Consider the following 55,843-nt stretch of genomic DNA (forward strand, 5'->3'; position numbering starts at 1 on the left):
CCCCTCCGCGAACCCCGTACCGTCCGCCCCCGCCGCGAACGACCGGCACCGCCCGTCCACCGACAGACCACGCTGCCGCGCGAACGACGTGAAGACCTCGGGCGTCGACATCACGGTCACCCCGCCGGCGAGCGCCAGCGAGCACTCCCCGCGCCGCAGCGACTGCACCGCCAGGTGCAGCGCCACCAGCGAGGACGAACACGCCGTGTCCACGGTGAGGGACGGACCCTCAAGACCCAGGACGTAGGAGACCCGGCCGGAGACGACGCTGTTGTCGGTTCCGGTCATGAGGAAGCCTTCGGCGGCTTCGGGTACCGATCCCGGTCCGGCGGGGTATCCACCGGCCATGACACCGGTGAAGACGGCGGTGCGGCTGGCACGGAGTGAGAGGGGATCCACCCCGGCCCGTTCCAGAGCCTCCCAGCATGCTTCCAGCAGCAGGCGTTGCTGAGGGTCGGCAGCCAAGGCCTCGTGCCTGCTCATGCCGAAGAACTTCGCGTCGAAACCTGTCGCGGCGTCGAGGAAGCCGCCCCGTGGACCGTCACCGGAGGCTTCGGCCGTGTCCCACCCCCGGTCCGTGGGCGGTGTGGTGATCGCGTCCTGCTCCTGCGACACCAGGTTCCACAAGTCCTCGGGGGAGGCCACCGAGCCGGGGAAGCGGCAACTCATACCCACGATGGCGATGGGTTCGGTCGCGGCCGCGGTGATCCGCTCGTTCTCCTGACGCAGCCGCTCGTTCTCCAGGAGGCTGGCACGCAGCGCCTCGGCGATCTTCTCGACAGGAGGGATGCTCACGGGTTCCTCGCTCGCTGGAGTCGATCCGCGAGCATGCGGGCGGGCGCCTGTTCCACAGCGCCGGCCAGCACGCCGCGCATACTGGTTCCTCGCCTGTGGTCGTCCTTCGCGGAATCAGCAGGCGGATCGTCACATCCTGACGGCCCGGACGAGTCGGGGAACCCCTAACGGGACCCCGATCCCCCCTTATCCGTCTCCCGTTCACGCGCGCAGCCGGAGGTTCGGGTCCGACCCGAAAATGAAGTGAACCGTGCAGGTCAGGTGCTGGGGGATCGGCTCGAGGCGGATGGTCGAGCCCAGATTGTTCGGGTTGCGTCCCTGGAAGTGGTGCAGCGGGTGGTTTGTCAAAGCTTGTGGATCGATGTCCTCGGTGCCGTGCGGAGCGGAGGTATTCAGCGGCCTGTGACGCGGGCGGCTGCGAGCGGACGCCATGACAGGCCCAGGCCGTGGTAGAGGCGGACGGCGGCGGTGTTCCAGCTGTCGACAATCAACGCAGCCACGCCGTGGTCGACGACAAGCCTGTCCAGGACGAGACTGCACACGGCCGTGCCCGCACCACGCCCGCGTGCTTGTTCGGCGGTGGCGACACCCGCAAGGAATCCGACACTCGGTGCGCTCCAGGCGTCGGCGGCACATGCCAGCAGTGTTCCGGATTCATCGCGGGCGCCGGCCCAGCGACGCACGCCCGGCCGATCGGGTCGGGCATAGGAATTCGGGAACGCCTCGTCCAGTAGCCTGGCGATGTCGGAACGGTCCGATGCGGTCAGCCACGCGGCCCCGTCGTGGCGGTTGGTCGAGGCTTCTGTCTGCATCCATCCGAAAGCATCGACGATCTCCAGTTCCGGAACGCGTGTCACGAGGCCGCGGATAAGGTCTTCGTCGCCGATGGGCCGGAAGGATGGGCCGACTTGCGGCAGAACCGCGCGGATCAAGTCCGCGGCGTCGCCGGCAGGGCCGGTGACGGCAAGCCGGTCGCGGCAGGACAGGGCTGTCGCCGCCACTGCTGTGGCCTCACCGAGGGAAAAGACCCGCGTGCCGTGCGGTAGCGCGCCGGCGGCCCACAGCAGCAGCGCATCACCGTTTGCTGCGCTGCGGACCTCATGGACGGAATGCAGCTCCCGCAGGTCAGCCATAGGTGCAGGGTAATCAGCGCAACGGTCAGGCACTACATGCCGTGTACCCGTCGCCGTCGCATCCGTGTACACCGGAGTCCGGTCAGAGCTGCAGTCCTTGCTTTGCCCGCAAGGCCGTATGCGTAGGTCGTCGATCCAGCGCAGACGAAAGCATTTGACGGCGTCGAGAGAATGTCCGGCATGGGTACGGATATAAGCGGGTTCATCGAGTATCGGGTGCCGCAGGACGATCAGGAGCCGATCTGGTACAGCGCACATGACCTCGGCTCCCTCAATGATGTCCGTGACTACGACGCGTTCGGTTGTCTCTTCGGGGTCCGCAACTACGCGAACTTCCGTCCCGTGGCCGCAGGTAGGGGGTTTCCCGCCGACGCCTCGGCCACCGTGAGTGCGCGGTTCGTGCAGCTGACCGAGTGGTACGGCGAAGACGGCTTTCACGGCACCACGTGGATCACGTGGGCCGAGGTGAAGGCCGTCGACTGGGACGAGCCCGCGGAGAAGCCCGACGGCCGGCTCCACGAATACCGCCGGACACCGAGCGGACTCAGGATGACGGGCAAGGCCTCCTGGAGCGTCGCATTCGCCGAGGCCGTCGGTCTCAAAGCCGGCGAGGTTCGTGAGTGGCCCGAAGGAAGCGAGTGGCTCGTCGGGGACACGGTCTACAGATCAGTCACCATCTGCCGCAGGGATGCCGTCACCGAAACCGGCGAGTGGCAACCCGTCTGGGAAACCATGAAGGAACTCGCAGAACAGCACGGTGACGACAACGTGCGCCTCGTCGTGTGGTTCGACGACTGAGCAGGCCACTGCCATCGCGCATCGCCGCTGAGCGTGTATCGACAGTATTTCCGGAACGGTCGTCGGGCGGCTCCGCTACGGTGCGGCCATGGCGAACTTTGTGCTGGTTGCAGGTGCGCGACTCGGATCCTGGGCGTGGGACGACGTGGTGCCGTACCTGCGTGCGGCCGGCCATGACGTCCACCCGCTGACGCTGTCCGGCCTCGCTGAGAAGCAGGGCGTGCCGGCCGGGCAGCAGACCCACGTCCACGACATTGTTGACGAGGTCGAACGCCAGGACCTGCACGACGTCGTCCTGGTAGGGCACAGCTACTCGGGTATCCCAAGCGGTCAGGCCGCCGGGCGGATCGGCGACCGGCTGGCGCACGTGGTCTTCCTTGACTCCAGTGTTCCAGCCGATGGTGAACCGTTCGTCTCCGCCTGGCCGGACGGCGGGGCGATGATGAGGACATCGATCGCCGAGAACGGCGGATTCTGGCCGGTCGCGCCCGCGGCGCACTTCGAGGGCCACGGTCTCACCGATGACCAGATCGCACGGATCGTGGGCGGTTCGACGCCACACCCGGGTGCCACGCTGACCGAAGCCGCTGTGCTGGAAGGGCCGCTCGACGACCTCCCGGCGACTTACATCAAGTGCACGCTCGGTGACCCCGAGCCGAGCGACGATGTGGCCAAGCTGCTGACCAGCAGGTGCTGGCGGCTGATCGAGATGGACACCGGCCACTGGCCGATGTTCTCCCAGCCACGTGAACTGGCGCGGATCCTTGTCGACATAGCTGGGGCGTGACCGCAGTTCCATCCTTGCGGACTCCTTGCCGGGGTCGTATCAACTGCGCTGCTCACAGGCGCTCGTTGACGGCCACGACAGGGACGGTCGCCTTGTAGCGGACCGCGATTTTGTCGTACCGCGTTGCTACGGCCCGATGCCCCGTGAGGCAGGTGATCCCGTATTCGACTGCGTGGTGCTCGCGGTAGTCGGCCAGGTCGAATGGGGCGGCCGTCCGCGTGCCGCTCCGTCGTGCAGCGGTGGTGAGGTTGGCGATGTCGGCGAAGGCCGGCATCGCCGAGATCGACTGTGGAGGATCGGCGGGCCGCTTCGGCGTCGAGTTGGTCCGGCTTGCCCAGCGCGTCGGTGAGGCTGACCTGGAGGGCCGTCGACTTCACCCAGCCGTCCTTCCCGCTCTGCCTCGACGATCGGGGCAAGCAGATTTTGCCGGAGGTCAGTCAGCCGTGACCGTCGGGCTGGATCAGGCCGGGGGAGCGAGCATCTGACACAAGTGTGCTCGTGGATGCAGGGACAAAGGCTCGTGCGCAGGTGTCGATGGACACCTTCCACAACGTGACGGCACGGTCCGGCGGGGCTCTCAGTTTGTGGGGCGCGGCAGGACGGCGAGGGCGGTGCGGGCGATGTCCTTCAGTGTCTTCTCGTCGGCTCCGGCCTTGGCCAGTGCTTCGATGCCGCGCAGCACGGCGAGCACGAGTGCGGCCAGCTGTCCGGGGTCCGCGTCGGCGTTGAGGTCGCCGTTGCGCTGGCAGGCGGCGATGTCGTCCTCCAGCAGTGTGTGCAGCGTTTCGATGGCTGTGTGTGCACGCTTGGCCACGGCCTTGTCGTGTTCGGCGAGCTCGGCGGTGCCTTTGGCCAGCAGGCATCCGCGCTGGGCGGTGTCCGCGGCGGCGGCTGCGGCCACCACGTGTATGTGGGCGGACAGCCGCGTGTACGCGTGCTCGTCATCGCCGCGCAGCTGCTGGGCCGTGGCGTCGACGACCGCGGTGCAGTAGTCGTCGAACACGCGGTGGAAGAGGTCCTGCTTGCCGCCGAACGCGCCGTACAGGCTGCCTTTGCCGAGGCCTGTCGCCGCGGCGATGTCGTCCATGCGCGTGGCGGCGTACCCGCGTGACCAGAACTGTTCCCGTGCGGTCGCCAGTACCTGCTGTTCGTCGAATTTCCGAGGGCGTGCCATGAAGGTCACACTACGCTTTCTTGACCGCATCGTCCATAACGGTTAGCGTTATGGACGATGCGGTCAAGAACTGGTGAGGAGCGGCGCGTCATGACGGAAGTAATGGCAGGCAAGGTGGCTGTGGTCACCGGGGCGAACAGCGGCATCGGACTGGCCACGGCGCGGCGGTTCGCCGCTGAGGGCGCCCACGTGGTGATCACCGGCCGGCGCCAGGATGCGCTGGACGCGGCCGCCGCCGAGATCGGCCACGACGTCACCGCCGTCCGCGGAGACATAGCCAACCCGGCCGACCTCGACCGGCTCTTCTCGGTCATCGCCGAGCAGGGGCGCCGCATCGACGTGCTCTTCGCGAACGCGGGCGGCGGGGAATTCGCAACCCTGGAGGAGGTGACGGAGCAGCACTTCGACGACACGTTCAACATCAACGTCCGCGGGACGCTCTTCACCGTCCAGAAGGCACTCCCGCTCCTGAACGACGGTGCCTCGGTCATCCTGACCGGTTCCACCGCCGCCACCACCGGCGGAGAGGCGTTCGGCGTCTACGCCGCCTCCAAGGCCGCGATCCGTTCCTTCTCCCGGACCTGGGCCAACGAGCTGCGCGGCCGCGGCATCCGTGTCAACACCCTGGTGCCCGGACCGATCAGGACTCCCGGAATCACCGGCCTCGCGCCCAACGAGGAAGAGGCCACGTCGCTCCGCGCCTTCCTCGCGCAGCAGGTGCCCCTCGGCCGCATGGGCGAGCCCGCCGAAGCGGCCGCCGCCGCTCTCTTCCTCGCCTCCGACCAGAGCAGCTTCGTCACCGGCGCCGAACTGTACGTCGACGGTGGACTGAACCAGATCTGAGTGATCCGTTCCGCAGCGGGGGGCCGACAGAGCCCTCGCTGCAGGATCTCGTCCTCATGGTCACGCCGCTGTGACCCCTGCCGCGTACGTCCCACCGCCGCGGGACAGCCGCCGCGCAACAACGCGACCCGGGCCACCCTCGGCCCCCGATCCCTCCAGGAGACAAACAGCATGAGTGACCACTCCAGCACGGCATCGGTCGTCGGCCGACCAGAACCGCTGCGAGCAGAAAGGCGCGCCACACCCTCGCCGCAGAGCAACTGGCCGGCCGTCGCCTCGGTCGCCTTGATGTCCTTCGTGCTGGTGCTCTCGGAGTTCCTGCCGATCGGGCTCCTGCCCGTCATCGGATCCAGCCTCCATGTCTCCGTCGGCACCGTGGGTCTGGTCGTCGTCGTACCCGGTCTGACGGCGGCCGTCACGGCGCCTCTGCTCACCATCGCCTCGGGAAAGCTCGATCGCCGCAAGGTGCTGATCGCCCTCGCGGTGTCCTTCACGGCCTCCAACGTCGTGGCAGCACTGGCCCCCAATATGCCGGTGATGGCGGTGGCGAGAATCCTGCTCGGCATCGCCGTCGGCGGATTCTGGGCGATGGGTGCCGGCGTCGCCGCCCGGCTGGTGCCCGCCGAAGCGGTCCACCGCGCCAGTTCGCTGATCACCGCCGGCATCTCCGCCGGCACCGTGGTCAGCCTGCCGCTCGGCGCACTCGTAGGACACCTCGCCGGATGGCGAACCGCGTTCTTCATCGCCGCGGGCGCCGCTCTGCTCGCCCTTGTGGCCCTGGCACTGCGACTCCCCTCGCTGCCGCCCACCGGCGCCATACGCATGGCCACGCTCACGTCGTCCCTGCGCATTCCCGCCGCCCGCATCGCCCTGCTGGCCACCGCGCTGATGTTCCTCGGGCACTTCGCCGCCTACACCTACATCACCCCCTACCTGCAAGACCGAGCACACTTCGGCTCATCCGCGGTGACGCTGGTGCTCCTCGGATACGGCGTGGCAGGACTGGCCGGCAATTTCGCCGCCGGCGCGATCATCGGCCACAGCCTGCGCGCGGTCTACGTCACTGCGGCCGTCCTGGTCGCCGCCACGGTCGTTCTCCTCAACACCCTGACAGGCGCCGCACCCGCCGTCGTTGTGCTCGTCGTCCTCTGGGGTGCGGCCTTCGGCGCGGTGCCGCTGGCACTGCAGACGTGGATCCTGCACGCGACCCCCGACGCTCCCGAGAGCGGCTTGGCACTCCTGGTCAGCGTGCTGCAGATCTCCCTCGCCGCCGGCTCGCTGATCGGAGGCATGGTCGTCGACGGCTACGGCGCCTCGGCCGCCTTCGCCCTCGGCGGCACGCTCGCCCTGCTCAGCGCGGCCACTCGGATTCTCCCGCGCCCGTCCCGCGGCTGAGCTCCGTCGAAGGCGGCTGTCGCCGACCACCTTCGTCGTGGCAGACCGGCGTGGTCGTGCGGTGGGGTGAACACGTCACGAAGCAACGTCCGTGTGACGTCGGCTCAGCCCGGGAAGCGACGACCAGCAGCGTTGCCTGGACCGCACGAGCCGGGCCTGAACGCACGAAGCTGCGCAGGGACGTCGACGCTGGACGTTTGACGAGCGCTCCCGGCAAGCCGGCGGCGGCCCCGTTCTCCCGGATCAAGGTCCGGACCGGGGCCGTGGTGTTCTGCGGTCACGAGGTCGCCCTCATCCGCCACGAACGTGCGGGTTCCACCCATCGAGGACGGCGAAGACCTCCGGGAAGCCTTGCGCCGGGGGCTCGCCGAGGAACTCGACCTCGACGTCGACCAGGCCGAGGGCGGTGAGCTGCTCCGGGTCGTCGACCAGCGCGTGTCCCGGACCGTCTCCACCCCGCTGCCGCGCAAGCTCCACCTCATCCACCGGTTCCTCATCACCCCGGAACAACGGGCGCCTGGCCACGCAGGGATACGACGAACTCGCTGACGGCAGCCGCGAGATCGGCGTCATCGACTGGACCGGTTGCAGCAGGACCGGCGGATTGCCGATCTTCCCGCCCATCGGCCCGGCGCTCAATGCCCCGGCCGGCCCTCGGGCCGCCGTTGCCGACCCAGGGCTGGATGCGGCCACTGACGACAACTACACCTGGGTGTGAACCCGGGACGCACGCTGCAGCGGGCAGGTCCCCACCACCAACCACCCGCGGTGGGGACCTGCCATGTCAGCAAAATGCGCCGACGGGACCGCTGCGGGCCAACGGCTTCCACCCGCAGCGCCTTACCGACCGTGCCACACGCGATGGAGACGCACAGTGTCGGGTCGAGGACATCACGTAGAGCTGTCGGCTCATCGGGAACGTCCAGACCCGGATGTGCAGCCGACTGCCGGTACGCCGCGACAGCGTTGGGGCCGCCGGCCCATCCGCCGACGCCGCGTCGCCCACGAGGTGATGTCGCCCTCGCGCGCGGTCCGGCGCAGCGCCCCCGCACAGCCTTGGCCACGTCCGCGAGCTCCTCCGAGGAGCGGTCCACGACGGGGGCCGGCTGTGATCGAGCCGTGGCCTGGCGACTGACTGGCACACCCTCACAGCCGGCGAGGACATCAACACGTAGACGGCACAAGAGGTGACAGAGCCCGCAACCTGACAGGATGCGGGCTCTTTGCTGCGCCGAGACTCCCCGGACCAGGACGTCCGACATCGGCACGCCGCCTGCCCCGTCCGTCGCATCAGGTCGTGGCGCCGACCGCCGGCGACAAAACACCACGCAATGGTCCGCCGGCAGTGGACGGCCGGCGTGCCCATCGCACGCTGTCACGCACGATCCACACCGTCGTGACCGGCCTCACTCGAACCGCGAGGTGTCTCCCGCGCCCCGCCGTAGGATCTCTGCCTCACCGCTGGAGAAGTCGACCACCGTCGTCGGCTCGGTGCCGCAGTCCCCGGAGTCGACCACGGCATCCACCACGTGATCGAGCCGGTCCTTGATCTCCCAGCCCTGGGTCATCGGCTCCTCATCGTCGGGCAGCAGCAGTGTGCTGGACAGCAGCGGCTCGCCCATTTCGGCCAGCAGCGCCTGGGTGACCACATGGTCCGGGATGCGTACACCCACGGTCTTCTTCTTCGGGTGCAGCAGCTTGCGCGGCACCTCACGGGTAGCCGGGAGGATGAAGGTGTAGCTGCCGGGCGTGGACGCCTTCACGGCCCGGAACACGTCGTTGTCCACCTGCACGAACTGGCCCAGCTGTGCGAAGTCCCGGCACATCAGCGTGAAGTGGTGCCGGTCGTCGAGGTGGCGGATCGATCGGATCCGGTCCATGCCGTCCCTGCTGCCCAGCTGGCAGCCCAGCGCGTAACAGGAGTCGGTGGGGTATGCGATCAGCGCTCCGGATCGCACCGCGTCGGCGACCTGGGCGATGCTGCGCGGCTGGGGGTTCTCGGGGTGCACGTCGAAGTACTTCGCCATCTGCAGAGCTTATGCGGTACCCGGGTGCCGCACTCACAAAGGCGCGCCCCGTTGCGTGCGGCGTGCGGTGCTCGCGGGCCGGGGTGGCAACGACCGACCGGATTGCACCTGCTGCTCGTTCAGCGCGGTCGCGCCCAGCTGGTGATGGTCGTGATTTCCGCGCAGGCCATCTACGGGTGGGGCGGCGCCAGGATGTCATGACCGGCTTCGACGGCACGGCCCTGTCGCTGACTCGGCCATCTCGGTCTCGGCCGCCGAGTCGCCCTGGCCGGGGGAGGAGACAGCCTGCGCTCCCTGGCATATGCGGCGCGGGACCTGGAGGACGGCCGCCGCACCACCACCCGGAGCTCGTGCTGTTCACCACGTGGGGCGAAGTGCAGGACGACGCCGATCAAGACCCCGCCGGCGGCGACCTGCAGCCGCTGGTCGACCTCGTCGAGCAGCACGGCGCTGACGCCATTTCGGCCGCCGTCAACCGCCTTGTCGACGAAAAGGGGGCGCGGGTAACGGTGTCCACCGTGCACGAGGCCAAAGGGCGCGAATGCCTCCGGGTGAGAATCGCCGAAGCCTTCCACCCACCCGAAGACCGCGAAAAGCGTCGCCGCCCCGAAACGATGGACCGAGGCGGCACGAAACATAACCTGGTTGCCGTCCTCAATTCACCTACTGGTCGGCACCATGCGACTGCTGGCTCGAGGAACGCGATTGCACTTCGCGTTCATGCAAGGACCATGCCCAAACGGGCAAGGCGACAGGTGTCCGGTACAAGCTCCGCGCACCCGTCGGCGTGCCCAAACCGACGCAACGACTACGGATGCGCCCGCGTCCTCAGGCATAGATAAACACAAGATAAGATTTGCCCTACATCCTGCAGGCAGCATGGTTCTGCCCGCATTTCCTGAAGGAGCCGGCCATGCGTGCCCGCCTCGCTGTCACCACCCTGTCGATAGCCGTCGCTGTCGCTACCGCGGCCACCGCCTGCGGCACGGTCAAGGAACTCACCACGGCACAAAAGGTCCAGGGCGCCTTCACCGAGCTCGGCAACAGCAACGCGGTCACCGTCGATTTCCGCTTCAACGCGACCGTGGACCAGGTCCTGGCCCTCGACGCCCAGGACACCAGCAGCACGCCGAAACTGACCAAAGCCCAGGCGAAGCAGCTGGCCGGTCTCGGCATCACAGTCTCCCTGAAGACCGACAAGCTGCCGCTGAAGGAAGCCCTCAAGGGCGACGGCACCAACAGCACCAAGATCGACCCGAGCCTGAACATGGCGCTCGCAGTCCACACCGGCGACGGCACCAATCTGGCCGAGGTTCGCGCCGTCTCCGGCAAGGAATACGTCAAGTTCAACCTTGCCGCACTGGCCAAGTTCGCCGACACCAAGACCGCCGCCGGCGGCCTCAACGACATCACGAAGGCGGCCGACTCCCTGCCGGCCAGCATGGCTCCGCTCAAGCGGCTCCTCAAGGGCGACTGGGTGTCCATCGACCCGGAGAAGTTCGCCAAGCTCACCAAGCAGCTCAGCGGCAAGACAACGCCCAGCCCGGCGCCCTCCCTGAACGCCTCCCAGCAGCAGAAGCTGAAGGACGCTCTCACCAACGTCTTCAAGAAGAACGTCACCCTTGCCGACAAGGGCACCGCCAACGGGCTCGACACAGTCGAGGTCAAGGCCAAGAACACCCGTGGCCTCATCAACGACATCCAGGACCAGGTTTTCCCCGTCCTCAGCGACATCCCTGGCTTCGACGCCCTGCCCACCTCCGCCCCTACGGACGCGCCGTCCATCCCGGTCACCGCGGCGATCCAGCTCAACGAGAACGACGGCAGCCTGAACAACATCACTTTCGATCTGGGGCAGTTCGACACCAAGCACAAGGGCACCCACATCCCCCTGGTCCTCGGCTTCAAGAACACGGCCACCACCGCTACCGCACCCGCCGGAGCGACCGAGTTCGACCCCAACGCCCTCAAGGACATGCTGGGCCCGCTCCTCGGAGCCGGCACCCCCGGACAGGCGGCCTGACCGCACCCGCCCAGTACTCCAGCAGCGCTTCGCTTCTGGCCTGGTGAGAGGCGTTGTTCAGAGTGCAGGGCGGGGGTTGTTGGTCTGGGGCAGTCTTACCGGACTGCCCCACCAACGAATGGAGTCGTCGCTGATAGTCGCAGTGGCGGCGATGGCCCGGTGTTTGCGTCGCCAGTGCGACGAGCTCACCGTGTGGATGCGAAGCGGCCGGTCGGGCTGGAGCGGGCAGCGAGTTGCCAGGAGCGGGCGGACTTCTGCCACGGTAAGTGGGACCAGGGTGCCGGAATCGTTTCCGCATCCCCCTTTGCCGCCGCCTGGGCCGCGGTGGCTGGTCACCTGGCCTGGTACCGGCCATGCCGCCGGGGTGAGTTGTTCGTCGTAGTCCGCGAACGAATGGCACGCACTGACCACGCAGGGTCAGCTCGCTCACACACAGGCCTGGCGTCGTACGTTCCCCGGCACTCGTTTTTTCTGTGCCTTCTCGGCTGATTGGCTCACCAACGGGCCAACCGCCAGGCTCGCGGAAGCAAGGGTGGCCGACCCGTCGGCTTCGACAAGGCGACCTACAAGTGCAGGAACGAAGTGGAGCGCACGATCAACGCGCTGAAGAACTCCCGGGCCGTGGCCACGAGGTACGACAAACGCGCCTACATCTTCCACGGCACCGCCACAGTCGCCTCGATCCGCCTATGGCTGCGCTCCTGATCTGTACAACAGGATCAAAACGGCCGCCGCGCCCAGCTCGGCCTCCAAGCGACGGGTAGCCGAAGCGTTTTGTGTAACCCGGCTATCCGACGACGGTCGTGCCCACGTCGCCTTTGACGAGCGCGATCAAGATCCGTGACGATGCCGCGCAAAGGCAGCGGCAACAGCCGTCGCCAAGGTGGTGTTGGCGGCGGTCCAGAACACGAGCTTGGCATTCGGCCCATTGACCGTCCGCAACTCCCCGTCTTGGTGGAGGCAGAACGAGTCGGGCGGGAAATACTGCGAGACAGCGCCGCTTGTCCCGTAGCAGGGCGACGCTTCGGGAAACAGGCTCGGCTGCGCACGCTGCCAGAGGAACCCGCCGACGAACACTGTCAGCCACCCGGCCAGCAAGAAAACGATCAGCATCCAGTCAGGTACCCTCGCTCGCTGCCCCAGCAGCCAAACTAAGGCGGTTGGCACGACGAAAACGACAAACGCGGCGAACAGCAAGATCAGAACCTTCATGATCCTACGACCATACCGATCGAAGATCCGCCGGACAGACCCTAGGCACCCACGGATGACCGTCACCGGCTCCTGGGGGCCGACTGATGCGCCCCGCAGACCTCAGCGACCGTCGTGCCCATAGTTCACATCGAGGGGATCGAGCGTGCCACAGCCGTGCCAGGTGAGGCGGTGCACGGGGAGCCACGGGGAACAGCGGTAACCCCTCAGTCTTCCAAACTGGTGACATGCCACACGCGCAGCAGCGTGGCCGGACCGCAGACAGAGGGACTGACCCGGAAGGGGACGGTGTCAGAAGTCTGGTCTAGATTTGGCCTGTGACCAGCAGCCGTTCCAATGCCGGGGCACCCCGCGAGCCTGACTTGCCGCCCTATCAGGTTGTCCTGGCGGAAACCGACTGGGGTTCGTTCCAGATGCCTGTCGGGTCCGGTGAGGACGTTCCCAAGGTTCTGACGCAACTTTTGGAGCCCGATCCCAAGGTCCAGGTCACGGCTTTGCAGGAGCTGCGTGAGCTGGTCGGCCACCAGAACACTATTTACGAAGCCACCGCTCCCGCCGCCATGTACGTCGCTGCCATCCTCACCCACCCGGCGGCCATGATGCGACGGCCCTATGGCGACATCCCCATCCGCGCGACGTTGTTGGGCTGGCTGGCTTCCACGCTTCACGACGCCTCCGACGAGATCGTCGCCCGCAACGAGGAGTATTGGCCAGACTTCGCCCCGGACACCACCGTGGCGGCCTTCCGGGAGTTGCGTCCGATGCTCTACCGGGCCGTCGCGCCCTTCCTGCAGGACAGCCACAAGAACGTGTACGAAGCCGCCGTCATCGCCGCGCTCATCCTCGCCGAACACCCCGCGCTCGCCGAGGACCGTGATCACCTCGCCTGGCACGCGCGCCGCATCCTGGACACCAGCAGCTACGAGCCCAACCGGCGCGTCGCGTGGAAGGCCCTCAAAACATGGGGCCACCATCCGCCCGGCCCTGAGCCTCTTTCGGAGAAGGTCGAGGACTGGGAGCCGCACAGCGATGGCAACGGTGATCTCGAACCTCCCTTCTGACCGATACGCGCACGGCACACACCTGCAGACCGTGGCAGCAGGGAAGAGACACACCAACCCAAAGTCTCGCGTGCCACTCCCTGCCAGAACGAGCGGGGTCCCACGGGGAAGAGAAGTGCGCCAGGGTGCGTGCTGCCGGACTCCACCCAGGGCATGGAACCCCAGGTCAGGACAAGGGCCGCCCCACCTCGCTCCTAAGAGGTCATCTCGTTTGGTGAGCCAAAGCCAGGGTGCCCCGGTGGGCCGGGCCTATGGTGGCGGTGCGACGATGCGGGGATGCGCGAGGTCAATGAGCTGATCTACGTCGACGATCCGGCCTGGCCAGCCCTTCTCGAAGTGCTGGCCGGTACCGGTGTTCCCGTCGAGGTGCTGCCTGCCGATGCTGGGGTAGGCCGCGCTGGCCTACGTCAACTACAAGTCTCCGCCCGGTCGAACCTGGGCGGGATTGTGCTGAACTGCGGCGGTCTACTCGTGGACGGCGGATGGCTGCGGATCTTCGGCAGCCCCCGTGGCGCTGACGCCGAGGCATTGCTGAGTCTGGCCGAGGTCAACGCGATGCCCTCAACCTTCGATCCGGCATGGCGACCGGGAGCGGGACTCGTGGTTGCGCACGATGTGCTGGGCGGGGTCTTTGTCCTTAACGGAGCCGATCCCGGTTCGGCCGGTCGGCCAGGCGAGCCGGGCGAGGTCGCTTACTTTGCCCCCGACGCCCTTGGCTGGACGTCTCTGGGTGCCGGCCACTCGGCCTGGTTGTCCTGGATCTTCGCGGGAGGACTCGATGAGTTTTACGCGGACCTGCGGTGGGACGGCTGGCGCAGCGAGGTCTCCGCGCTGACTGGGCGGCAGGGGCTGTCGTTCTTCCCGCCGCTGTGGTCTGCCGAGGCCCGCCAGGACCTGTTGGCGACCAGCCGTCGTGCGGTGCCCATGGCAGAACTCCTGGGCCTGAGCCATGACTCGTGCCTTCAGTTCGACGGAGCGGACCGGGGCTTCCTCGGCGTCGCATGAGCTGGCTCACCTACCCAGACGCCGGAAGCAAATGAGAGTGGCGGCGATGCTGGCGAAGGCGAGGAAGTGTTCGGCCTTGCGTTCGTAGCGACGGTGTAGGCGGCGACACCCGGTCAACCATTCGACGGTGCGCTCCACGGTCCACCGGTGACCGCCCAAGCGTTGGCAGGATTCGATGCCCTCGCGCGCTATGCGCGGGGTGATGTTCCGGGAACGCAGCCATCGGCGCAGGTGGTCGTAGTCGTATCCCTTGTCACCGTGGAGCTTGGCGGGCCGTCGTCGCCGCGGTCCGCGGCGGGAGCCGACCCGGTCCAGCAAGCTGATCGCATGCTCTGCGGACCGTCCGTGCCCGAGCAGGTCGGGTCCTTCCTCGTTGTTGAGGAAGGGCTCGTCGTTGAAGAAGCGCGCGTCGGCCATCTGTCCATTTGTCGGGACAGGCGGAAGCCCAAGTAGGGGAGTTCGCCCTGTTCAGGTCGTAACGAGGTTGGCTGTGACACATCCTCGGTGCCCTGCTCGCCCGCCCGGAGGTCCGCGAGCGGTCGCGAGCAGATCGCGCAGCTGACCGTGTTGTTGGACGAATTCGCCCAGGCCGCCGAGCACATCGCGATCACCCGTCCGCGTCCTCGTCCCGGAACTGCAGGACGAGGCGGCCGCGGACACCCCCGGCTTCGAGGAGGCGGTGGGCGTCGACGGCCTGTTCCGGCGGAAAGGCCCCGGCGACCCGCAGAGTGAGGACGCCGTCCTCCGCCTGGCCACGCAGGCGGTCGAGTCGCGCGTGGTCGCCGAGAGAGTCGGGGACGTTGACCGAGTGCAGGCGGACGGAGCGGCGGCCGAGTTCGCCGGGCGGCATGGCTTTGGCGCCTTCGCCGAGCAGGACGGCGATCCCTCCGCCGGGCCGGACCGCGGGGGCGAGGGTGGCCGAGCCGAGGACGGCTGCGTCCAGGAGGCCGTGCACGCCGCCGGGGGCCGCTCGCAGGATGTGGTCGGTGACGGCGGCCCCGCGGGGTACCACGGTGTCGGCGCCGAGCGCGTGCACGAGCTCCCGGTCGGCGGGTGAGGCGTCGGCGATGACGGTCAGGCCGTCGGCCTTGGCGAGCTGGACGGCGTATCCACCGACGACGCCGGCCGCGCCGGTGACGGCGAGGGTCTGTCCCGGGGTCAGGGCGAGCAGATCGAGGGCCTGCCTGGCGGTGAGGCCGTTCATGGGGAGGGTCGCGGCCTGGGCGTACGTGGCGCCGGCCGGCGCGCGGACGACCCAACTGGCGGGGAGGACCACGTATTCGGCGTAGCCGCCGGCGTGTTCCGTGAGAGGCATGGTCATGGCCGTCACCCGGTCACCGACACGCAGGCCGGTCACCGACTCGGGGCCGATCTCGTCCAGTACGCCGGCCGCCTCCATGCCGGGGATGTAGGGCGGCCCCGGCGCCAGGTGGGCGATCGCTCCGTTGCGCAGGTAGCGGTCCCCCGGATTGACGGTCGCGGCATGGACCTGGATGCGGACCTGGCCGGGACCGGCGTGCGGCTCGGGGATCTCGAAGATCTCCAGGGCTTCCGGTCCTCCGAAGCGGACCACTCCGATGGCTTTCATCGTTCTCCTTCCTGGGGTGCGGCAGCCCCAGGGGTCTTGTGGCGGGTCAGTTGGTCTTCGGCGGGGCCTGGTAGGGGCCCGTGTCGGGGAGGGTGTCCATGCGGTACCGCTCCAGCACCGATCCGGTGATGTACCAACGTCCCTGGATGCGCTTGTAGGTGTCGTGGTACTGGCCGTAGCCGTGGAAACCGCCGCCTGCCTTCAGGTTGACGTAGTCCTCCATGACCCAGGTGCCGGTTGCCGTGTCGCCCTTGACCGTGATGTTCGGAAGGAGTCCCTGGTGCGCGGTGGGGGCATCGGCGATCAGGGTCTTGGTGGCCTTGACCAGTTCCGCGGGGCTGTTGAATTCCTGGCCGGTGTTGATGTGCGCGTCGGGCGTGAACAGCGCCTGGAGATCGGCCCACTGCTTGGTGTCGATGTCCTGGAAGTAGCGGGCCTTCAGCTTCTCGATGCCCTGGATGTCCGCGAGGTTGCGGACGGCCGCGGCGATGGAAGCGCTGCCGGCGTTGTCGTCGTGCGAGTGGTGCGAACTGGCCGTCGCGGTACCGGTCGCCACTCCTCCGGCCAGGAGGAGGGCGGCGGCCGTCACCATGCCCGCCTTCTTGGAGAACCGGCGGTCGGAGGGGGTCTTGCTGCGGTCGGAGGTCATTGCTGTCCCTTTTCTGGTGCGGCATGCGGGTGCCGGTGTTCGGGGAGCGCCCGTTCGGCGATTCGCGAAGCCGATGCGACGTGTGGGTCCCGGCTTTCGCGGCTGACCCCGCCCCTTGGGGGCAGGGCCGCGTCGGCAGGTTCGTGACCACAACCGTGCCGGGCAAGACAGACTCTACACATACTGGAACGTGCGGTCAATTTATCGGAATGGCGATCGTGAATCGACCGCCGGATGTCATGGCGGAGGTGCCCGCGTGGCAGGAACCGCAAGGTCTCCGCTGTGGACGTGGGTCTGGGGTTGGCTGGAGGGCGCCGGACCGTGCCCTCTTCAGGTACTGATACGCTCGTTCCATAATCTTGGCGTTTTTGCCTCTTCAGGCAACGAGCGACCGGCCGCAGGCCGAGAGGTCCTGACCCGCAGGGGTCGACCTCTCCCTTTCCTCTCGCCCTTCCCCCAGGAGCACGCGCATGTCCACGACCGCCCTTCAACCGGACCCCCGGCGCTGGAAAGCGCTGATCTTCATCGGCATCGCCCAGCTGATGGTCTTCCTGGACGGGGCGATCATGAACATCGCCCTGCCGTCCGCGCAGCACGACCTGGGCTTCTCCGACGGCGGCCGGCAGTGGGTCATCACCGCCTACGGCCTCGCCTTCGGCGGCCTGCTCGTCCTCGGCGGACGACTGGCGGACCTGCGGGGCCACAAGAAGATCTTCCTCATCGGCCTTGTCGGGTTCGCGGTGGCCTCGGCCATCGGCGGCCTGTCACCCAACCTCCCCACGCTGCTGACGGCGCGCGCGCTTCAGGGCGTGTTCGGCGCGCTGCTCGCCCCCGCCGCACTCGCGCTGATCTCACTGGGTTTCACCGACGCGAAGGAGCGGGCGAAGGCGTTCGGCATCTACGGTGCCATCGCCACGGCCGGCGGCGGCGCCGGCCTGCTGCTGGGCGGTGTCCTGACGCAGTACGTCAACTGGCGCTGGGGCTTCTACATCAACCTGCCGATCGCCTCGATCGGCATCGTCGGCGTCCTGAGACTGGTGGGGGCCGACAGCCGGCACACCCGCCGTGAGCGCCTCGACCTGCCCGGAGCCGTACTGGCCACCGGCGGCACCGTCGCCCTCGTCTTCGGCTTCGCCAAGGCGGAGGACGACGGCTGGGGCTCGACCCTGACCATCGGCATGTTCGTCCTGTCCGTGCTGCTGCTGGCGTCCTTCGTCCTACTCGAGTCGAAGGCGAAGTCGCCGCTGCTGCCGCTGCGCGTCCTGACCGAGCGGAACCGGGCCGGGGCCTACCTGTCCCTGGGCCTGTCCGTGATCGCCATGTTCGGCATGTTCCTCTTCCTGAGCTACTACTTCCAACTGGTCAAGGGCTACTCGCCGGTGATGAGCGGGCTGGCCTTCATCCCCATGGCGGTCCTGCAGGCCATCGGCTCCACCCAGATCGGCGCCCGCCTCTTCCACCGCGTGCGCCCCGGCGTGCTGATGAGCGCCGGATACGCGGTTTCCGGCATCGGCGTACTGATGCTCTCGCTGCTCGACGCCGGCTCGTCCTTCGCCTTCATCGCGGCGGCTGAGATGGTGGTGGGCGTCGGCATCGGCACCGCGTTCATGCCCGCCTTCGGCCTGGGCGCCCACGGCGTGGAGGCCCGCGACGCCGGCGTCGCCTCCGCCATGACCGGCGCCGCCCAGCAGATCGGCGGCTCCATCGGCACCGCGCTGCTCAACACCATCGCCGCCCGCGCGACGGCCGGCTATCTGGCCTCCCGCCACGGCACCAACCCCGTGGACAAGGCGGCACTGGTGCACGGTTACGCGGTGGCCTACTGGTGGGCGGCGGGCTTCCTTGCCGCAGCCGCGCTCATCGCCTTGTTCGCGGTCAACGTGGGCAGACCCTCCACGCAGAAAGCAGCGGCGGCCGACCACGACGACCTCGCCGCACTGGACGTGCACCCCGCCCACTAGACATCGGACAAGCGAAGCGCCCCGCGGCTGAGCCGCGGGGCGCTTCGCTTGTCCGGTACGGGCAATGTCAGCCGAGAGCGTCGAGAGCGACCTCCGCGACCGCGGTCAGGGAGGCGCGGTCGGGGTTGATGGCACCCAGCACCCGCAGCCCGTGGAGCGTTGCGATGAGATACCGCGCGAGGTCGCGGGGGCTGCGGCCGGCGGGCAGCTCGCCCTTCGACCGGGCCTCCACGATGACCTCGTACAGCGCGTCCTCCAGCGAGGTGGTCGTGGCACGCACATGGGCGGCGACCGTGGCGTCGTGGGAGATGCGCTCCATCGTCGCGCCCACGATCATGCAAGCCCTGCGGCTGCCGTCCTGCGCGATCACGTCGACGGTGCCCAGCAGCACCTCACGGATCAGCTCCCGCGCGGGAGCCCCGGAACGCAGGATGTCGATCAGGGGCAGGGCGTGCTTCTCCCGGTAACGGTCCATGGCCGCGAGATACAGCCCCTCCTTGCTGCCGAAGGCGGCATAGAGCGAGCCCCGCCCCACTCCGGTGGCCGCCACCAGGTCCTGCACGGACGTGCCCTCGTAGCCCTTGGTGCGGAAGGCGTCCATTGCCGCCTCCACCGCCACTTCGGTGTCGAACTCTCTGATCCTGGCCATGCCGACCAGGGTATCCAAATCAGGAATGATGAGTCAAATAACACGACGGGCCGCGAGCACCACCCGCACGGGCCGTGATTCGCTGTCCGTCCGGCGCCAGGACCAGTCTTTCTTTACTCCTCGTTCCAGATAGTGTTCACTGAGGCACACGGCCAGGAAGACAGCAGCAAACCGGTCTCCGGCCGTCCTCTCACCCAGGGCATTCGCCCGCCCGTACGCACACCCGGTCACCGGGACACTCGCAGGAGCAGACACATGAGCACCATCGGTATCGGCATCATCGGCGCGAGCCAGCACGGCTGGGCCTCGATCAGCCACGTCCCGGCGCTCAAGGCGCTGCCGGACTTCGAGCTGCGCGCGATCAGCACCTCCCGCCAGGAGTCGGCCGACGCGGCCGCTGCCGCCTTCGGCGTGGAAGCGGCCTTCGACAACCACGCGGACCTGATCGCCCACCCGGGCGTGGACGTCGTGGTCGTGGCGGTCAAGGTGCCCCACCACCGGGAGCTGGTCTCGGCCGCGATCGACGCGGGCAAGACCGTCTACAGCGAATGGCCGCTCGCATTGGACGGGACCGAGGCCGCCGACCTGGTCCGCCGCGCCGAGACCGCCGGCGTGCGCACCGTCATCGGCCTCCAGGGCCGCTACCACCCCGAGCTGCGCTACGCCCGCCGACTGATCGCCGAGGGCAGGATCGGCCGGGTCATCGGTACCACGCTGGTCGGCTCGGGCATGGTCTGGGGACCGCAGACCACCCGGGCGCACGCGTACTGGTACGACAGGACCCAGGGCGCCACTCCGCTGACTGCCGCCGCCCTGCACGCCATTGACGCGCTCAGCGCGACCCTCGGGGAATTCACCCACCACTCGTCCAACCTCGTGGTGGGGCGCCAGGAGGTCACCGTGGCCGAGGACGGAAGCGTCCTGCCGGTGACCGCGGCCGACCAGATCTCCCTGATCGGCACGCTGGAGGGTGGGGCGGCCGCGTCGGTCTTCTACCGCGGCGGCACCTCGCGCGGTGACAACTTCCGCTGGGAGATCAACGGCACCGACGGCGACCTCGTGCTGACCGCGGGCTGGGGGAACATGCAGATCGCCGACCTCACCTTGCAGGGGGGCTTCGGTGACGACGCCGCCGTTTCCCCGATCGAGGTACCCGCCGAATACCGCGCCGACATCGCCGAGGAGCTCGCGGGTCCCTCCCGGAACGTCGCCGCGCTCTACACGCACCTGGCCCGCGACCTGCGTGACGGCACCCACACCGTCCCGGACTTCTCCTACGCCCTGTCCCGCCACCGGCTCATCGACACCATGCAGGGCCCCTCGGCCTGACCTGAACACCGCCGTGAACGGATTCACCTGAACGGTTCCGGATGACGTGCGTGGGCCCCCGACCTGGGTGAAAACCCAGGTCGGGGGCCCGGCCGGACGGTGGTCGGGCCCCCGATCAGCGACTCCGACGACACCCCTCGGGCCCGGTGACAGCGCCCCCAGGTCATCCATTCGACAGAGGGCAACAGTCATACCGGGCCCGAAGGCGCCGGTTGCACGAGCCGCGACCGCCCGGCCGCCGCACTGACGCGCCCGGTCGAGCACCCGGACGCCTGGCACAACCGCTCGCGGGCGCAGGGCTCCCTGTCGCCGAGGGGTTCGACAGTCCCGGTCAGGCGAGCAGGCCCTTACCGTTGAGCCTGTTCACCCAGTCCCCGTGGGCCTCGAGCACCGCCTGCGCCACCCGGGAGTTCTCCCTGAGGGCCGCGTAGTAGCGGTCCGGGTCCCTCCCCTTCCATTCGGGCGGGACCTCGAAGTACGCGAGCGGGCCATCCAGTGGGGCGTGCAGTCCGCCGAGCACGTCGCTGAGCTCGTGGACGGCGCTGGTGAATTTCTCCGTGGCCGCGGCCAGGTCGGGGTCCCTGAAGCGCAGCACTTCGTCCGCCAAGGCCTCGGCGGCTTCGTGGACCCCGTCGCTGACCGACGCGGGGACGCGGTGGAACGGGCCGCCGTTGCGGAGGTGCTTGAGCCAGGGGGCATCCTGTGGGGCCAGCCTCAACAGGCGCTCGGCGGTTGTCCGGTCACCGCCGGCGGCCGCCGATGGGCCCGGCGCCGCGGCGCTGCTCGACCAGCCCAGGGCGAGCAACCGCTGCAGCTCGGCTGGCTTGAGCCACGAGGTGTCGTCCCCGGACCGGACGGGGACGGCCACGCCCTCGCGCCCCTTGGGGTCCGAGGCTGGCACCACGAACGGCTCGTCCGTCGTGGGCTGCGGCGGTACGTACAGCACGAGGACCCCGCTGTCCTCCTGGCACGCGACCCAGTCGACGCGGAGGTCCCGTACGGGGGGCCGCACCTGCTCCATGAGGATCTTGCGGTGGCGGCCCGGGTCGACGAGTCGCTGGGGGACGGGCTTGAGCCCGTCGACGACCTCCCGCCCGTCCACCAGCTCGGTCCGCAGGCCGATCATCAGCAGGCCGCCCTGCGCATTCGCCATCGCGGCGACGTGCTTGCACAGTTCGGCGCGGGGACCGGCCTGGTCCAAAGCGTAGATCGAGCTCTTCACATCGAGCCACGATGCCTCAGACAGGCCGATCACGCTGTCCCACTGCCCGTCGAGGGCTGCCCGGTAGACGGTGTCGAGATCGGTCATCGGCCCAATACGCGGGCGCGCGGACCTGGCGTATGCCCGGAGGTGCAGCACCCCCCGTCGCTTACCGCTCGCGGGGCGGCAGGCCGGCACGTGCGCTTTGCCCGCCGGGCTGGGCTGTGGGCGGACCAGGACGAGTGTCTCGGACGGCAGCCTGTGCAGGGTTGCGTCATCGTGCCGGGACCCGCAGCCGGCAGTCGAGTGGGGCCGCAGTCGTCGTGTTGCAGGACACCACACGGTGAGATGCGGCGGGAAGGAGACCCGCGCGAACGCCCAATCGGCAGTCCTCCCGGCGCATGACGCAGCGGTGCCTTGCTGGGCCGGCGCTCACTTGCTCTGGATCAGGCTCAGAGACGTCCCAGTCGATCTCACCGGCTGCGTCGGCCGCGGCCTGGACCTGCTGTGGCAGACGTTCCCACGTCCCGTCCGCCAACCATAGCCCGTGCCGTTCATAGACCGTCTTCCACGGCCCGAACCGTTCCGGCAGGTCGCGCCACTGCACCCCGGTCCGGACCCGGTGCAGCATCCCGTCGATCACCTGCGGGTGATCGCGCCACCGGCCACAGCGCATATTGCTGACCGGTAGGAACGGCCGCAGCCGTTCCCACTCGGCATCGCTCAAGTCACCCCGCCCCATGTCCACATCAACGACCCGGAGGACGGCCAGCACATGATCGACCGGACAAGTCCTCGTGACCTCGTTCCCGGCCGAGGAAGCACGACAGGAGTCGCCTGAAGTCGTGCGGGTGCTCGAGCGCCGGCACGTGCCCGCATCGGCCGAGCACGTACAGCCGGACATCGGCCAGGTGTTCGAGCAGGGGTAGGGCTGCTGTCCTGAGCGCGGTGACTCGGTCCTCGGCGCCGTGGACGAGCAGCACGGGCGCGCGGGCCCCTGCCAGCGTTTGCGCGGAGAGGGTGAGCTCGTCGGCTCAACGTGCCCTAGGTGGAGGGAACAACGACGCGAATGCGGCCGCCCCCGCTCGCATCGCGGCTGCACGGGCAGCGACGGCCGACTCGGTCACGAGCGCTTGGTCGAGGACGAGGTGACTCAACATGTCTCGTGCCCCGAGGAGGCCGGCGGTGGCGGCCCAGACCGCGTCGAGCTCGGCGGACAGCGGCGCCCCGGGGGCGCCCATTGTCGAGACCGCCACGACACGGGTGACCTGCTGGGGACGCGCGGCCGCCAACGCCAGCGCCACGGCACCCCCCCCATGGAGTGGCCCACCACGGCGTAGTGCTCGCCGCCGAGAGCGTCCATCAGGCCAGCGGCCTGCCCCGTCCACAGCCGGAGCCCACCCCTGGAGCCCGCCGGGATGGGTGTACGGCCGAACCCCGCCTGGTCAGGAGCCACCAGGTGCCAGGACGTGCCCAGCGCCTGTGCCGTCGTTGCCCAGGCTCCGGATCCGGTCACCTGCGGGGCCTGCGTGAACAGGTAGTCGATGCGGCCGAAGCGAGGGACGTGCTGAGACTTCGGGACGGCGAGGACGTAGCCGACGGCGGCTTCCTCCAGCAGACGGCGGAAGCGCCATTCCTGACCGTAGGCGGAATCGGCGGTCACCCAGGCAATCGTCAGCGGTGAGGCGAGTGCCCGCACCACCATGGTCTTGGCCAGTTCGCCCTTGGTGGCGAAGGCCCGGTCTTCGGGGACTTTCGCAGCACGGCAGCGCTGGGAATCGTCGGTCCATGACCGGGGCAGATACAGGTCCCGGTCCACTAGGGCCCGGCCGCGGGCGGTGGCGTAGGCGGCGAAAACCCCGATCTGGCGGTTCTCGGTGCGGCCGGCGGTCCCGGAGTACTGGCGCTGCACGCCCGCGGAAGTGGTGCCCTTCTTGACGAATCCGGTGTCGTCGATGATCAGGACGCCACCGTCGTCTCCGAGCTGTTCGGCAACGTAGGTCTGCAGGTCGTCACGGACGGCGCCGGCATCCCAGACGGCCCTGTTCAACAGTCGCTGGAAGCCGTCGGGGGTGCGATGGCCGACGAACTCGGCCAGTTGCCAGCCGTTCTTGCGGCCGACCGGACTCAGCAGACCACGGATGTAGTCACGCATCCTGCGGCGCAGGTCAGCGTGGCCGAAACGATGTCCGACACGGATGAAGAGCTCGTCGAGTTCCTGGTTCTGAGAAGCATCCGCAAGGTCGTCGATCACGCTGGGAGGCTGCCCGGCGCTCGACCCGGCCACGTGCCGACTCCACTTGCGTGCTGCCGGCCTGGGTCTCGGCGGCGATCGGCGCTAACGTGCACGGCGCCGTGCGGCCGGGGTGGGCATCGGTGCTCTCAGGCCTTGGTGGCTCCGGAGGGCGACCACTCGGCGCTGTCCACCGGCGACCATCCGTCCGGACGCTCGTCGAGGCGGTGGCTGCGCTTGCCCAGACGTTCGCTCAGTACGTACGTCGGAAGGGGGGTGACGAACGCATTGTCGGCCAGGGTGTACTCGGCGGCGAGGCGGCCGATCGCCGGAATGGCAGCGGTGTCGATCCGTCCGTTCTGCAAGTAGACGTCGTCCCGGATGTGGAAGCGCACGACCTTGCCCCAGACGACGTGGTCGTTGACGTCGCCGACCTGCATGATGCGCGCAAGCGTGCATTCCATGGCGATCGGGGAGTCCTTCACACGCGGCACCTCGACCACTTCACAGGCCTCTTTGGTCAGCCCGACCTCTTCGAACTCGTCCTGGGAGCCATCGAACTCGATCGCACTGCGATGCATCTCGTGGGCCTGCGGAAGCGTGACCAGGTTGGTGACGAACTCACCGCTGTCCCGAATGTTGACGAGTGTGTCCTTCAACGTCCCGTCCGACCGTGGCTGCAGGGTCAGGGAAACCATCGGGGGCATCCGGCTCACTACGGTGAAGAACGAGATCGGCGCCAGATTGGCGACACCGGATGTCGACAAGGTGCTCACCCAGCCGATCGCGCGCGGCGTTACCGACCCGATGAGGAGCTTGTACGCGGATCTTGCGTCAAGTTCGTCGCTGTTTATGATCATGTTGATGACCTCTCTGGCATGCACGGCGGCATATCACCGGTGAAGGTGCGGCCGGTGCGGGCCTAGACCGATCAGCGTGGCCAGGGCGCAGCGCGCGCTTGGCCACGGTCGGCGCCGAGCCGACCACCTTCCCTGTCGCCATCAGCCACCAGCGTCACGGTAGGGGCAGGAGTGCCACGCCGTCGCGGAATCAGTTGGCCGCGGAAGGAAAGGACTTAAGGCCCTCGAGTACGTCGCGCCCCTTGGCGGTGTCGGCGTACAGCCGTGCCTCCGTGATCAGTCCGTCGGTCACGGTGAAGAGCAGGAGATGCTCGTTCTCCATCGTGCGGCCGTTCTTCGCTTTCGCTCGGGCCCGTACCGGGACCACCACGTGCGACCCTGCGTCAAGAACTGCATGCAGATCGTAGTTGAAGTACTCATAGTAGTGGTCGTAGAGGTCCTTGTAGAAGGCCGCGAAGCCCTCCCGCCCATGGAACGTCCCGCCGTAGGGCAGTGAGACGGGGAAGTGGAAAACCACGTTCGGCGACATCAGAGCCACCAGGTCGGACGAGTTGTTTTCCTCGAATCCGGTATAGGCGCGACGACAGGCATCAACGATCATCTGGTTGCTCGACATGCTCTCTCCATGCTCAAGACTGAGTGCAATGCGGGGTGAACATGTGTTCACCCATCTGGTCCGTCCCGTGTTGTGCGGCAGCACCCAAAGTCAAAAGGGCGGGGCCGTTCGGCTCGCCAGGCGCACAGCGGGCAGAGACAGGGCTCGAGGCGGTCACCGGGCGGCCTCGCGGGCCGACGGTGCAGAAGTGCGGCCAATGGCCCGCTGATAGCTAAGTCTCTCTCTGGAACTCAGAAAGTCAAGGCTGAGTTCCACATGGAAACCCTGGGGGTATTCTGACGATATGGAGTGGCATGAGCTTGATCTGGACAATTGCAGCGTCGCCGCGACCCTGAGACTGATCGGCGAGCGGTGGACGCTGCTCATTCTGCGCGAGGTCTTCGCCGGTCTTCACCGCTTCGACGAGATCGCGGAGCACCTCGGGGTCTCCCGTCGGGTCCTGACCGAACGCTTGCAGCAACTCGTCGACGCCGGCTTGCTGGAGCGCCGCAACTATCGGGAGGACGGACACCGTGCGCGCCAGGAATACCACCTCACGTCGCCCGCCCACGACCTGCAGTGGGTTCTGGCCGCCCTCCTGCAGTACGGAGACACACATCTCGGCGGCCCGGAGGGCCCGCCGGCACTGCTGAAGCACGCCGGCTGCGGCGGCCAGGTACACGTCGAGCTGCGCTGCTCCTGTGGGCAGAAGGTTTCCGGCTCCGAGGTGAGGCCGCTCACCGGCCCCGGGGCCGTCAGGCTGTCTTCCTGACGGCAACCCGCTCGTCAACGATCGCCCCGCATCCACCGGCCCACGGGCATCACCTGGGTTGCGTGGGACGGCGGAAGTGCGGGGAGAGGCGCCGGATCGAAGTGACTCCACCGGGATTCCAGGCCGTCGGGCTGGCGGAGTGCACGGTGCTCCGGTGCCTGAAGCGCGCCGCCCTTCAACCTGATGAGCAGGTCCCGTGCAATTCCCTGACGCTTCCAGGAGCGGCGGTCTACAGGGACTCCAGGGCTGCCCGCCAGTATCATGCCCCCTCCCGCAAGATCCGCCATCTGGCGGACCAATCTGCAAGGTTCTCACCATTCGTCTGTGGTCGCCCGAATGTCTGCTGTTGAAGAATAAAGGCGCCAGCTTCAATCAAGTGAGGTTGCGGGGTGACTGCAGCGCTTCTCTGCGTTTCCCGACACACCGGCCAGACCGCCATTCGACGCGGAGCTGGCGTGATCGCGGCCTTCTGCGAGGCCACACCGCCGACCAGCGGCGAGGAGTTCATTCGTCGCACGCTCCAGCCATAACGCCGCGATCCGCCGCACATCCAGCCGCCGTCAGACGGGCTTACCAGCAACAAGCATCAGTTGCAGGTCACGTCCGTTGGAGAGGTGTATTGACGGCCACTCGGTGATCTCTTCCTTGAGGCTATGCGGTGAGTTCGGTGGGCAGGACGGTGTCGTGGGTTTCTGACCCGTTCGGGTGGCGGCGGGTCGTCGGCGTCCCAGGACGCGCGGCTCAGCAGCTGCTGCATACCGGCCGGACTGCTGTCACCGGCATGCTCCGCGATCGTCCAGCAGTTCTTCCGCGGCAACTCTGCCAGCAGGCCCAGCACGAAGGCCCGTGCCCTGCGACGCGGCTCGACCCGGGCGAACCGCCTTGCCACCCTCGCCATCAGGTCGTCGAAAACCGGCTGCCACCGGGCAGGGTCTACGCTGTGGCCCACGGCCATCGGCTGATCTTCGTCTGTCCGCACAACCGAAGATGATCACCGGTGGCCACACCCTTTCTACGCCACCCAGCAATACAGGTTCTCGTCTCCCTCGCGGACGGCACGGGCCAGGTTGGCCAAGCCGCTCAGGATCCACACGGCGATCTCGGGGTCGAAGTCCTCGCCGTCTACCGCCCGCTCGGCTACCCACAGCCGGCTGACTTCAGCGAGCCGGTGCCCGACGGCAGTGCACAGGGCATCTCGAAGGGTGCCGGAGACGGCGAGGACGAGCGGACCATCGCCGTTGTCCGAGTCGACAACAGTCTCGGGAACATCATCGTCCAGGACTTCCTCAAAGCTCCGACCGGTGAACATGCCCTCCCACTCGATCAGAGCCTCCTCGACATCGAAGTTGCCGAAGGTCAGGGACTCGAAGACCCCGTCGGGACCACACTCCGCGACAGCAGCGGCAGCTTCCGCGTCCGGTGCCACGAAGAACTTGATGACGATGCTCACCGGCGCATAGTGCCCGTTCCACCGGGCCCGGTCTACCTGCCAGCGGCCAGCAGAAGCCGACCGAGAGGCTGTCCGCCTACAGGCCAAGATCAAGATCTGCAGCTGGAGTACTGGACGATCAACGCTGTGACCTGCGATCGAGCGGTCAACGGTTGTCAGCGTTGACTGTCGTTGCGCGCCCTCGGACGGCCCAGAGACGGCCCAACGCCGGTGCCGTCTTCGTCTCGGACTTTCGCACTGGAGTACCTCGCTACTGGGGGCCCATGGCGCACCCGGCTCAGCAGTACTACAACCCCGACCTGACTGACGAGGAAGAAGGTGCGCTGCTTCGCCGGAACTACCTTCTACTCATGACAGGGCAGGCTGCATTGGGGCTGATCGGCCCGGATCTCCTTGGGCTGGCTGTGGAACCTCGGCAGGGTGAAGTCGTCATCCATGCTGCAATACGTAAAGAGACACCCGAAGTGCTTGAGGATCTGGACGACATAGCCGGCGACCTCGATGGTTTCCTGCAAGGCGGCCCCGAAGCCCGGTCGGCCATCACGCGGCGTGTTCACATCGGCCCGCCCGACGCGACTACCTGGCCAGGCTTCGCTTACGCGCTTCTTTACATCGCCAAGCTATAGAGAAGTAGGTGTCCCCAGTTTGGAAGACTGAGGCTGCGGACCATGCCCCACCTGGGCGGACGTTGACCTGCGGCAAAGCGACCGCGTCACCACTGTTCCCCGTGGGGCCCCGTTCGGCACCGGCTCACGTGGCACGGCTGTGGCACGCGCCTCTCGATGCGAACTATGGGCATGACGATCGCTGAGGTCTGCGGGGCGCGTCAGTCAGTCCCCGGTGGCCGGTGACGGTCATCCGTGGGTGCCGAGGTTGCCGTGCTGCGTTGCTGCAGCATGACGCCGACGGAACCAGATGTCACCCGATCGTGCAGCAGACCCAATTGGTCGGTCGTGGGCGAGCGCGTGGGGTCTTTCGGGCCGGTGGGGCGTTGCCCACCGGCCCGAAGGGCCCTTTGCTCATTCACGTCCCGTCAACGGTGTTGGGGGGCATTGCCCGCAGCTGTCCCCGGCGGAGCCGCTAGCCGTACACCTGCACTTCGTAGAGTGAGTAGCCCCATTGCCCGGACATCTGGCTGCCCTGCATGCGGACGTATCTCGCCTGGCCGCTGACGGGGAGCTTTTCGGTGCCTCCTGAAGAATTGGCCTGGCTGTAGAGGTCGCGCCAGGTGGAGCCGTCCGTGGAGCCCTGCAGCTTGTAGGACTTCGCGTACGACGCCTCCCACAGCAGGTCCACCTCGGAGAGGTTGTAGGTGCTGCCGAGGTCCACCTGGATCCAGCTGTTCGGGTCCTGGCCGGCGCTCCACCGGGTGTTCAGGTCACCGTCGAAGGCCTTGGCGGCCGACTGGCTGTCGCTGGACTGGGACGAGGCGGTCGCGGGCTTCCCCTGTGCCAGGTTGGTTCTCGGGGCGGTCATGGTGAGGTCGACGGTGACGGTCTTGCCGGCCTGGAGCGGCAGGACGCGTGCGATGTTGCCCAGGGGGGAGTTCTGGACGGCGACGCCGTCACCGGTGATCGAGGCGATCCCTGAGCGCTGGATCAGCGTCAGGTTCTGGTTGATCTTCGAGGTGAGTGTCACCTTGGCGGTGCGTGCGGTGGTGTCCCAGGTCAGGTTGTTGATGGTGAACTGGCTCTTGCCGAGCATGCCGGAGATGGAGCCCTTGTTCAGGCCCTTCGGCAGCCCTGGCAGCAGTTCCAGCGTGCCGGGCTTGGTGGCGGCCAGCATTTCCATCATCACGGTGGGCACGGAGTTGACGACGTCCGTGGCGAAGGTGTTGTGGTTGTTGTAGTGGGAGGTCGCCATGCTGCTGTAGTAGTAGTCGTCCTTGGCGAAGCGCAGCAGCTTTGCGCCCACCGAGTCGGGCAGGCCGAGGTCGGCGGCGATCAGAGCTCCGTGCAGCAGGCCGTGTCCGGCGTTCTCGTACGAGCCCTGGTCCTTCTTCTGCAGGAAGGTCTGTGCGGCCTTGAACTGGGCCGGGTTGGTCTCCGGAGTGAGCTCGCGGTAGGGCCAGACCGGCAGCAGGCCGCTGGAGTGGCGGTGCTGGTAGTTGTTCTTGTTCTCCAGGTCGGGCCATGCCCATTCGGCCAGCGCGCCGTCGTTGTTGATCAGGTAGGGCGGCAGGTGGTCCAGCTTCTCCTGCCAGACCGGGATCTTGTCGGCGTCGCGGCCGAGGGCCTTCGCGGTCTGGATGAGCGTGGTCAGTGCGAACTTGGCGCCGGAGATGTCGTAGACGGAGTTGACGGCGAGCGGTACTCCGCCCGGCGGGGTGTTCTCCGGTGAGATGGAGCCGGCGAGGATGTAGTTGCCGTTGCTGTCCTTCTTGGTGAGGAAGTCCTCGTAGAAGTCGCCCATGTCGCGGATCAGCGGGTAGTACTTGTCGGCCAGGAACGTGGTGTCCCCGGTGACCTGGTAGTACTCCCAGAACGGTTCGAGCAGCCAGGACTCCCCGCCTGTCACGTACTGGTAGGGGTAGTCGAAGTTGATGTTGGAGATCAGGCCCTCTCCGTTGGGGGTGTTGCCGCCGGTGAGCATGCCGCGGGTGCCGAGGAGCTTCTTGGCGTTGGTCTCGAAGTCCTTTTGCCATTGCTGGTTGAGCCAGAAGTACCCTGCCATGGCCTCCGGCATGTTGCCGATGTTGCCGCTGGAGATCTGCAGGTTGAGGTTGGCGTCCAGGTGGTAGTAGCCGTCCCAGCCGACGTTGCTGTCGCCTGTCCAGTTGCCGAGCAGGTCCGGGGCCTGGGTGGGGCCGCTGGAGCCGAGCAGGTGGTAGCGGCCGGCGTAGAACATCCGCTCGTAGAGCGCGGGGATCGGTGTCGAGGAGGTCTTCTGTTCGGTGAGGAGCTGCTCGGTGGGCTTCGCGCGGTCGGCGGGGGAGGCGCCGAAGTCGATCGAGACCCGGCCGAAGATCGAACTGTGTGCGCTGGTGTGCCGGTTGAGGAGCGTCTGGTAGTCGGTGGTGAGGCCGGCGAGCTTTTGCTGGAGCAGGTTCTTGCTCCACTCCTGCTCGGCCGGGACGCCCCCGTTGTATGTGCCGTTGTAGCGCTGCGTCAGTGACAGCAGCAGTACGTAGCCGGCGTTCGATACGGTCACCTGGCCGTTGCTCAGGGTCTTGGTGCCGTCGGTGACGATGCGGGTGACGCCCTCGTAGCCGGCGTTGTAGCTGCCGCTGGGGTACTTGGCCCTCAGGTTCAGATAGTCGGTGGTGGAGTTGTTGGTGTAGGTGACGCCCTTGTTGAGGAGGTTCATGCCCGGGTCGATGGACAGGCCCAGGGTCATGGTCTCCTTCTGGCCCGCGGGCGCGGCCTGGTACTGGACGGTGGCGCCGTCGGCGCGGGAGACGAAGGTGTCCCGCTCCCACGAGCCCTTGCTGTCCGCCCAGTTGACCTTCACCACGCCTTGCGCGTAGTCGGTGGAGCGGACGTAGTTGCTGATCGTTCCGGCGTCCGGCATTGCGACGGTCATTTTGTAGCCGGGGTGCTTGCTGCCCTCGCCGCCGCCCTGGTAGCCCTGCACATCGGCGGCGAGCTGGTTGGCCTGCTGGTACTGACCGGAGATCAGCTGGTCGCGGATCTTGTTGATGTTGTCCTGGCTGACGGTGTTGAAGGTGCGGTGCGGTCGGGCTTCCGTCCGCGCCATGAAGAAGTCCTTGTCGTCGAAGACGACGGTGTCGTTGCGCGGGTTGCCGAAGACGATGGCGCCTTGCTTGCCGTTGCCGGCCAGTAGCCCGTCCTGCCAGTTGCCGTATGTCGTCGGGTAGGTCGTGGACGGCGCGACGGTCGGTGAGCCGGCGGAGGGGTTGCCGCTGCTGTCGGTGCCGTAGACCGCGAATTCCCACAGGGAGTAGCCGTACTGCGTGGCGGGAGTGATGCCCTGCATCCGCACGTAGTGCGCGGTCTTGTTGACGGTGACGGTCTCGGTTCCACCGTTGCCGGTCGTGGTGGAGTAGGCGTCGGTCCAGTGGGCCGAGTCGTCGGACGTCTGGACTCTGTATGCCTTCGCGTAGGCGGCCTCCCAGGTCAGTGTCACGGACGAGACCGTGTACTCGCCGGCGAGGTCGATGTGTATCCAAGCGTTGGGGTCGTTGCTGTGGTCGCTGGACCAGCGGGTGCCGGTGTTGCCGTCGACGGCGTTGGACGCGACGTAGGTGCCGTCCTGGTAGGACGCGACGGCGCGGGCGCCTGGATTGCGGGCGAGGTTGACGGGGGAGTCGGCTGCGCTCGGCGGGGACGCCTGCAAGGCCATGGTGAGCAGGAGGAAGAGGGTCACGGCGGCGCCGAGCAGCGTTCGTGCCGTGCGTCGTGGTGTGGGGGTGTCGATGGGGATCATCGGTGTAGTGCCCCTCTGGTGCCGTTGGCGGTGACGCGCAGGGACGAGATGGCGTCGTTGTTGCCCGTGGTGGTCAGGTTCGGGGCGTCGCTGGTGAAGTTCCAGGCGGTGCCGGAGAAGCCCGCGTCGGCGTAGCCGGTCACGGTCCAGCCGGCCGGGACGCGGATCGAGGAGATGGAGTCGTTGGCGATGCCCTTGGCCTGGAGTGCCGGCAGGTCGTAGGTGCCCGGCGGGAAGGCGGCCGAGGTGCCGCTGTAGTTGGCGTCGCCGTAGACGGTGGCGCTGCTGGTTCCGTTGCCGTCGGCGGGGGTGCCGTAGATCTCGAATTCGTAGAGCGAGTAGCCGTATCCGGTTGCGGGAGTGATGCCTTGCATGCGTACGTAGCGGGCGTTCCTGCCGATGTTCACCGTTTCGGTGCCGCCCTGGCCGTTGGTGGTGGAATAGGCGTCGGTCCAGGTGGACGCGTTGTCCGAGACCTGGATCCTGTAGGCCTTGCCGTAGGCGGCTTCCCAGTTGAGGACCGCGGTGGATACCGCGAACTGGGCGCCGAGGTCGACGGTGATCCAGGCGTTGGGGTCGTTGCTGTGGTCGCTCGACCAGCGCGAGGATCCGTTGCCGTCGATGGCGTTGGAGGCCAGGTAGCCGCCGTCCTGGTAGGAGGCGACCGCTGTGGCGTTGGCGCCGAGCGAGAGGTTCACCGGGGTGCCGGTCGGCGGGGGCGGCGGGGTGGGCACGGTCTGGCCGGCCGGGGGCCACAGCGTGAGGGAGTTGCTGCCGTTGTGTGCGGCGGCGAACGGGCCGGCCATGGTGTTGGTGGTGCTGACCTGCTGGCCGAAGAAGTCCGTCGTGACGTCGGCCTGGATGCTCTGGTTGGCCAGAGGCATGGTGCCGACCCTGGCCTGGGTGACCGGGGTGTTGCCGCGGATGCCGGAGGTGTCCAGGTCGAAGTTCAGCGACATTCGGGTGTTCGTGGCCGTGTAGGTCACGTTGGAGATCGCGCCGGTGGAATTGCCCTCCTTGACCTGGGTCTTGCCGGTGGCGTTGTCCGGCAGTGTCGAGCCCTGGACGAGGTTGTTGTACCAGAAGAATTTCTGGGGCGAGGTGAGCGCGGTGGTCTGGTTCATCGTGCCCGGCTGGAAGTAGTACGCGTCCCGGCCGCTGCCGTCGGAGTGGATGTTCGCGTTGTTGAGGAAGAGGTTGTTGGCGAAGACGATGCCGGTGGCGTCCAGGGTCCGGATGTCGCTGTTGCCGATGAAGACGTTGTTGTCCACCAGGATGGGGCCGAAGACGGCTTCGGCGTAGTAGCCCCAGGGGCTGTTCATCACGATGTTGCCGGTGATGCGGACGTTCTGGTTGCCCCAGTCGGTCCAGATGCCGGCCGAGTTGCCGCCCTTGGAGTTCTTGACGTAATTGCCCTTGATCAGGCCCTCGTTCATGTAGTGGACCTTGATCGGGGCGGTCTCCGCGCCGCTGAACTCATTGCGGTAGTTGGTGTCCTCGATCATGTTGTAGAGGATTTGCGAGTGCCAGGAGAAGACCCCCGCTATGCCCGACTGGCCGCATTTGGCGATGTAGTTGTTGCGTACGATGTGCGAGCCGTACGCGCTGGTGTTGTGGAAGTCCGTTCGCGGTGTGCCGGGGCGGTTTCCGGCCCAGGTGTCGTTGCTCAGGCCGATGTCGATGCCGATGGTCCTGGCGTTGACGACGATGTTGTTCTCGATGATCCACTTCAGTCCGCCGTAGACGCTGATCGCTCCGGCTTGTCGGCGGTCGGGACTGTCGGGGAAGTCCGAGTACGTGTTGGCCGCGTGCTTGATCGTGAAGCCGTTGACGGTGAGGTAGCCGAGTCCCCACACATCGGGGGCGAAGACCTGGCGGCGGACGTTGATCTCGGCGAGGCGGGCGTTGGGGTCTGCGCCGTTGAAGTTGGCCCAGATGGTGGTGCTGGACGGACCGGCCTCGGAGTACCAGGTGTTGGCCGAGCTCTGCACGGAGCTGAGTGAGGGCTTCTCGTAGTACGCGGTCTCGTCCAGATAGACGTCTCCCGCGGTGTAGCCGGCGAAGGTTCCCCCGCCGCCGCCGTTCGGCTGTCCCTGGGCGTACGGGTTCCAGTCGCCGAAGGAGCTGTTGGGCAGCGTGACGCTCCAGACGTTACCGCTGGCGCGGGTCCACGAGTTGATCTCTTCGGAGCCCTTGATGGTCACCGCGCCGTCGGCGGCGTTGGTGTACGTGATGCGGTGCTGCTCGTCGGTGCCGCCGCGTGCGGGCTTGACCGTTTCGCGGTACAGCCCGGCGTGCACCATCACGGTGTCGCCGGGCTGTGCCACCTGGGCGGCGCGGTTGATCGTCAGGTAGGGGGAGGCCTGGGTGCCGGCGTTGGCGTCGTTGCCGTTCTTGGCGACGTGGATGGTGCGCGGGGCGTCCGCCGCGTGAGCGGGGGCGGCCGTCGGCGCGGTCAGCACGGCGAGTGCGGCGGCGACCGCGGCGCACGCCGTGCGGAGGGCGGCGGCCAGAAGTGAGGATCGGCGGCCGCGGCCGGGTGCGGTCGCGCGCGGCGGGCTCATGGGGTGTCTCATCGGGCTCCTTCGAGAGGGGGGAGGGGCGCCGTGGAGGTCGGGTGTGCGTGCAGGCCTCAAGGGCTCGAGGCCTAGTTTCTTAATTAATCTATGAAAGCGCGGGCGCGTCGTGGTCCGCACTTTGCCAGCGGTCGAGCAACGTACCCGCGCACCGGCACGGCATCAATACATCGGACCAAAGTGGCCGTCGGCGAACCGAGTTCGAGCCGGCTACAGGGATGCCCGCGGGTCAGCAGGCCGGGTCGCGGGGCGTCATGGATCAGGCGCGGGCGGACAGTTCGGGGCCGTGGCCCGGGGCCACCGAACCCTGGAGCACCAGCGCCGCGCCGCCGATGGCCGCCGCGTCCCGCGGGTTGCTCGACAAGTCCACCCGCACGCTGTGCACGTCACGGGTGTACGAGTGCTCCGCGAGCCGGCGCCTGACCTCGCTGACGTAGATCGACCCGGCGACCACGAAACCCGGCCCGGCCAGCACCAACGTGTCCAGGTCCCACAGGTTCGCCAGTGTCACCGCGCCCTCCGCGAGCAGCGCCGCCGACTCGTCGACCAGCGCGCGGGCCTGCGCGTCGCCGTAGAGCGCGGCGCGTGCCAGAGTGTCGAAGGCCCGGGCGTCCGGGGTGTCGGGGGTGATCCGCAGCCGGTCCGTGAGCCCTGGCACCGCATGGGCCCGGCGTACCACGGCGCGTGGTGCCGCGTACATCTCCAGGCAGCCGCGGTTGCCGCACGGGCAGGGCTCGCCGTCGCGGATCACGGCCACATGTCCGATCTTTCCCGCGTTGGAGCTGGAGCCGCGATGCAGGGAACCGTCCAGGACGACGCCCGAGCCGATGCCGGAATTCATGTACAGGCAGCCGAAGGTGCGGTCGCGGGAGATCTGCCGGCTCCAGAACTCGCCGACCGTCGCGGCCGCCGCGTCGCTGTCCACCAGCACGGGGATGTCGAGACGGGCGGCCAGCGCGTCGGCGAGGTCGAGGCCCGCCCACTGCGGCAGGCCCGGCGGGGCGAGAAAGCCGCCGCGCGCCAGGTCCACGGGCCCGGGGCCGACCACGGCGAGTCCGGCGACGCTCTGTCTGTCGAGGCCAAGTCCCTCGGTCACGTCCTGGTAGAGGGCGGCGAGTTGCTCGACGGTGTCCTCGGTGCCGCCGGAGCCGGTCCCGTTGGGTTTCGCACCGAGCCGGGAGCCAGGGCCGTCGGGCTGTGAATCGCGCATGGCGGCGGCCGCGCCCGGGCCCGCGATGAGGGAGCGGCCCACCGTGCCGCCGCGGGTGTCGGTGACCACGCAGGTCAGCGCGTCGGAGCCGACGTGGATGCCGACGCCGTAGGCCGCTCGCGAGTTGATGATCAGCATGGTGCGCGGCTTGCCCCCGGTGGCCACTGTGTCGCCGGTCTCGCGCACCACCCCGTCGTCGATCAGCCGTCGCACGATGGTGGAGATCGTCGGCTGCGTCAGCCCCGTCGCGTCGACCAGTTCCACTCGGCTGATCGGCCCGGACGATCGGATGAGGTCGACGATGAGTGCGCGGCTGCCGGGTCCCGCTGCCGTGGACTCCCGTCGGGCCATCCTCGTCCGCCTTCCGCTTCGCCGTACGCTGTCGTACGACTACGTCAAAGCACGAGGTTAGACGAGACCCGCAAGGGGAGGCCGCCATGTTTGCGACGAGCGACGGGGTCCGTCCGCGACCTGGCACTCCGGTCGGCCTTGCCCTGGTGCGGGATGCCGAGGTGCTGGGGGCGGAGCCGTTCTTCCACGATTTCATCGCCGGCATGGAGAGCGTCCTGGTGCCGCTCGGGGTGCCGGTGCTGCTTCAGGTGGTTGCCACGGTGGCGCAGGCCTCGGAGCGGATGCGGGCCTGGGCGCGGCTGGGCCAGGTGCAGGGCGTGATTTTGATCGACCTGTTGCCGGGTGACGAGCGGGTCGCACTGGTCAAGGAACTGGGGATGCCGGCCGTGGTGATCGGTGACCCGGTGACCGCGGGCGGGCTGCCGGCCGTGTGGACGCAGGACGATGTGGCGATGCAGGACGTGGTGGACAAGCTCGTCGCCGCAGGGCATGCGCACGTGGGCCACGTTGCGGGTCCGGCGGAGATGGCGCACACGATCATTCGTCGGCGTACGTTCCTGGATGCGGCCCACGGGCACGGGGTGCGCACCACGACCTTCGAGGGTGACTACTCGGAAGCCGCGGGTGTGCGGGCGCTGTCCGCGCTGTGCGCGCTGGAGGACCGGCCGACCGCGTTGGTCTTCGACAACGACGTGATGGCGCTGGGCGCTTTGCACGAGGCGGACCGGCTCGGGCTGGCAGTGCCGGCCGACTTGTCGCTGGTCGCCTGGGACGACTCCGCTCTGTGTCAGCTTGCGGCTCCGCCGCTCGGCGCGGTCAGTCACGACGTCCAGGAGTTGGGGGAGTTGGCCGGTCGCATCCTGGCGGGCGCGCTGGTCGCCGCCCCTGCCGCCACGGTCAACGCCCCGCCGGCCCGGCTGGTGATGCGCGGCAGCGTCTGAGGACTGCCGGCCGGCCCGTGCAGGGGGTTCCCGGGTGACGCGGCATCCTCCTGACACCGTGTGTGCCGCATGGTGCAACTGCGCTCACACACGCGCCTGTTGGGCTTTCATAGATTACTAATCTTTCTTATTGACTTCCGGTGGCGGCTCGTGGACGCTGTGTCGCGTTCGAAGCCGTCTCAAGCAAAGGAAGCTCTATGGACCACCGCACCAGGCCCTGGGCCGTGCGCGTCATGGCCGGGTCCGTCGTCAGCGCCCTCGCCCTCACCCTGGGCGGTTGCGGCACGAGCGGCGACTCGGTGAGCGGCACCGGTGCCGGCAACTCGATCGACGTCGTCACCCGCTGGTCCGCGGGCAACACCGCGGCCGCGGCCCAGGACCGCGTCTTCAAGGCCTTCACCAAGGAGACCGGCGTCAAGGTCAACGCCACCGACGGCCTGGAGACCATCGACGACCAGGTCGAGAACGCCGTCGCGGCCGGCAAGTCCCCCGACGTGGTGATCGTCAACCTCTACGACAAGACGCTCGGCTGGCACGACGCCGGCGTCACCGTCCCGGTCGACAACTACCTCAAGGAGTGGGGCCTGGCCGACAAGATGAAGCCCAGCGCCCTCGACGAGTGGCGGGTCGGCGGCAAACCCGACGGCACACTCCAAGGGCTGCCGTTCTCCGGCTTCAGCTGGCCCGTCTGGTACAACACCGACCTGCTCAAGACCGCCGGCGTGGATACGATCCCGACCACCACCGACGAGCTGATCGCCGCCTCCAAGAAGCTGCGCGCCGCCCACATCCAGCCCCTCACGGTCGGCGGCAACGACTGGACCGGGCAGAAGCTCTTCTACCAGATCGCGCAGTCCTACACCGACGCCGCGACCATGGAAAAGGTCATGCAGAGCGGCGGCTACTGCGCCACCCCGTCCGTGATGCAGGGCATCAAGCTCTTCACCCAGCTGCGTGACGGTGGCGTCTTCGCCGACAACGCGGCCGGCCTGAACGCCGACGCGATGTACGCGGCGTACTACTCCGGCAAGGCCGCCATGATGTCCGCGGGCTCCTGGGCCTACACCGACGCCAAGAAGTCGGGCACCGGCGTCGAGAGCCACACCACGCTCGCCGGCCTGCCGCTTGCCTCAGGCTCGGTCTCCAAGAAGCCCACCGCCTTCCAGGGCTTCACCGGCGTCGGTTTCATGATCACCAAGCGTGGCGCGTCGAAGGACCGTATCGACAACGTGCGCAAGTTCATCACCTCCTTCTACAAGGACGCGACCGTCGGCGACTTCGTGAAAGACGCCGGCATCCTGCCGCCCACCGACGGCGACTTCTCGCAGTACGCCACCGACCCGCTGCTCTCGCAGTCGCTCAAGCTCGACGCGACGGTGGACTACGCGGTGCTGCCCGACGTGTGGATCGGCTCCGCGTCCGACCCGATCATCCAGGTCCTCACCGGGGCGTACGGCAAGTCCTCCGCCGACACCATCTGCAAGGGTCTCGACGACGCCACCGCCGGCGCCAGGAGCTGACGACGCCCGACCGCCGCTCCCAGGGGGGCCGCCGCACCTGGCGGCCCCGCGGCCCATGCCCCGGCACCGACCCGACCGCGCGGCCGATCCCCGAACCGGTCGCGCCCGGCCGCTGCACGTACCGCCAGTCCTTCCCCGGCCGAAAGAAGCAGTTCCATGTCATCGACCAGCACACTGGCCGGCGCCCGCACCGCGCCCGAGCCCGCACTGCCGGCCGCCCGCCGACACGGACGGCGCCGCGGCGGCCCGAACACACCGCGCCTGCTGTGGCTGACGGTCCCGTCCCTGGTGTGGTTCGGCGTCTTCTCGGTGGGGCCGCTGATGGCGATGTTCGTCATCGCCACCCTGCGCTGGAAGGGCCTCATCTACGACCCCACCTTCGTTGGCACAGACAACATCCGGCACGTCTTCGGCGACCCCGTCTTCCACGACGCGCTGCGCAACAGCGCCGTGCAAGTCGCCGTAGTCATCCCGGTGATGATCCCGCTGGCCTTCATGCTCGGCTACCACCTCAGCACCAAACCGCGCGGCTACCGCCTGCTGTCCGTGCTGTACTTCTCGCCCGGTCTGATCTCCATCTCCATCACCGGGATGATCTTCTACGGGGTCCTGTCACCGAACGGCGGCACCAACGGCCTGCTCCAAGCGGCCGGCTTGGACTCGCTCGCACACTCCTGGCTCGCGGACCCGGCCACCGCCCTGCCCAGCCTGATCGCCATCGACCTGTGGCGCGGCATCGGCTGGACCGCCGTGCTGTTCGCTTCCCGCCTGGCAGCCGTCCCCGGCGACGTGATCGAGGCAGCCCGGATCGATGGCGCCGGACGCCTGCGCATCATGTGGCAGATCGCCTACCCGATGGTGAAGGACTACCTGCGCACCCTCACGATGCTCCAGTTCCTCTGGACCCTGTTCACCTCCGCCGCGCTCATCCTGCTGCTCACCAAGGGCGGACCCGGCACCTCCTCCACCACCTTGTCCTACCTGGTGTACGAGAAGGCCTTCTCGCAGAGCGACCTCGGCTACAGCCAGGTCGTCGGCGTCGTCCTGCTGCTGGCCGGCGTCGCCGGGATGCTGCTGATCCGCGCACTCCTGCGCAGCCCCGAGGAGAAGATCTGATGACCGCCCCCGCCTCCTCGCCCACCGGCAGCCACCCGGCCGACTCCGAACGCGCCCGACCCGCACGGCGCTCCCGGCGACGCGGCACCGGACCACTCGCCGTACCCCTGTCCTGGCTGTACGCGCTGCTGCTCGCCGCGCCGCTCTACTACCTGGCAGTGAGCGCGCTCAAGACCAACATCGAGATCTTCAACCACCCCTTCGCGCTGCCCGAGCACTGGCTGTGGCACAACTTCCGCACCGCCTGGCAGACCGCGGACCTCGGGCGAGCGCTGCTGAACTCGCTGCTGATCTCCGTCGTCGCGATCGTCCTGACACTCGGGTTGGCGCTGCCCGCGTCCTTCGCGCTGGCCCGGATGGACAACCGGCTCTCGCGGCTGGTCACCGGCGCCTTCTCGGTGGGCTTCCTGATCCCGCCGTTCGCGGCGCTGATTCCCACCGTGATCCTCGCGATCAAGCTGCACCTGTTCTACACGCGCGAGTTCCAGATGCTCTTCCTTCCGGCGAGCGCGCTGCCGCTGTCGGTACTGCTGCTCACGCAGTTCATGAAGACCGTGCCGCCCGCCCTGGTGGAGTCCGCGGCTCTCGACGGCGCAGGCAACTGGCGGTTGCTGGTCAACGTGTTCACCCCGATCGCGATGCCCGGCGTGGTGAGCGTGGCGATCCTCCAACTGCTCACCTTCTGGAACGAGTACCTCTTCTCGCTGACCATCACCGGCACCGCACCCGAGGTCCGCACCGCCCAGGTCGCGCTTCCCACCCTGATCTCCGACTCGACCGACTTCGGCGTCCTCACCGCCGGCACCGTGCTGACCCTTCTGCCGGTGTACGTCGCCTACTCGCTCGCCAACCGCCGTATGCAGGAAGCACTCACCGCAGGAGCAGTCAAGGGATGACACTCAGCACTGAAGCCGGCACCGGCTCCGACACGGGCCCCGTCTCCAGGACCGGCACACCCACCGGCACACCCACCGGCACCGCCGCCTCGACGCCGCCCGCAGTCCGCCACGACCTCGGGGGCGAGTGGCAGCTGACCTGGCTGGCAGGCCCGGACGGCACGCCCGCCGCGATCCGCGACGCCGCACTGCCCGCCCAGGTACCCGGCGAGGTGCACACCGCGCTGCTGGCCGCACGCCACTTGGCCGATCCGGACGTGGGACTCGGCGAGACGGCACAGGACTGGGTGGGCCGCTCGCAGTGGTCGTACCGCCGCTCCTTCCACTTCACACCCGTGCCCGGCACCCGCACCGACCTGGTCGCCGACGGCCTGGACACCATCGCCGAGGTGTACGTCAACGGCCGACACGTCGGCGCCGCCCGCGACCAGCACCTCGCCTACCGCTGGCCGGTGGACGACGCGCTGGAGCCCGGCGACAACACCGTCGAAGTGCGTTTCGCCTCCGCCTGGGACGCGGCCCTCGCCCACGAACGCGCGCACGGCCCACTGCCCTCGCCCTACGACGAGCCCTACGCCCACATCCGCAAGACAGCCGCCAACTTCGGCTGGGACTGGGGACCGCACTACGTCACCGCCGGAATCTGGCGTCCCATCAGGCTGGAGACGTACGCGGGCCGTATCGACCACATACGGCCGCTGGTCACTCTCGCCGCCGACCACCGTTCCGCCGAGGTCACCGCACACATACGCGCCGAAGCCCCCCCGGGCACCTCCGTCCTGGTCGAACTGACCGGCCCGGACGGCCGGTCCGCCGGAAACGCCACCGGCCAAGTCACGGGCGACGAGACAGTGCTGACGCTCACCGTCGCCGACCCCGAACTGTGGTGGCCGGTGGGTCTGGGCGGCCAGCCCCTCTACCGGCTGACCGCCCGCCTCGACGCCGCGGACGGCACGGCACTGGACAAGACGGCGGTACGCCTCGGGATGCGCTCGGTCGCCGTGGACGAGACCCCGGACGCGCTCGGCACCCGATGGGCCCTCGTCGTCAACGGCCGCACCGTACGGGTACGCGGCTACAACTGGATCCCCGACGACACCCTGCCCAGCCGCGAGACACCGCAGCGCGTCGCCGCCCGCATCGACCAGGCCGTCGCCGGCAACGCCAACCTGCTCCGTGTGTGGGGCGGCGGCCACTTCGCCGACCAGCACTTCCTGGACGCCTGCGACGAGCGCGGCCTCCTGGTCTGGCACGACTTCCTGTTCGCCTGCGCCGCCTACTGCGAGGACGAGGAGACCGCGGCGCTGATCACCGCGGAGGCCGAGCAGGCCGTCGCCAGGATGTCCCCGCACCCGAGCCTGGTCGTGTGGTGCGGCGGAAACGAGACGGTGCTCGGCCGCCACCACTGGGGATGGGAGGACCAGATCGGCGAACGCGGCTGGGGCGCCCACTACTACCTGAACGTGCTGCCCGACGTGCTGGCCCGGCTCGACCCGACCCGCCCGTACGTGCCCAACTCGCCGTGGTCCGGTGCCCTCGACGCCGACCCGGCGACCGACACGCACGGCCTGAGCCATCTGTGGGACGCCTGGAACGAGGCGGACTACGCGCACTACCGGGACCACGACCCCTCCTTCGTCGCCGAGATGGGATGGTGCGGACCCGCCGCCTGGACAACTCTCGAGCGCGTCCTTGAGGGAGAGACCCCCGGGCCCAGCTCTCCGCTGACCCGGCATCACCTGCGCGCCATCGACGGCATGCACAAGCTGACCCGCGGCCTCCAGCCGCACGTGCCCGCACCGGCCGAAGGCGCGGACTGGCACTTCGCCACGCAGCTGGTCCAGGCCCGCGCGGTCGCCGCCGGCGTGGAATGGCTGCGCTCGCGCGAGCGGTGCGCCGGCGCCGTGGTGTGGCAGCTCAACGACTGCTGGCCGGCGATCAGCTGGTCGGCCGTCGACGTGGCCGGCATCGAGAAGCCGCTGTGGTACGCGCTCAGGCACTCCTTCGCGCCGCGCCTGGCGACCGTGCAGCCCGTGAGCCCCGGCCCGGCGCACGACCCGACGGGCACCGCGGGACTCGCGCTGACGCTGGTCAACGACTCGGTCGCGGACTGGACACCGGAGGTATCGGTGGTCCGTATCTCCCTGGACGGCCAGGAGCTGGCCCGTACCCGGCTCGAGGTGAGCTGCCCGGCGAGCGGCCTGCTCACCTTGCCGCTGGACCCGGCGACAGCCGCGCCCGCCGACCCGCACGCCGAACTCCTGGTCGTGGACACGGACGGCGCGCGGACGACCTGGGCCTACCGCCCGAGCCGCGGCCTGGCCTCGCCTCCCCCCGCCCGTACAGTGACCACGTCCTACGCGGACGGAGTGCTGGCCCTGACGGTCACGGCGGAGTCGGTGCTGCGCGACATCTGTGTTTTCCCCGACCGGCTGGCCGCCGCGCTGGGCCTCCCCCCGCACACCCTGACGTCCGACACGTCCCTGGTGACCCTCCTCCCCGGCGAGAGCCACAGCTTCCACATCACCACCCGAGACGGCAGCGCACTGCAAGGGGCCGAGATCCCGGAACCGACGCTGCGGCTGGCGGTCCGCTCGGCGGAAGAGCTGACTATGTGACCGGTTGGCTGCTAGCGCGCCTGATTGCCGTGCCGGGAACACGCCAGGCACGGGCTTCCGGGCGAGTCTTTCCTTGATCCGAGTGGAAGACCGTGCCTGGGACCTCGTCGGTGGTCAGCCCGTCTCGCGAAGGGCGTGCCCGCTGCGAGGCCGGGCACAGGTCTGCAGGTGATCCTGGCGGGCGGCTTCCAGCAGAGCACGCCAGGACACCACCGCGGCCGGCGCCGCACCACCGCCGGCCGGCGCCGCAGCAGCGCCCGGCGTTCCGGCTCGGTCATGCCGTCCCGGACGCCGTCCTCGATGCGGTGATCCAGCGCGTAGGCCCGGCACTCGGTACGTACCGTGCAGTCCGTGCAGATGGCCTTGGCCCGTTGCTGCTCGGCACCTTGAACGAAGAGCGCATCAGCATCGCCCGTGCGGCACGCCGCGTGTCGGCCCCAGTCCTGTGACCCCACCCCAGCCGTCCTCTCCCCACCCGTGATCAGGCAATCCGGGCAGGCCGAAATCGGCCTGAGCCGGCCGACTGAGGTCGTGAAGCCGAGATGGACGCATCCATGACCTGCAGAATTGCAAAATTCTTCAATTCGATACATGCTGATGTTGTTGTGTCCGCAGGTGGTAGCCGGTTACGGGGCGTACGTGCTCGCCGCGGAGCGGGCTGAGCGTGATGATGGGGACTGGAGTACCGGTGTCAGTACCGCTGTATCGGGCGAAGGCGGATCTCCTCCGGATGCTCGGGCATCCGGTGCGCATCCGGGTACTGGAGCTGCTGCAGGCCGGTCCGATGGCGGTGCGGGATCTGCTGGCCCGTACCGAAGTCGAGTCGTCCACGCTGTCGCAGCGACTGGCAGCGCTGCATCGGTCGGGCATCGTGATCTCGGCGCGGGAGGGCTCGACTGTGGTCTATGCCGTGGCGGGCAGCGAGGTGGGGGAGTTGTTGCGGGCGGCGCGTCGGATTCTCACCGAGTTGCTGACCGTGCCGCAGGAGGACGGGGTCGTTGCTCCGTGAGCGGGCTGCTGAACCGGGTCTGGAGTCCGGTCCGTGCTCTGCTGCCTGCCCGTGCGGATCTGGCGCGGATGAGCCGGGACCCGGGCCGGGACCTACTGGCGGGACTGACCGTGGCGGTGGTCGCGTTGCCGCTTGCGCTGGGTTTCGGAGTGTCCTCGGGTCTCGGTGCCGAAGCAGGGCTGGCGACGGCCGTGGTGGCCGGGGCGCTGGCCGCGCTCTTCGGCGGGTCGAATCTTCAGGTCTCCGGGCCGACGGGCGCGATGACCGTCGTCCTGGTGCCGATCGTGGCCCGGTACGGAACGGGCGGGGTTCTCACCGTTGGCCTTCTGGCCGGGCTGATGCTGATCGCGCTGGCCTTCGCCCGTGCCGGCCGGTACATGCGCTACGTACCCGCGCCGGTGGTCGAGGGCTTCACTGTCGGCATCGCCTGCGTCATCGGGCTGCAGCAGGTTCCGGACGCGCTGGGGGTGACCACACCTCGGGCCGGCAACATCCTGGTCGCCACCTGGCGAGCGGTCGAGGCTTTCGTGGCCCACCCCCATGGGACCGCTGTCGGATTGTCCTCCGCGGTGGCTGTCGTCATGCTCGTCGGCGCGCGACTGCTGCCGATGATCCCGTTCTCGATCCTCGCGGTCGTCGCGGCCACCCTCGCGGCCGAGATGCTGGATCTGGATGCCGAGCGAATCGGCCACCTCCCGGTCGGGCTTCCCGCGCCGTCGCTCGGCTTCCTGGACTTGTCGCTGGTGCCCTCGCTGTTGGCTCCGGCCGTTGCCGTGGCCGCCCTCGCCGCCCTGGAGTCGCTCTTGTCGGCCACCGTCGCCGACGGCATGACGGTCGATCAGCAACACGATCCGGACCGTGAGTTGTTCGGTCAGGGCATCGCCAACCTCGCTGCGCCACTGTTCGGCGGTGTTCCGGCCACGGCCGCCATCGCCCGTACGGCCGTCAATGTACGCACCGGCGCGGGATCACGACTGGCCGCGCTCACGCACGCCGTCATTCTGGCCGCGATCGTCTTCGCCGCGGCGCCGTTGGTCTCGCGGATCCCTCTGGCGGCGCTCGCGGGGGTTCTGATCGCCACAGCGGTCCGCATGGTCGAAGTCGGCTCGGTGCGAACGATGGTCCGTGCCACGCGTTCGGACGCTCTGGTACTTGTACTGACAGCCCTGGCCACGCTCGCCTTGGACCTCGTGCAGGCGGTCGTCATCGGGCTGGTCGTGGCCGGCGCGCTGGCGCTGCGGGCGGTGGCCAAGCACGCCCGGCTGGATCAGGTACCGCTGGCGCGCGACCTGCCCGGCGGGCACAGCAAGGAGGAGCACGCACTCCTGGCCGAGCACATCGTGGCGTACCGGATCGACGGTCCGCTGTTCTTCGCCGCCGCCCACCGTTTCCTGCTGGAACTGACCGACGTGGCGGATGTCCGAGTGGTCGTGCTGCGGATGTCACGGGTCACCGCGCTCGACGCCACCGGTGCACTGGTCCTCAAGGACGCGATCGACAGGCTGACCCGCCGCGGTATCACCGTCATGGCCTCAGGCGTCAAACCGGGACAGGTCCGCACCCTCGACACCCTTGGCGTACTGGACACACTCCGGGCCGACAATCGGGTGTACGCCACCACGCCCGACGCCATCCACGCCGCCCGCACCCACCTCCACCACGTGGGGATCCTTCGCGTCCCGGCGCAGACGACCCCGTCCGCCGAGGAGCCCATCCGGTGAGCACGCCTGAACGACGGATCATCGAAGTTTCGGGCGCGGAGGCCTTGTGGCTGCTCAAAGGCAGCGTCGGCGGGCGGCTGATCCATACGCGAGGCGAAGTGGCCATCGTCCGCCCGGCCACGCACATCCTGGAATACGGCCGACTCATCGTCCGTTCCCCGGCCCCGGTCGCCGCCTTCGCCGAGCCGGTCACCGTCACCTACCAAACCGACCAAGTGAGCGTCTCCGCCGGTCGCGGCTGGTCGGTCACCGCCACCGGGCCCGCCGAGGTGATCCGCGAACCCGAACAGGTCGCCCACTACCGCCGCACGCTCGCGGGCTGGATCCACGGCCCGCACGACACGCTCATCCGCGTCCACCCGCACGCCGTCCAGGGCCACCGCCTCGGCATCCCGGCGCCATCCAGCGCCGTCACCTCCGGAAAGGACAGGCCTGGCCTCCGGTGACCGCTCACACCACGCTGCGCCACCGCCACGTGCTGACGCTGTCCGCGCAGCCGGCCGCCGTGGCGGTGGCGCGCGAGACCGCCGAATACGTCTACCGCACCTGGGGTGTCCATCCCCGTCACCCTGCCCTCGCCGCGGCTCTGCTGATGCTCAGCGAACTGGTCACCAACAGCGTCCGGCATGCCGCCGAGGTCTCTCCCAGCCTCGATGTCCTCTACGCCGTCGGCGGTGGAGTGCTGGCATTCGCCGTGCACGACCGCCATCCCCACCGGCCGGACTTGACGACAATCGCCAAGCCGGGTGGCGGACTGGCCATAATCGCCGAACTCACCACCGAGTACGCCGGGACAGCCACGGTCCGGCCCGATGCCGATGCCGGCGGCAAGAGCATATGGATCACCCTTCCGCTGCAGTAAGCCTGGTACAGCACCTACTCAGAGAGCATCACCATGTACACCGCGACCTTGCAGTGGCACTACACCGCCCGGGACGACCTGGGCATCCTGGCGCTGGCCGGGCACCTGGGCGGCACAGCGGCGGGTCGCTTCGCCGGCGCCGTCAACTGGGCGGCTGCCCACGGCACAGGGCCAGTCATCCTCGACCTGACGGCCTTGAACACCTGGTCCCATCAAGGACAGGCCGCCATCGCCAAGGCCGCCCGCAGACTCGGGTCGCAGGGCCGGACCCTGGAACTGTCCGCGATCCCGGCCGGAGGCACGGCCGCGGTGCTCTACCAAGGCACCCCGTACCTCCCGGTCCACCACGACCTCGACGCCGCGCTGGCCGCCCACGGCATGAGCCGGGAAGAACCCGTGGACCAACGTCAGTGGCGTTCCGGCGGTTGGGACAGCCACCGATCCGCCCCGTGCTCCTGAGCCCCCGCAGTCACGCGCCGGGCGCTCCCGATGCTGTGCGCGATCGGCAGCTGCGTCGGGTGCGGCGGCAATGGTCCACGAGTACCTCGGTGGTCACTTCGGGGCGTGCTGCCCCAAGTAGAAGAGCAGGATGATGAATCCGGCAATGATGTGCGTGACGAAGACGTAGACCAGGACGCGAAGGAGGACTGCCTTCTGCTTGTACTTTTCGCTGTTCACGTCGGTGCCCGAGGGTGCGGAGTCCGGGGCTTCGGCCCCGTCGCTCATCTGTTTTCTCCCGGCACCCGCGCCTCGACAGCTCCGGCGTCGGGCTGTTGCAGCTCGGCGAGGAGGTCCTGCTGTCCGACGAGCAACTCCGACAGGATCCGGCGGGCGGCCCGCAGCAGTTCCGCCACGTCCCCGCCCGCCAGTGCGTACACCACGGTGGTTCCGTTGCGGGTGGCCGTGACGATGCCGGAGCGGCGCAGCACCGCCAGTTGCTGGGAGAGATTCGACGGCTCGATCTCTATGGCGGTGAGAAGTTCACGTACGGGCCTTGGGCCGTCCTGCAGCAGCTCCAGGACACGGATGCGCACGGGGTGCCCGAGCATTCGGAAGAACTCTGCTTTGGCCTGATAGAGAGGAACCTGCACCGCGACCACTCCAGCCCTCCCTTGGTTGTCAATTGAAGAACTTTTCAATTCTAACTCCATGGTGTGATGACTTGAGGCGTAGGGCCGGCCGCAGGTGTCGGGCGCCGCTGGTCGGCCAGGGGTGGTCCTACCACCCCCTTTTGATTGGGTTGGCCAGACGCTCGGCGTGCCGCGGTAGGCGATCCCGGTCCGTGGCGAGGGCGTACTGCTACGGTCGGTGACCGCTCGGCGGCATGACGCGGGGCATGGCGACGAGATCGCACACGATCGGCACCACGGCATCCACGCATGACGTGCCTCGCGAGAACCCGAAGGCTGTCGGAGCCGTGGCCGTTCCCCCTCGGGCCGCCGGCCTCTTCCCGCGGGCATGTGCCCCTGACGGCACGCGTCGCATGGTTCAGCTCCCGGCCGGACTGTCCCGCGACTGCTCCGGGCCAAGATCCCGCCCGACATCGATGCCGTGGTCGCGGGCTATCCGCAGTGCGTCGTCAAGGTCGTCCTGCGCCACGGCCACGGCGTAGGGGTCGTCCATCCGCACTGCTGCCTCAAGAGCGGCACGCGCCTCACACACGCGCTGCCGCAGGGCTTCCATGAAGCCGCCAGTCGCGCCGAGCCCACGCTCCCACACCACGTGACTACTCCAGAAAGTAGAGAATTGAAGAATTCTTCAACTCTAACAGCTGTCCGTCATCGCTTCGAGAGGCGGGACAGGCGGGCCCGTTCCCCTCAACGCGATTCCATGGCTGGCCCGGGCGCAGGATGCGCCGCGGCTGCCGCAGTGTTCTTTGCGGTGGGAGAGGCTGGAACGGGTGTATTTGCGACCGCTTGGTCTATGGGGTGTGGGTGAGGGCGAGGAGTGCTGTGTCGTCCTGGCGGGGGCCTTCGGTGTGCCGGTGGACGTCGTCGACGATTTTGCGCAGGAGTTCGTTGGGTGTGCAGAAGCGGATCGTGGGGAGGCGGGCGTGCGGGTCGTAGAAGGTTCCGTGCCGGTTGCGGGCTTCGTGGATGCCGTCGGTGCACATCAGCACGGTGCATCCGGGGGGCAAGGTCACGGTGTCGGTCTGGTCGGGGCCGTTGCCCAGGCCCATGCCCAGTGGGACGGCGGGTTGGGTGGGCTCGATGGCGCGTACCGTTCCTGCGTGGAGGAGGAAGGGTTCGGGGTGGCCGCGGTTGATCAGGCGCATTTCCGTGGCGCCGGGCGGGAATTCGGCGATGACGGCGGTGGCGAACCACTCGCCCAGGTTCTTCGCGGTGGCTGCTCGCTGGGCTCCTCGGTACAGGGTCCGGTCCAGGTGTGCGACGACGCCGGCGAGCGTGGGTTCTTCGTCGGCCGCCATGCGGAAGCTTCCCAGGACGGCGATGGCGGCTCCGACGGCGTCCATTCCCTTGCCGCGGACGTCGCCGACGATGCAGCGCAGCCCGTAGGGGGTGGTCTGGACTGCGTAGAGGTCTCCGCCGATGTTTGCTTCCCGCTCGGCGGCCTCGTAGCGTGCGGCGATCTGCAGCGGCCCGACGCGTTCGGGTGGTGCGGGCAGGACGGCGCGTTGCACGGTGGCGGTGATGCTTCGGGCCGCACGTAGCCGGATCTCGCGCCGGAGTAGGAGCCGGTTGATCAGGATGGATGCGACGGCGACCGCGGTGATCGACAGCAGCTCGCTGATGCCGCCCCAGGTGGCCAGCAGCCCGAAATGCCCCAGGGCCACCGCGTCGGCCGCGATCGCACACAGGCCGATGAGGATGGTTCCGTCCAGGGACAGCAGTGCCGCGGCGATCATGGGTGCCACGGAGTAGAACGCGGCGCCGCTGAACTGCACGGGGGCGAAGTAGTCGACGAGGAAGCCGCAGATCAGCAGCACGGCGGGCAGCCATCGGACGAAGCGTGACACTTCAACCGGCTGTTTCGCGCTGATCGGACCGACGCCCGCCACTGGCCACTCCCGCCGTCCCGGTCACCTCTTGCGCCTCCAAGGGTCTCCGGGTTCGCAGCGGCCGGCCAATGCTGGCCGCCGGTCGGGGGACGGCCGGCCCGGCGGGGCGGCCGACACGGGAGGCGGCGGCCGCGTGGTGCTGGAAGTCGCTGGTACGTCTGCGTCTGATTCGCTCGGGCGAGTGCCTGACCTGCGAGGTCACCGAGGGCAGCACGATCTCTGCGCACCTTCGATGCGGTCCTGCACTCGATGAGGGCGGCCGGGGGTTGTTCATTGTCGCTCAACTGACCCAGCGCTGGGGTACCCGCCACCACTCGAAGGCAAAGGCCATCTGGGTCGAACAACCCTGCGCAGTCGACGAATCCCTGCACGAGAACCAGAATCTGTCAGGTGCAACGGCGCCATGAGAACCGTCCGCTGACGGGCCGACTCGGAGCAGGGCTTTTTGCAGACGCCGCCCATCACGTCCGGCGGTGAGCCCTCGTGTGCGCGGCCGTCATCGCCGGCGTGATCCTGCTGTGGCCCGCTCCGGAGACCGCACCCGCAAAGCCCACTCCGACGAGATCGAAGCGGTGCCGAGCCGGTCATCGCCCCCGCTCGGGCTCGGACGCCGAGGCGACCACGCCGTTTTCTTTCATCCGGCGGGTGCGGGAATCCGGCGACCGGGCCCGTGGAGGCCGGGGAACACGCCACGGTCGTGCAAGGCCCCGACGGCCCACCTGCAGCAGGTGTTCGGTCTGTGACCGAGCGCTTCAGTCGGCGGAATCCGCAGACTGAAGCGTTCAGCCGTGTTCGGTGGTGGGTCAGGCTGGTTCGACGGGCAGCCACAGTTCGCAGGTCGTGGTGCTGAAGTCGTCCGCGCGCTCGAGGATCGCGACGATCGAGGGGCCCGGTCGCAGTCGCCACGGGTTGGAGGGGAACCACTCGGTCGCGGTTGCCGCCCACGTTGTCTGCAGGGCTTGAGGGTGTGGTCCGCTGGTGCGGAAGACTGCCCACCTCCCGGCGGGCACCTCGATGCTGTCGAGGTCGTTCGGGACTGCCGTGTCGTGGGTGAGGGCGACGCCGTGGAGGTAGGTCAGTTCGCTGCCCTCCTCGCCGTCGGGGTCGAGGTCGTCGGAGACCTGGAGCAGGCCTCCGGGTTCGGTGTCGCCGAGAGCCTTCAGCCGTAGGTGTTCCTCTTGCGGCAGTGCGGCGATGTGCCGCTCGATGTGGGGATTGGCGCCGTGGTGGATGAGTGGGACCCGGGCTGCGTGTCCGACGAGCCGGAACGCGGGTCGGTCGATGAGGCGGGTGTCCATGGGGGTGCTCCCTTCGACGGTCAGGCGGAACCTGAGCTGCGGTTGTGTGCGCAAGGGGCCTCCATCGCGGCGCACGTCACCGGGGCCGGCGCCGTGGACTGCCCGGAACGCGCGTCCGAACGCCTCACTCGAGCCGTATCCGTGGCGGACGGCGATGCTCAGCAGATCGCCCTCGCCGCGCACGACGTCGGCGGCGGCAATGGTCATACGCCGCCGGCGTATGTACTCCGACAGCGGCATGCCTGCCAGCGAGGAGAACATCCGGCGCAGGTGGTACTCGGTCGTGCCGAGCGCCCGTGCCAATCCGCGTACGTCGGGATCCTCCGTGAGGTGCTCCTCGACGAGATCGACGAGCCGGTTGAGTGCCGAGATCACGAGACCTCCCTTCGATGTCGACCCTGGCAGCAGCAACCCCAGCCGCACCCGACCGTTCCGAACCGATCCGATCATCCGCCCCGACTGACAAGCAGATACACCCCCGGGCCTTCTGAGGGGCTCCGTCTGCAAGGCTCAGCCCGCCGGCAACGACGCTCACCCGCCGACTGAAGCGCTCGGTCATGGCACTGCCCGCCGGCCACCGGCCCGCATTCGTCACCGTGGTCCGTTCATTGCCGCGGCGAAAACTCCTCGGCGGGCCGACGGTTAAGGAATCACCCGTCAACGAGCAGCACATAAGGGGCAGGAAGCCAAGGAAGCCCGGGATCTCCCACGTCGGCAAGAACGACGGTTTCGACCATCAGCACCCCGGTGCTGAACGCCGTCCAGGAGCCCCACCAGACACCGGCGGCCACGGGTGTCTCGCATCTCATCGCGCCAGGCGAAGTGATCTCCACCAGCATGGATCTGCGCATTGGCTCTGAAACCGCCATGTGGCTCGCCGAACCGGGCGGGCCGGCAAGTAGACCTCCACCCCGGCCGTTGGCACCGCCACGCCCAGGAGCTCCGCCCACTGGACGATCCGAGGCGGCGCGAGCAGCCCTGGTGAGTCCGTGAGCCGCCTACACGGCTCCAGGGCGCATGCGCTTGATCATCGTCTCGTGCAGACGGCCGAGGAGGTCGGTGAAGACCTCTCGTTCCTGGGGAGTCCAGCTCTGCGTGGCGATGGCCATGAGCTGCCGGCGCGAGGTGCGGATTTCCTCGAGGCGCAAGTGGCCGCGCGGGGACACCGCGAGGACGACCGCGCGGCGGTCTTCGGGGTCGGTGGTGCGCTTGATGAGACCACTGTCGACGAGGGGCGCGACCTGCCGTGTGACGGTGGAGGCGTCGATGCCCATGCCTTCCGCGAGTGCCTTCACGCCCATCGGGCCGTCGCTGTCCAAAAGGTGGAGCAGGAGGTATGCGCCCCGGTCCATGGAGTTGCGGGCGGTGCCGACGCCGCCCAGCCGCGTCTGTTCCGCGCGCCGCGCTGACAGCGCCACTTCGTACTGCAGGCGGTCCAGAAGGTCGGTCGTGCTCTGCGAGGGGGAAGTGGGCATGGGGCGAGGGCTCGCATTCGGTTGGTCGTGTCAGGGTTGGGAGAAGAGTACGCGCGAGGCCGCCGGCAGCTACTGCAGGGCCGCGATCAGGGCCCGCTCGGGCCGGCACACCGGGTACTGCGCGGCATCGGGCCGCTGCAGGACCTGCCCCGCTTCTTCCGCCGCCACCCCCTGACGGCTGCGGCGGACACTCGCGCAGTCCCCGCGATGCACCAGCAGCAACGGCCCGTCGGATGCATGGCGGATGCAAACAGGGCAGTGACGTGTGCGGGATGCTGCGACCTGGCTGGGCCGGCGGAGACCATGACCGAGATGACGGGCGGTGACTACCAGTGCGACGAATGCCTGGGTGCGGTGATCGAGCCTCGGTGGACGATCCCGCGCTTCTGGAGGACATCTCGGTGCTCCGGCCGGTCGGGATCCTCAGGAGGCGCCCCATCGGCGGGCGGGCTGACCTCGTGTCGGCCGGGCGCGCGACAGGTCGCCGGTGATGTTCACCGTCCTGGTACGTACCGCCTGTTTCTCTGGGCGGTGAGTTTGAGGGTCCGGGCTTGCCGTGTCGGGGCGTGGGGGCCATGTTGGGCATCGGACGGCGGCGGTGATGTCAGCGCGCAGTACTCGTGCAAGCTCGCTGTTGGGTGGTGAGTTCTGGTGGCGTGGGTGCGCGTGCGCGGCCGTCACTCCGGTGGAGGTGCCTCTGGCCTCATTCGAATGCGCAAGGGGCCTGCCCTGGCGTGGATCGGTGACGGCGGGTAATGGGTGGCCGATGCCGTGTGGCCTGCTGGGGGCGAGAATCCAGCCGGACCAGGTGCTCAGGGGCGGTGAGTAGGCCGGGGCCCGCGTGGCAGGCGACTGGGATGCCGGCCCATGGAAGCCGGCAACGTCGGCTGAGCGGCGCTGGTGTCCTTGGACTGCCCGATGCTGCGCTCGTCCCTTTGCTGCCGGTAGTGGTGCTGTTTGTTGCGGTCGTCTTCAACCGCGGCCGGGTACCGACGGTCGGGCCACTGACCGATTTGATTATGTCCGGACGAGGCTGGAGAGCCCTGCGGGTGGGCCCGGCCGTCGTCGAGGGTCTCCGCCGTCAGGGGGGAGAGGAGGGCTGCTGACGGACGCAGTTTCGCCCGCTCCACGCCCAGCTCGCGCAGCGCGTCCAACTGCTCCTGGGTGAGCTTGTCCCGCCGCTGCTTGGTGTTGGAGATCCGTACGCCGAGCCTTGCGGTCACCGGCTCTTCCTGGCGTCGACGCTGGTCGGTTCGGCGTGTCCTCTGCGTACGGGCCGCCCCGTTCCTTCCCGCTCGATCCACTGTGCGAGGACTGTCAGGCCGCGTTGGAAGGCTTCCTCTGCCTTGCCGATTCCCGCGCCGTGCCCTTGGATGCCGCGCGTTCGCCCTCGTCCGCTGGGGTGGGTTGGATGCCGAGTGCGGTGAGCCGTTGCTGCTGTTCGGTGTTGAGCTGGGTCTGGTCCCGCGTTTGGCGGGCGTTCACGGAGCGGGGCCCGACCGGAAGTTCATGGTTGTGTGCCTCACCGCGTCCATGGCGGATGCCTCAGGTGGTCAGTCCGGCGATGGTCAGCCAGATGTGTTCGCATGTCGCCGACGCGTTTTGGAGCTTCTCGCGGGATTCCTGTGAGGCGTGGTAGAAGGTCCGTTCGATCATCCAGCACAGGGCGCGTGCCATTGCCGGGGCCTGGTCCGGTGCGGCGCCGGCCTGGATGCCGGCGCGTTCCAGGACGGCGGTGATGGCCGCGATGAACAGGTCAGCCGTGTGGTTCCACAGCTCGCCGATCTCCGGCACGGTCAACGACAGGTCGATTGCCGTGCGCATGACCAGGCCGTGCTCATTCCACAGCTCGACCGTGCGCTGCATGGCTGCCGCGATGGCCCGGCGCGGCTCGTCGGCCTCCGCGGTGGCCCTCGACCGCTCCCACAGGTGCTCGACGGTCCGGGCCACGAGTGCCGTGACCACTTCTTGCTTGGAACCGTAGTAGAAGTACAGCGCGCCGCGGGTGATGCCGGCGCCCTGGGCGATGTCGCCGACGGTCATGGCGTCGTAGCCCTTGTGCGCCAGCAGGGCCTCGCAGGTGTCGAGGATGGCCCGCTCCCGGACGTCGCCCTTGCGTTCGGCGGCGCGACGGCTCCGCGCGGGGTGGTGGCCGGGCATCAGAGCTGCGCGCCGTCGGCGAAGTCGGTCGTACGGGAGAGTGCCTCCCATGCGCGGATGTCCTCGTCCACGGCGGTGCGGGCGGCGGTGACCAGTCGCAGCGCGTCCGAGCCCAGGACGAGGTGGGCCGGTGGGCGCTCGACCGAAGTGATGTGCACGAGGGCGTCCCCGGCCTTGGCTGGATTGCCCAGCTGGTTGCCGCTGGCCTTCTGCCGCGCTTGTCGGATGGGGGTGAACAACCCGTCGTAGTCGTCGACGGTCCGCGCGGCGCGTGTCATGGACCGTCCGGCCCAGTCGGTGCGGAAGGAGCCGGGCTCGATCGCCGTCACGTGGATGCCGAACTGCGCGACTTCCTTGCCCAGCGCCTCGAGGATGCCTTCCAGGGCGAACTTGCTGCCGCAGTAGGCGGACATGCCGGGTACGGCCATGAGCCCGCCCATGGAGGTGACGGCCATCAGGTGTCCGCGGCGACGTCGGCGCATGTGGGGCAGCGCCGCCCGCAGCGTGGCCACCGCCCCGAACACGTTGACCTCGAACTGCCGCCGCACCTCGGCCAGCGGGGTTTCCTCGAAGGTTCCCTCCAGGCCGTAGCCGGCGTTGGCGACGACGACATCCAAAGCGCCGACGCTCTGCTCCACCTCCGCGACCACACCGGGGACGGCGTCGTCGTCCGTCACGTCCAGCAGGCGAGCGTGAGCGGTACCGGGCCTGAGTTCTTCGAAGGCCCGCAGGTCCTCCTCGGAGCGGACGGTGCCGACGACGGTATGGCCTGCGGCCAGGGCGGCCTTGGCGAAGGCACGTCCGAGGCCCGTGCTGACGCCGGTGATGAGCCAGTTCTGCTTTGGCACTGTTCCTCCAGAGAGGTCTTGCGAGGAGCCGGACCGCTCCTCCACCAAAAAGTCTACACGGTGTCGATTTTTACCGTCAGCATGTAGATTCTGGCGGTGCTCACGGGGTGGAGCACTCAAAGTCATCCGCGTGCCCCGCCCCGCCCGAATTGGCGCCGCCAAGGCCCAGCAGCCATGCCGTCGACCAGAACCGCACCCCGATCACCCCAGGGACACCCAGCGAGGCCGACCGCGCCCGCCCCGGCACCGCCGCACACATGGCAGCCATGCCCGGCATCACCGTCGTCGGCCTCGACC

At 68.4% G+C, this 55,843-nt stretch carries 51 protein-coding genes and 6 pseudogenes (1 of these 57 cut by a window edge); 24 read left to right on the forward strand and 33 right to left on the reverse strand.

Annotated features, from left to right (window positions below; all coding sequences use genetic code 11):
- Positions 1-795: beta-ketoacyl synthase N-terminal-like domain-containing protein (locus ACIP9H_RS39940; protein WP_401963843.1), on the reverse strand; the 795-nt coding region annotated here is incomplete at its 3' end.
- Between the two features lie 392 nt (positions 796-1,187).
- Entirely contained in the window at positions 1,188-1,928 is a 741-nt protein-coding gene (locus ACIP9H_RS39945) for a GNAT family N-acetyltransferase (protein ID WP_401597754.1), read from the reverse strand.
- Between the two features lie 180 nt (positions 1,929-2,108).
- Here ACIP9H_RS39945 and ACIP9H_RS39950 point away from each other — a divergent pair, with 180 nt between their 5' ends.
- Both ACIP9H_RS39950 and ACIP9H_RS39955 read left to right on the forward strand, forming a co-directional pair.
- Positions 2,109-2,726: a hypothetical protein gene (locus tag ACIP9H_RS39950; RefSeq protein WP_401963845.1), complete on the forward strand. Its 618-nt coding sequence runs from the start codon at positions 2,109-2,111 to the stop codon at positions 2,724-2,726.
- An 88-nt stretch (positions 2,727-2,814) separates the two neighbouring features.
- The gene (locus ACIP9H_RS39955) at positions 2,815-3,513 is read left to right on the forward strand and encodes an alpha/beta fold hydrolase (RefSeq protein WP_401963847.1); all 699 of its coding nucleotides are present in this window, start codon (positions 2,815-2,817) and stop codon (positions 3,511-3,513) included.
- A gap of 52 nt (positions 3,514-3,565) precedes the next feature.
- Here the strand turns inward: ACIP9H_RS39955 and ACIP9H_RS39960 are convergent, their stop codons facing one another.
- On the reverse strand, positions 3,566-3,787 hold the full coding sequence (locus ACIP9H_RS39960) for a hypothetical protein (protein ID WP_401963849.1): 222 nt from the start codon (positions 3,785-3,787) through the stop codon (positions 3,566-3,568).
- 303 nt (positions 3,788-4,090) lie between these two features.
- A complete protein-coding gene (locus tag ACIP9H_RS39965; protein ID WP_401963851.1) occupies positions 4,091-4,687 on the reverse strand; it encodes a TetR/AcrR family transcriptional regulator in 597 nt (198 codons plus the stop codon).
- 90 nt (positions 4,688-4,777) lie between these two features.
- Here ACIP9H_RS39965 and ACIP9H_RS39970 point away from each other — a divergent pair, with 90 nt between their 5' ends.
- Together ACIP9H_RS39970 and ACIP9H_RS39975 are read left to right on the forward strand one after the other, a co-directional pair.
- On the forward strand, positions 4,778-5,530 hold the full coding sequence (locus tag ACIP9H_RS39970; RefSeq protein ID WP_401963853.1) for an SDR family oxidoreductase: 753 nt from the start codon (positions 4,778-4,780) through the stop codon (positions 5,528-5,530).
- A 171-nt stretch (positions 5,531-5,701) separates the two neighbouring features.
- Positions 5,702-6,925 carry an MFS transporter gene (locus ACIP9H_RS39975; RefSeq protein ID WP_401963855.1) on the forward strand — a complete coding sequence of 408 codons (1,224 nt, stop codon included), beginning with the start codon at positions 5,702-5,704 and terminating at the stop codon, positions 6,923-6,925.
- 291 nt (positions 6,926-7,216) lie between these two features.
- Here ACIP9H_RS39975 and ACIP9H_RS39980 read toward each other — a convergent pair whose 3' ends face one another.
- Both ACIP9H_RS39980 and ACIP9H_RS39985 read right to left on the reverse strand, forming a co-directional pair.
- Positions 7,217-7,549, reverse strand: a complete 333-nt coding sequence (locus tag ACIP9H_RS39980) for a hypothetical protein (protein ID WP_401963857.1) — start codon at positions 7,547-7,549, stop codon at positions 7,217-7,219.
- A 782-nt stretch (positions 7,550-8,331) separates the two neighbouring features.
- Complete coding sequence (locus ACIP9H_RS39985; RefSeq protein WP_401597732.1) at positions 8,332-8,952, reverse strand: L-threonylcarbamoyladenylate synthase; 621 nt, start codon at positions 8,950-8,952, stop codon at positions 8,332-8,334.
- A 93-nt stretch (positions 8,953-9,045) separates the two neighbouring features.
- On the opposite strand from ACIP9H_RS39985, the pseudogene ACIP9H_RS39990 reads away from it, so the two are divergent.
- The 3 genes and pseudogenes from ACIP9H_RS39990 to ACIP9H_RS40000 form a co-directional block, all read left to right on the forward strand.
- Positions 9,046-9,794 (forward strand): annotated as a pseudogene (locus ACIP9H_RS39990) (hypothetical protein); the annotation flags it as partial.
- Positions 9,795-9,865: 71 nt separating this feature from the next.
- Positions 9,866-10,975: a hypothetical protein gene (locus ACIP9H_RS39995; RefSeq protein ID WP_401963859.1), complete on the forward strand. Its 1,110-nt coding sequence runs from the start codon at positions 9,866-9,868 to the stop codon at positions 10,973-10,975.
- Positions 10,976-11,473: 498 nt separating this feature from the next.
- Positions 11,474-11,680 (forward strand): annotated as a pseudogene (locus ACIP9H_RS40000) (IS5/IS1182 family transposase); the annotation flags it as partial.
- A 126-nt stretch (positions 11,681-11,806) separates the two neighbouring features.
- On the opposite strand, the gene ACIP9H_RS40005 reads toward ACIP9H_RS40000, so the two are convergent.
- Positions 11,807-12,187: a hypothetical protein gene (locus ACIP9H_RS40005; protein WP_401963861.1), complete on the reverse strand. Its 381-nt coding sequence runs from the start codon at positions 12,185-12,187 to the stop codon at positions 11,807-11,809.
- A 317-nt stretch (positions 12,188-12,504) separates the two neighbouring features.
- On the opposite strand from ACIP9H_RS40005, the gene ACIP9H_RS40010 reads away from it, so the two are divergent.
- The gene (locus ACIP9H_RS40010) at positions 12,505-13,248 is read left to right on the forward strand and encodes a hypothetical protein (protein WP_401963863.1); all 744 of its coding nucleotides are present in this window, start codon (positions 12,505-12,507) and stop codon (positions 13,246-13,248) included.
- Between the two features lie 276 nt (positions 13,249-13,524).
- Entirely contained in the window at positions 13,525-14,253 is a 729-nt protein-coding gene (locus ACIP9H_RS40015) for a DUF2625 family protein (protein ID WP_401963865.1), read from the forward strand.
- Between the two features lie 6 nt (positions 14,254-14,259).
- Here ACIP9H_RS40015 and ACIP9H_RS40020 read toward each other — a convergent pair whose 3' ends face one another.
- The 3 genes from ACIP9H_RS40020 to ACIP9H_RS40030 form a co-directional block, all read right to left on the reverse strand.
- Entirely contained in the window at positions 14,260-14,670 is a 411-nt protein-coding gene (locus ACIP9H_RS40020) for a transposase (protein WP_401597720.1), read from the reverse strand.
- A gap of 190 nt (positions 14,671-14,860) precedes the next feature.
- Positions 14,861-15,841, reverse strand: coding sequence for an NADP-dependent oxidoreductase (locus tag ACIP9H_RS40025; RefSeq protein ID WP_401963867.1), 981 nt, complete (start codon positions 15,839-15,841; stop codon positions 14,861-14,863).
- A gap of 46 nt (positions 15,842-15,887) precedes the next feature.
- Entirely contained in the window at positions 15,888-16,490 is a 603-nt protein-coding gene (locus ACIP9H_RS40030; protein ID WP_401963869.1) for a nuclear transport factor 2 family protein, read from the reverse strand.
- Positions 16,491-16,960: 470 nt separating this feature from the next.
- Between ACIP9H_RS40030 and ACIP9H_RS40035 the strand changes: the two genes are divergently transcribed.
- On the forward strand, positions 16,961-18,451 hold the full coding sequence (locus ACIP9H_RS40035) for an MFS transporter (RefSeq protein ID WP_401963871.1): 1,491 nt from the start codon (positions 16,961-16,963) through the stop codon (positions 18,449-18,451).
- Positions 18,452-18,518: 67 nt separating this feature from the next.
- On the opposite strand, the gene ACIP9H_RS40040 is transcribed toward ACIP9H_RS40035, so the two are convergent.
- On the reverse strand, positions 18,519-19,100 hold the full coding sequence (locus tag ACIP9H_RS40040; RefSeq protein ID WP_401597709.1) for a TetR/AcrR family transcriptional regulator: 582 nt from the start codon (positions 19,098-19,100) through the stop codon (positions 18,519-18,521).
- A gap of 255 nt (positions 19,101-19,355) precedes the next feature.
- Here ACIP9H_RS40040 and ACIP9H_RS40045 point away from each other — a divergent pair, with 255 nt between their 5' ends.
- Entirely contained in the window at positions 19,356-20,429 is a 1,074-nt protein-coding gene (locus ACIP9H_RS40045; protein ID WP_401597706.1) for a Gfo/Idh/MocA family protein, read from the forward strand.
- Between the two features lie 331 nt (positions 20,430-20,760).
- Here the strand turns inward: ACIP9H_RS40045 and ACIP9H_RS40050 are convergent, their stop codons facing one another.
- From ACIP9H_RS40050 to ACIP9H_RS40070, 5 genes and pseudogenes are all read right to left on the reverse strand, one after another.
- Complete coding sequence (locus ACIP9H_RS40050) at positions 20,761-21,738, reverse strand: helix-turn-helix domain-containing protein (protein ID WP_401963874.1); 978 nt, start codon at positions 21,736-21,738, stop codon at positions 20,761-20,763.
- Positions 21,739-22,087: 349 nt separating this feature from the next.
- A pseudogene (locus ACIP9H_RS40055) lies at positions 22,088-22,372 on the reverse strand (transposase); the annotation flags it as partial.
- 411 nt (positions 22,373-22,783) lie between these two features.
- Positions 22,784-23,884, reverse strand: a complete 1,101-nt coding sequence (locus tag ACIP9H_RS40060) for an IS701 family transposase (RefSeq protein ID WP_401597702.1) — start codon at positions 23,882-23,884, stop codon at positions 22,784-22,786.
- Between the two features lie 128 nt (positions 23,885-24,012).
- Positions 24,013-24,723 carry a flavin reductase family protein gene (locus tag ACIP9H_RS40065; protein WP_401963876.1) on the reverse strand — a complete coding sequence of 237 codons (711 nt, stop codon included), beginning with the start codon at positions 24,721-24,723 and terminating at the stop codon, positions 24,013-24,015.
- Between the two features lie 190 nt (positions 24,724-24,913).
- A complete protein-coding gene (locus ACIP9H_RS40070) occupies positions 24,914-25,339 on the reverse strand; it encodes a nuclear transport factor 2 family protein (RefSeq protein ID WP_401597697.1) in 426 nt (141 codons plus the stop codon).
- A gap of 283 nt (positions 25,340-25,622) precedes the next feature.
- On the opposite strand from ACIP9H_RS40070, the gene ACIP9H_RS40075 reads away from it, so the two are divergent.
- Positions 25,623-26,090, forward strand: coding sequence for a winged helix-turn-helix transcriptional regulator (locus tag ACIP9H_RS40075; RefSeq protein WP_401597695.1), 468 nt, complete (start codon positions 25,623-25,625; stop codon positions 26,088-26,090).
- A 718-nt stretch (positions 26,091-26,808) separates the two neighbouring features.
- Here ACIP9H_RS40075 and ACIP9H_RS40080 read toward each other — a convergent pair.
- Positions 26,809-26,988: pseudogene (locus tag ACIP9H_RS40080) on the reverse strand (IS701 family transposase); the annotation flags it as partial.
- Positions 26,989-27,102: 114 nt separating this feature from the next.
- Positions 27,103-27,540 (reverse strand): hypothetical protein, encoded by a 438-nt coding sequence (locus tag ACIP9H_RS40085; RefSeq protein ID WP_401963879.1) that lies wholly within the window; start codon positions 27,538-27,540, stop codon positions 27,103-27,105.
- A gap of 263 nt (positions 27,541-27,803) precedes the next feature.
- On the opposite strand from ACIP9H_RS40085, the gene ACIP9H_RS40090 reads away from it, so the two are divergent.
- The gene (locus tag ACIP9H_RS40090) at positions 27,804-28,166 is read left to right on the forward strand and encodes a hypothetical protein (protein WP_401963881.1); all 363 of its coding nucleotides are present in this window, start codon (positions 27,804-27,806) and stop codon (positions 28,164-28,166) included.
- Between the two features lie 454 nt (positions 28,167-28,620).
- On the opposite strand, the gene ACIP9H_RS40095 is transcribed toward ACIP9H_RS40090, so the two are convergent.
- From ACIP9H_RS40095 to ACIP9H_RS40105, 3 genes are all read right to left on the reverse strand, one after another.
- Positions 28,621-31,926 (reverse strand): glycosyl hydrolase family 95 catalytic domain-containing protein, encoded by a 3,306-nt coding sequence (locus ACIP9H_RS40095; RefSeq protein ID WP_401597619.1) that lies wholly within the window; start codon positions 31,924-31,926, stop codon positions 28,621-28,623.
- Positions 31,923-34,502 (reverse strand): discoidin domain-containing protein, encoded by a 2,580-nt coding sequence (locus tag ACIP9H_RS40100; protein ID WP_401597621.1) that lies wholly within the window; start codon positions 34,500-34,502, stop codon positions 31,923-31,925. Before ACIP9H_RS40100 ends, ACIP9H_RS40095 begins: the two co-directional genes overlap by 4 nt.
- Positions 34,503-34,761: 259 nt before the next feature.
- Positions 34,762-36,063, reverse strand: a complete 1,302-nt coding sequence (locus ACIP9H_RS40105; RefSeq protein ID WP_401597624.1) for an ROK family protein — start codon at positions 36,061-36,063, stop codon at positions 34,762-34,764.
- Between the two features lie 86 nt (positions 36,064-36,149).
- On the opposite strand from ACIP9H_RS40105, the gene ACIP9H_RS40110 reads away from it, so the two are divergent.
- The 5 genes from ACIP9H_RS40110 (at position 36,150) to ACIP9H_RS40130 (ending at position 43,154) form a co-directional block, all read left to right on the forward strand.
- Positions 36,150-37,004, forward strand: a complete 855-nt coding sequence (locus tag ACIP9H_RS40110) for a LacI family DNA-binding transcriptional regulator (RefSeq protein ID WP_401597626.1) — start codon at positions 36,150-36,152, stop codon at positions 37,002-37,004.
- A gap of 197 nt (positions 37,005-37,201) precedes the next feature.
- Positions 37,202-38,524 carry an ABC transporter substrate-binding protein gene (locus ACIP9H_RS40115; protein ID WP_401597629.1) on the forward strand — a complete coding sequence of 441 codons (1,323 nt, stop codon included), beginning with the start codon at positions 37,202-37,204 and terminating at the stop codon, positions 38,522-38,524.
- A 156-nt stretch (positions 38,525-38,680) separates the two neighbouring features.
- Positions 38,681-39,640, forward strand: a complete 960-nt coding sequence (locus ACIP9H_RS40120; RefSeq protein ID WP_401963885.1) for a carbohydrate ABC transporter permease — start codon at positions 38,681-38,683, stop codon at positions 39,638-39,640.
- A complete protein-coding gene (locus tag ACIP9H_RS40125; RefSeq protein ID WP_401597634.1) occupies positions 39,640-40,536 on the forward strand; it encodes a carbohydrate ABC transporter permease in 897 nt (298 codons plus the stop codon). The genes ACIP9H_RS40120 and ACIP9H_RS40125 overlap by 1 nt, the downstream gene beginning before the upstream one ends.
- Positions 40,533-43,154: a glycoside hydrolase family 2 protein gene (locus ACIP9H_RS40130; RefSeq protein ID WP_401963887.1), complete on the forward strand. Its 2,622-nt coding sequence runs from the start codon at positions 40,533-40,535 to the stop codon at positions 43,152-43,154. The genes ACIP9H_RS40125 and ACIP9H_RS40130 overlap by 4 nt, the downstream gene beginning before the upstream one ends.
- Positions 43,155-43,268: 114 nt before the next feature.
- Here ACIP9H_RS40130 and ACIP9H_RS40135 read toward each other — a convergent pair.
- Positions 43,269-43,639 (reverse strand): annotated as a pseudogene (locus tag ACIP9H_RS40135) (WhiB family transcriptional regulator).
- Positions 43,640-43,842: 203 nt separating this feature from the next.
- Between ACIP9H_RS40135 and ACIP9H_RS40140 the strand changes: the two are divergent.
- From ACIP9H_RS40140 to ACIP9H_RS40160, 5 genes are read left to right on the forward strand one after another with little or no spacing between them, the layout of a single operon-like run.
- Complete coding sequence (locus tag ACIP9H_RS40140) at positions 43,843-44,163, forward strand: ArsR/SmtB family transcription factor (protein WP_401963889.1); 321 nt, start codon at positions 43,843-43,845, stop codon at positions 44,161-44,163.
- On the forward strand, positions 44,160-45,884 hold the full coding sequence (locus ACIP9H_RS40145; RefSeq protein WP_401963891.1) for a SulP family inorganic anion transporter: 1,725 nt from the start codon (positions 44,160-44,162) through the stop codon (positions 45,882-45,884). Before ACIP9H_RS40140 ends, ACIP9H_RS40145 begins: the two co-directional genes overlap by 4 nt.
- Positions 45,881-46,330 (forward strand): pyridoxamine 5'-phosphate oxidase family protein, encoded by a 450-nt coding sequence (locus ACIP9H_RS40150; RefSeq protein WP_401597644.1) that lies wholly within the window; start codon positions 45,881-45,883, stop codon positions 46,328-46,330. Before ACIP9H_RS40145 ends, ACIP9H_RS40150 begins: the two co-directional genes overlap by 4 nt.
- Entirely contained in the window at positions 46,327-46,746 is a 420-nt protein-coding gene (locus ACIP9H_RS40155) for an ATP-binding protein (protein WP_401963893.1), read from the forward strand. The genes ACIP9H_RS40150 and ACIP9H_RS40155 overlap by 4 nt, the downstream gene beginning before the upstream one ends.
- 33 nt (positions 46,747-46,779) lie before the next feature.
- A complete protein-coding gene (locus tag ACIP9H_RS40160; protein ID WP_401597648.1) occupies positions 46,780-47,205 on the forward strand; it encodes an STAS domain-containing protein in 426 nt (141 codons plus the stop codon).
- A gap of 93 nt (positions 47,206-47,298) precedes the next feature.
- Here the strand turns inward: ACIP9H_RS40160 and ACIP9H_RS40165 are convergent, their stop codons facing one another.
- The 11 genes from ACIP9H_RS40165 to ACIP9H_RS40215 all read right to left on the reverse strand — a co-directional run bounded on the left by ACIP9H_RS40165 (position 47,299) and on the right by ACIP9H_RS40215 (position 55,546).
- The gene (locus ACIP9H_RS40165) at positions 47,299-47,472 is read right to left on the reverse strand and encodes a DUF6126 family protein (protein ID WP_401963895.1); all 174 of its coding nucleotides are present in this window, start codon (positions 47,470-47,472) and stop codon (positions 47,299-47,301) included.
- On the reverse strand, positions 47,469-47,837 hold the full coding sequence (locus tag ACIP9H_RS40170) for an ArsR/SmtB family transcription factor (RefSeq protein ID WP_401963916.1): 369 nt from the start codon (positions 47,835-47,837) through the stop codon (positions 47,469-47,471). The genes ACIP9H_RS40165 and ACIP9H_RS40170 overlap by 4 nt, the downstream gene beginning before the upstream one ends.
- A 397-nt stretch (positions 47,838-48,234) precedes the next feature.
- Positions 48,235-48,468: a hypothetical protein gene (locus ACIP9H_RS40175; protein WP_401963897.1), complete on the reverse strand. Its 234-nt coding sequence runs from the start codon at positions 48,466-48,468 to the stop codon at positions 48,235-48,237.
- A 199-nt stretch (positions 48,469-48,667) separates the two neighbouring features.
- Positions 48,668-49,723 carry a PP2C family protein-serine/threonine phosphatase gene (locus ACIP9H_RS40180; protein ID WP_401963899.1) on the reverse strand — a complete coding sequence of 352 codons (1,056 nt, stop codon included), beginning with the start codon at positions 49,721-49,723 and terminating at the stop codon, positions 48,668-48,670.
- Positions 49,724-50,568: 845 nt separating this feature from the next.
- Entirely contained in the window at positions 50,569-51,438 is an 870-nt protein-coding gene (locus ACIP9H_RS40185; protein WP_401963901.1) for a GyrI-like domain-containing protein, read from the reverse strand.
- A gap of 275 nt (positions 51,439-51,713) precedes the next feature.
- Positions 51,714-51,902 (reverse strand): hypothetical protein, encoded by a 189-nt coding sequence (locus ACIP9H_RS40190; RefSeq protein WP_401963903.1) that lies wholly within the window; start codon positions 51,900-51,902, stop codon positions 51,714-51,716.
- 159 nt (positions 51,903-52,061) lie between these two features.
- Entirely contained in the window at positions 52,062-52,538 is a 477-nt protein-coding gene (locus tag ACIP9H_RS40195) for a MarR family winged helix-turn-helix transcriptional regulator (protein WP_401597662.1), read from the reverse strand.
- A gap of 69 nt (positions 52,539-52,607) precedes the next feature.
- The gene (locus tag ACIP9H_RS40200) at positions 52,608-52,760 is read right to left on the reverse strand and encodes a DUF6233 domain-containing protein (RefSeq protein ID WP_401963905.1); all 153 of its coding nucleotides are present in this window, start codon (positions 52,758-52,760) and stop codon (positions 52,608-52,610) included.
- 590 nt (positions 52,761-53,350) lie between these two features.
- Positions 53,351-53,761 carry a hypothetical protein gene (locus ACIP9H_RS40205; protein WP_401963907.1) on the reverse strand — a complete coding sequence of 137 codons (411 nt, stop codon included), beginning with the start codon at positions 53,759-53,761 and terminating at the stop codon, positions 53,351-53,353.
- 322 nt (positions 53,762-54,083) lie between these two features.
- Positions 54,084-54,698, reverse strand: a complete 615-nt coding sequence (locus tag ACIP9H_RS40210) for a TetR/AcrR family transcriptional regulator (RefSeq protein ID WP_401963908.1) — start codon at positions 54,696-54,698, stop codon at positions 54,084-54,086.
- On the reverse strand, positions 54,698-55,546 hold the full coding sequence (locus ACIP9H_RS40215) for an oxidoreductase (protein WP_401963909.1): 849 nt from the start codon (positions 55,544-55,546) through the stop codon (positions 54,698-54,700). Before ACIP9H_RS40215 ends, ACIP9H_RS40210 begins: the two co-directional genes overlap by 1 nt.
- A 221-nt stretch (positions 55,547-55,767) precedes the next feature.
- Between ACIP9H_RS40215 and ACIP9H_RS40220 the strand changes: the two are divergent.
- Positions 55,768-55,843: pseudogene (locus ACIP9H_RS40220) on the forward strand (hypothetical protein) (its annotated part continues 227 nt past the right edge of the window); the annotation flags it as partial.

Origin of the sequence: Streptomyces sp. NPDC088732 (assembly GCF_044751205.1) — a bacterium.
In the GTDB taxonomy this organism is placed as follows: Bacteria; Actinomycetota; Actinomycetes; order Streptomycetales; family Streptomycetaceae; genus Actinacidiphila.

Bases quoted from the DNA above. Each gene is read 5' to 3' on its own strand.
- ACIP9H_RS40190 (WP_401963903.1), bottom strand. From the start codon at position 51,902: ATGCTGGTGGAGATCACTTCGCCTGGCGCGATGAGATGCGAGACACCC.
- ACIP9H_RS39960 (WP_401963849.1), bottom strand. From the start codon at position 3,787: ATGCCGGCCTTCGCCGACATCGCCAACCTCACCACCGCTGCACGACGG.
- ACIP9H_RS39945 (WP_401597754.1), bottom strand. From the start codon at position 1,928: ATGGCTGACCTGCGGGAGCTGCATTCCGTCCATGAGGTCCGCAGCGCA.
- ACIP9H_RS39965 (WP_401963851.1), bottom strand. From the start codon at position 4,687: ATGGCACGCCCTCGGAAATTCGACGAACAGCAGGTACTGGCGACCGCA.
- ACIP9H_RS39975 (WP_401963855.1), top strand. From the start codon at position 5,702: ATGAGTGACCACTCCAGCACGGCATCGGTCGTCGGCCGACCAGAACCG.
- ACIP9H_RS40045 (WP_401597706.1), top strand. From the start codon at position 19,356: ATGAGCACCATCGGTATCGGCATCATCGGCGCGAGCCAGCACGGCTGG.
- ACIP9H_RS40015 (WP_401963865.1), top strand. From the start codon at position 13,525: ATGCGCGAGGTCAATGAGCTGATCTACGTCGACGATCCGGCCTGGCCA.
- ACIP9H_RS40165 (WP_401963895.1), bottom strand. From the start codon at position 47,472: ATGAGCGACGGGGCCGAAGCCCCGGACTCCGCACCCTCGGGCACCGAC.
- ACIP9H_RS40100 (WP_401597621.1), bottom strand. From the start codon at position 34,502: ATGAGACACCCCATGAGCCCGCCGCGCGCGACCGCACCCGGCCGCGGC.
- ACIP9H_RS40120 (WP_401963885.1), top strand. From the start codon at position 38,681: ATGTCATCGACCAGCACACTGGCCGGCGCCCGCACCGCGCCCGAGCCC.
- ACIP9H_RS40090 (WP_401963881.1), top strand. From the start codon at position 27,804: ATGGCGCACCCGGCTCAGCAGTACTACAACCCCGACCTGACTGACGAG.
- ACIP9H_RS40125 (WP_401597634.1), top strand. From the start codon at position 39,640: ATGACCGCCCCCGCCTCCTCGCCCACCGGCAGCCACCCGGCCGACTCC.
- ACIP9H_RS40115 (WP_401597629.1), top strand. From the start codon at position 37,202: ATGGACCACCGCACCAGGCCCTGGGCCGTGCGCGTCATGGCCGGGTCC.
- ACIP9H_RS40195 (WP_401597662.1), bottom strand. From the start codon at position 52,538: ATGCCCACTTCCCCCTCGCAGAGCACGACCGACCTTCTGGACCGCCTG.
- ACIP9H_RS40130 (WP_401963887.1), top strand. From the start codon at position 40,533: ATGACACTCAGCACTGAAGCCGGCACCGGCTCCGACACGGGCCCCGTC.
- ACIP9H_RS40065 (WP_401963876.1), bottom strand. From the start codon at position 24,723: ATGATCATAAACAGCGACGAACTTGACGCAAGATCCGCGTACAAGCTC.
- ACIP9H_RS39980 (WP_401963857.1), bottom strand. From the start codon at position 7,549: ATGGGCGGGAAGATCGGCAATCCGCCGGTCCTGCTGCAACCGGTCCAG.
- ACIP9H_RS40070 (WP_401597697.1), bottom strand. From the start codon at position 25,339: ATGTCGAGCAACCAGATGATCGTTGATGCCTGTCGTCGCGCCTATACC.
- ACIP9H_RS40095 (WP_401597619.1), bottom strand. From the start codon at position 31,926: ATGATCCCCATCGACACCCCCACACCACGACGCACGGCACGAACGCTG.
- ACIP9H_RS40005 (WP_401963861.1), bottom strand. From the start codon at position 12,187: ATGAAGGTTCTGATCTTGCTGTTCGCCGCGTTTGTCGTTTTCGTCGTG.
- ACIP9H_RS39995 (WP_401963859.1), top strand. From the start codon at position 9,866: ATGCGTGCCCGCCTCGCTGTCACCACCCTGTCGATAGCCGTCGCTGTC.
- ACIP9H_RS40035 (WP_401963871.1), top strand. From the start codon at position 16,961: ATGTCCACGACCGCCCTTCAACCGGACCCCCGGCGCTGGAAAGCGCTG.
- ACIP9H_RS40210 (WP_401963908.1), bottom strand. From the start codon at position 54,698: ATGCCCGGCCACCACCCCGCGCGGAGCCGTCGCGCCGCCGAACGCAAG.
- ACIP9H_RS40040 (WP_401597709.1), bottom strand. From the start codon at position 19,100: ATGGCCAGGATCAGAGAGTTCGACACCGAAGTGGCGGTGGAGGCGGCA.
- ACIP9H_RS39955 (WP_401963847.1), top strand. From the start codon at position 2,815: ATGGCGAACTTTGTGCTGGTTGCAGGTGCGCGACTCGGATCCTGGGCG.
- ACIP9H_RS39970 (WP_401963853.1), top strand. From the start codon at position 4,778: ATGACGGAAGTAATGGCAGGCAAGGTGGCTGTGGTCACCGGGGCGAAC.
- ACIP9H_RS40075 (WP_401597695.1), top strand. From the start codon at position 25,623: ATGGAGTGGCATGAGCTTGATCTGGACAATTGCAGCGTCGCCGCGACC.
- ACIP9H_RS40030 (WP_401963869.1), bottom strand. From the start codon at position 16,490: ATGACCTCCGACCGCAGCAAGACCCCCTCCGACCGCCGGTTCTCCAAG.
- ACIP9H_RS39950 (WP_401963845.1), top strand. From the start codon at position 2,109: ATGGGTACGGATATAAGCGGGTTCATCGAGTATCGGGTGCCGCAGGAC.
- ACIP9H_RS40160 (WP_401597648.1), top strand. From the start codon at position 46,780: ATGTACACCGCGACCTTGCAGTGGCACTACACCGCCCGGGACGACCTG.
- ACIP9H_RS40020 (WP_401597720.1), bottom strand. From the start codon at position 14,670: ATGGCCGACGCGCGCTTCTTCAACGACGAGCCCTTCCTCAACAACGAG.
- ACIP9H_RS40105 (WP_401597624.1), bottom strand. From the start codon at position 36,063: ATGGCCCGACGGGAGTCCACGGCAGCGGGACCCGGCAGCCGCGCACTC.
- ACIP9H_RS40025 (WP_401963867.1), bottom strand. From the start codon at position 15,841: ATGAAAGCCATCGGAGTGGTCCGCTTCGGAGGACCGGAAGCCCTGGAG.
- ACIP9H_RS40110 (WP_401597626.1), top strand. From the start codon at position 36,150: ATGTTTGCGACGAGCGACGGGGTCCGTCCGCGACCTGGCACTCCGGTC.
- ACIP9H_RS39985 (WP_401597732.1), bottom strand. From the start codon at position 8,952: ATGGCGAAGTACTTCGACGTGCACCCCGAGAACCCCCAGCCGCGCAGC.
- ACIP9H_RS40050 (WP_401963874.1), bottom strand. From the start codon at position 21,738: ATGACCGATCTCGACACCGTCTACCGGGCAGCCCTCGACGGGCAGTGG.